The following is a 56,810-nucleotide window of genomic DNA, read 5'->3' as shown; positions in this document are numbered from 1 at the left end:
TTCGTACATGCCCGGCATTTCTGCGGTTTCACCGCCAACCAGCGAGCAGCCGGCCAGTTCGCAGCCGGCGCCGATGCCGGTGACCACGGTGGCGGCCACGTCGACATTCAGTTTGCCGGTGGCGTAGTAGTCGAGGAAGAACAGCGGCTCGGCGCCGCAGACCACCAGGTCGTTGACGCACATGGCGACCAGGTCCTGGCCGATAGAGTCGTGCTTGTTCAGGTTCAGCGCCAGGCGCAGCTTGGTGCCGACGCCGTCGGTGCCGGAGACCAGGACCGGTTGCTTGTAGCCGGCCGGGATTTCACAGAGGGCGCCAAAGCCGCCCAGGCCGCCCATGACTTCCGGGCGCGCGGTGCGCTTGGCCACGCCTTTGATGCGTTCGACCAAGGCTTCGCCGGCGTCGATGTCTACACCGGCGTCCTTGTAGCTAAGGGAGGGTTGCTTGCTCATGTGATCCAGGCCTTTAGGAGGGAGGGATTCGGGGGAATCGACCCTGACCTGCCAGGCTGCGGGGAAATGGATCCGCCTGCCCGACCGTCAGAGGTCTGCGAAGGCGCGCGATTTTATCAGGGTTGCCCGGCAGCGGCCATCCTCAGGCCGACGGGCAGGGCCTGAATCCAAGGAAAAAATGCGAATCGCCGCGCGCGGGTGGTTGCCCGGTCATGGCCTGTATAAGGTATAGGAGGTGAAACAGTGCCCCTTGAGTGAATTTTGCGCTGTGGCGGGGGTCTTGGCTTCACGGCGTATCCTTCGCTTCTTTCTTATCTGGACAGGAATCCTTCATGCCTTTGCGTTCATATCTGTTCGGCTGTTGCCTGGCCCTGTTCACCGTGGCGGCCCAGGCCGAGAGCGTCTCCGGCTTGTACCAGGTCCGCGAACCGGTGGCCGGGCAGGGTACCGAGGCCCGCACCCAGGCCACCCAGGCGGCGCTGGATACCCTGGTCCTGCGCCTCACCGGCGATCCCAAGGCGCCGCAGAACCCCGGGCTTGCCGAGCTGCGCAAGGACCCGCAGCAGATCATCAGCCAGTTCGGCTTCGAGGCCGGTCCGCCGGAGACCCTGCTGGTGGACTTCGACCCCGGCAGCACCGAGCGCGCCCTGCGCAAGGCCGGCCTGGCCCTGTGGGGCAGCAACCGTCCGGCGATCCTCGGCTGGTGGTTGAACGACAGCACCGAAGGCTCGAACCTGGTCGGCGACGGCCAGAGCGGCGCCGAGGTGCTGCGCCGTGCCGCCCAGCACCGCGGCCTGCCGCTGCGCCTGCCGCTGGGCGACCTGGAAGAACAACTGGTGGCCAATGCGAAGAACCTCGAAGGCACCGACCCGTCGCCGTTGCAGGCCGCCTCCGGCCGCTATGGCGCCGATGCCCTGCTGGCGGTGCACGCCAGCGAAGCCGATGGCAAGTGGAACGGCACCTGGCGCCTGTGGCTGGGCGACCAGCGCGAGCAGGGCAAGGTCGAGGGCGCCGACCAGGCTGCCATTGCCGATGCAGTGATGCTCGCGGTCAGCCAGCGCCTGGCGCCGCGCTTCGTCGCCAAGCCGGGGGCGAGCAGCGAACAGCTGATCCAGGTCCAGGGCATGAACCTGGAGCGTTATGCCGAGCTGGGTCGGGTCCTGGAGCCGTTCGGCGGCCGGGTCAGCGAAGTGCAGGGCGACCAGATGACCTGGAAGGCCACTGGCAGCGCCGATCAGCTGCGCGCCCAACTGGGCCTGGCGAAGCTGCAGGAACTGCCGGCCGACGCCGCGCCGGTTGCCCCGCCAGCGCCGCCTGCCGAGCCCGGTGCCACCGCTCCGGCCCCGGCTCCCGCGCCGTTCACCGGCCTGCGCTTTCGCTGGTAAGGAGCCGTCGCGATGATCGATGTACGCCGCTGGATGTGGCCGGGCGCGCTGCTGTTGCTGGCGTTCCTTCTTTATTTACTGCACGGCATTCTCTCGCCGTTCCTGGTGGGGATCCTCCTGGCCTACCTGGGCGATCCGCTGGTGGATCGCCTGGAACGCATGGGGCTGTCGCGTACCGCCGGCGTCGCGGTGGTCTTCGCCCTGTTCAGCCTGATCCTGCTGGCGATGCTGCTGGTGCTGATCCCGATGCTGGCCAAGCAGTTGGTGCGCCTGTACGAAGTGGCGCCGCAGATGCTCGACTGGCTGCAACATGTGGCGCTGCCGTGGGTCCAGGTCAAGCTGGGACTGGCCGATGGCTTCTGGAAGTTCGACAAGGTCAAGGCCGCGATCAGTGCCCATATGGGCCAGACCACCGACATCGTCGGCATGGTGCTGTCCCAGGTCACCGCGTCCGGGCTGGCCCTGGTCGGCTGGCTGGCCAACCTGGTGCTGATCCCGGTGGTGGGCTTCTACCTGCTGCGCGACTGGGACCTGATGATCGCCAAGCTGCGCAGCCTGCTGCCGCGCCAGCGCGAGCCGCAGGTGGTGGAGCTGGCAGGGGAGTGTCACGAGGTGCTGGGGGCGTTCGTCCGTGGCCAGTTGCTGGTGATGCTGGCGCTGGGCGTGATCTACGCCGCCGGGCTGATGCTGGTGGGGCTGGAACTGGGCCTGCTGATCGGCCTGCTGGCGGGGCTGGCGGCCATCGTGCCGTACATGGGCTTCATCATCGGCATCGGCGCGGCAATGGTGGCGGGGCTGTTCCAGTTCGGTGGCGATCTGTATCCGTTGCTGGGTATCGCGGCGGTATTCATGGTCGGCCAGGCGCTCGAAGGCATGGTCCTGACCCCGCTGCTGGTCGGCGACCGCATCGGCCTGCACCCGGTGGCAGTGATCTTCGCCATCCTCGCCGGCGGCGAACTGTTCGGTTTCACCGGGGTGCTCCTGGCCTTGCCGGCGGCAGCAGTGATCATGGTGCTGCTGCGACATGTGCATGATTTCTATAAGAAGTCGGATATGTATGGCGAGGACATCGATCCGCAGCTCTGAGTAATGGCCAGAGGCTTGCATCGGCTTTCAGTGCAGGTGCAAGCCTTTGATTTCCCTCGCTCATTGTGCCGCCGTCGCCACGGGTATAGACTTTGCAAACTTTTACCAAGGGCCCTTTGCGGTTCTTCGCAACCGCCCAGCCAGCATGAAACCGATCCAGTTGCCCCTGGGTGTGCGTCTGCGCGATGACGCCACCTTCATCAACTACTATCCGGGTGCCAACGCCGCAGCATTGGGCTACGTCGAGCGACTCTGCGAAGCCGACGCCGGCTGGACCGAAAGCCTGATCTATCTGTGGGGCAAGCAGGGGGTCGGACGTACCCATCTGTTGCAGGCCGCCTGCCTGCGTTTCGAGCAACTGGGCGAGCCCGCCGTCTACCTGCCGCTGGCGCAACTCCTCGATCGTGGTGTCGAACTGCTGGATCATCTCGAGCAGTACGAACTGGTGTGCCTCGACGACCTGCATGTGATCGCCGGCAAGCCGGAGTGGGAAGAGGCGATGTTCCATCTGTTCAATCGCCTGCGTGACAGTGGCCGGCGCCTGCTCCTGGCGGCGTCCGCCTCGCCGCGGGAACTGCCGATCAAGCTGCCCGACCTGAAATCGCGGCTGACCATGGCGCTGATCTTCCAGATGCGCGCCCTGTCCGACGAAGACAAGCTGCGTGCCCTGCAATTGCGTGCCTCGCGCCGCGGCCTGCACCTGACCGACGAAGTCGGCCACTTCATCCTGACTCGCGGCACCCGCAGCATGAGCGCACTGTTCGACCTGCTGGAGCGCCTCGACCAGGCCTCACTGCAGGAAAAACGCAAGCTCACCATCCCCTTTTTGAAAGAAACTTTGGGCTGGTAACAGGCGTCCTTGAGCCACATCACGTAAAAGTCACATTTTTTTCGATTGAATTTGCAAATCGAATCGATAGAAGGCATAGTCGCGGCTTCTTCCAAATTCAAGACACGGTCGTGCCCATGCTGAATCGCTTCGCACCCCTCGTGCCCCTCGCACTCGTGACGCTGCTTTTTGGCTGCGCGGCTCATAGCCCGGCCCCTCAGCAGCAGGATCACTACTCCGTTTCCGCCAAGTCCGCCACCAAGTCCTCCACCGTCGCCGATGCCTCGGTGTTCGAAGAAGAGCTGGCGACCGAGCAGGATCTGGAAGCCTTCTCCAGCAGCAAGTCCTACCAGTTGCCAGCCCTGGCCGACAGCATCCTCGAGCGCGGCATGTCGCTGATCGGTACCCGCTACCGCTTCGGTGGCACCTCCGAGCAGTCGGGCTTCGATTGCAGCGGCTTCATCGGTTATCTGTTCCGCGAGGAAGCTGGCATGAACCTGCCGCGTTCGACCCGCGAGATGATCAACGTGGATGCCCCGCTGGTATCGCGCAACAACCTCAAGCCGGGTGACCTGCTGTTCTTCAGCACCAACGGCCGCGGTCGCGTCAGCCACGCCGGCATCTACCTCGGCGACAACCAGTTCATCCACTCCAGCAGCCGCCGCAGCGGTGGTGTGCGGATCGACAGCCTGGGTGATCGCTACTGGAGCAAGACCTTCATCGAAGCCAAGCGCGCACTCGCCATGGCTCCGGCGGCACCAGTGGAAACGCTTTCGCGCAACTAAACGAATCGCGCAGGTGTCAGACACACGGCGACTATGCTGAAAAGCTAGTCGCCGTGCGTGTTTACAGAAAACGTCTAATCTAGTTTCTCACCACTTTTCCGGCCCCGCGCCGGGCACCTTCAGACAGGATGTTCTGATGAAGACGATGATGGCGCGTAGTGCGGTATTGTCCTTGGCGGCACTGCTCGGTGCCTGCTCCAGCCACGCCCCGACCCCGCCCCAGGTGGTTCAGCCGGCGTATGTTCCTGCCCAGATCACCTACTCGCCAGCCGCTGACGACGTGCTTTTCCGCGCCCTTGGCCTGGTCGGCACGCCGTATCGCTGGGGCGGCAACACGCCGGATTCCGGATTCGATTGCAGCGGCCTGATCAGCTACGTGTATCGCGATGCTGCGGGCATTTCCCTGCCGCGCTCGACCCGCGAGATGATCGTCATGCGCGCGCCGGATGTGCAGCGCGATGCCCTGCAATCGGGTGATGTGGTGTTCTTTGCGACGAACGGCGCCAGCCAGGTCAACCATGCCGGTATCTACGTCGGCGAAGGGCGCTTCGTCCATGCGCCTTCCACTGGCGGCACGGTGCGCCTGGACTATCTGTCGAACAACTACTGGCAGAAGTCCTACCTGAATGCCAAGCGGGTGCTGCTGGCGCCTTCGCATCTGGCGCATAACCCATAAAGGTCCAGTGGGGCTGATGGCCTCATCGCCGGCAACGCCGGCTCCCACAGGGATTGCGTGCACCGCTAAACCTGTGGGAGCCGGCGTTGCCGGCGATGAGGCCAGTACAGACAACCACCATCAACGGGCCTTGCTCACCCGCCAAACCACATTCCCCACATCATCCGCCACCAGCACCCCGCCACGCTGGTCGGTCACCACGCCCACCGGCCGCCCCATGGCCTTGCCCTCGTCATTCAGAAAGCCGGTCAACAGGTCGATCGGTTTGCCCGCCGGCTTGCCTTCGCTACTGAACGGCACGAACAGCACCTTGTAGCCACTGTGCGGCTTGCGGTTCCACGAGCCGTGCTGGCCGATGAACGCACCTTGGTCGAACGGCGGCGGCAGCGCCCCGGCCTCGGCGAAGGCCAGCCCCAGCGAGGCGGTGTGCGGCCCGACCGCATAGTCGGGGGCAATGGCTTTAGCCACCATATCCGGGTCCTGCGGTTGCACCCGCACATCCACATGCTGGCCGTAATAGCTGTAGGGCCAGCCATAGAAGGCGCCGTCCCTGACCGAGGTGATGTAGTCCGGCACCAGGTCGCTGCCGATCTCGTCCCGTTCATTTACCGCCGTCCACAGCTGTCCACTGTGCGGCTCCCAGGCCAGGCCGTTGGGATTGCGCAGGCCGGAGGCGAAGATCCGGTGCTGGCCGGTCGCCGGGTCCACTTCCCAGATCGCCGCCCGGTCCTTCTCCTTGTCCATGCCGTTCTCGGCGACATTGCTGTTGGAACCGACGGTCACGTAGAGCTTGCTGCCGTCGCGGCTGGCGATGACGTTCTTGGTCCAGTGATGATTCAGCGGGCCGCCCGGCAACTCGGTGACGGACTCGCCCGACCCGTTCAGCGACGTGGCGCCGTCCTGGTACTTGAAGCGCAGCAAGCGATCGGTGTCGGCGACATACAGGTCGTTGCCCACCAGGGTCATGCCGAATGGCGAGTTGAGGTCCTTGAGAAATACCGTGCGGGTTTCCGCCACGCCGTCCTTGTCGGCGTCCCTCAGTAAAGTGATGCGGTTGGCGCTGGGCACCCCGGCGCCGGCCTTGGCCATGACCTTGTTCATCACCCAGCCGCGAATGCCCTTGCTGTCCTCGGGTTTCTCCGGTGCATTGCTTTCCGCCACCAGCACGTCGCCATTGGGCAGTACGTAAAGCCAGCGCGGATGGTCCAGGCCGTTGGCGAAGGCCATCACCTGGGTGCCTTGGGCAGCCTTGGGCTTGCCGCCATCGGGCCAGCCTACTGCGGGGGCGATGTTCACCGTCGGGATCAGGGTCTTGTTCGGCTCGGGCAACTGCGGCGTCGAGCCGCTGCCGTCTGTGACCTGGAGGCGGGCCGATTCGCCACAGGCGGTCAGGCCGGTAGTGATGGCCAGCAGGATGGCGATGCGCAGGGAAGGCATGGGTGACTCCTCGGGAGAACGGGTCCTAAGGAGTCAGAGGCAATGCGGCGAAGGGAGGTTCAATCCCTGATCAGGCCTGCTTCAGCAGCAGTGCCACTCCCGGATAATACTGGCCCACCTCGTCATGCAGCTTCCGATAGCCATACGGGAAGCACCAGGCAATGGCGCAGGCGGTATGTTTCTGCAGGTCGTCCACCAGGTCCTGCAACTCCTCCGGGCTGGCATGCTGGCCCAGCTTGCAGGGACTGGCGAACAGCGCAGCGATCTTCAACTGGCTGGGATAGGCGATCGCCTTGGCCGCCAGCGCGGTCTCCTGCAAGGCCACGCTCAGATCCAGGCGCCCGACCTTCGGCCAGCGTTGCTCGGCATGCAGGTAAGCTGATTCCTCCTTGCTGGCGATCAACAGATCGCAGCGCGCGCCGCGTTCGCCTTCATCGCGCTGCTTCTTGCTCTGGTAGCTCTGCAAGGTGACCAGCTCGGCCTGCCAGAGCGCCGCCGAGAGCATGCCAAGGTTGGCTTGCTGCCCCTGCCAGTGGGGGCCTTCGTTGTCCCCCAGGGTCTGGTTGAAGCGCTCGATGCATTCCCCCCAGCGCTCCAGCGCCGGGCGCAGGAACTCAAGACGGGGGTTGTTGATGATCAGACCTTGCATGCTGCTCTCCTTCGTAATTGTTGTACGAGCTACAGCGACAGCGGACGACTATGGCAATGTGATATCACTCGGTTGGAGTACGGCACAACATGAAAGTTGCGCCGTTGGTCGCAATGTGATCGGCGTCTCCAATTGACGCTCCGGGCCCAACCCTCTAACCTTCGCGACTTGTTTCAGGTGCCCTGTGAGCGCAAGTTCGACCGGGTGAAACAGGGAAGCCGGTGCGATGCCGGCGCTGCCCCCGCAACGGTAGATGAGTGCAGACCGCGCATGGCCACTGGGTTCCACACCCGGGAAGGCGCCCGGTCGGGATCGTCAGGCGATCCGCTCATGAGCCCGGAGACCGGCCTGCAAACAGTCAACGGCATCACGGCGGGTGGTGCGCGGTTTTCCGGGCTACGCGCCTGGTGTCTGCGCTTTCCTCCGTGCCCCCATCCCTTCAGCTGTCGCTCATGCCAGGCGCCAGCGGCCCGCGGAGACCCCCGATGAGCGAATCCCCCGAACGTGACGAACGCCACCTGGCGCGCATGCAGCGCAAGAAGGCGGTAATCGACGAGCGTATCGCCAATGCCCCCAACGAATGCGGCCTGCTGCTGGTGCTCAGCGGCAATGGCAAGGGCAAGAGCAGTTCGGCCTTCGGCATGCTCGCCCGGGCTCTCGGCCATGGCATGCAATGCGGCGTGGTGCAGTTCATCAAGGGCCGCAATGCCACCGGCGAGGAACTGTTCTTCCGCCGTTTCCCCGAGCAGGTGCGCTACCACGTGATGGGCGAGGGCTTCACCTGGGAGACCCAGGACCGCCAGCGCGATATCGCTGCGGCCGAAGCGGCGTGGGAAGTGTCCCGGCAACTGCTGCGCGACCCGTCCATCCAGTTCGTGGTCCTCGATGAGCTGAACATCGCCCTCAAGCACGGCTACCTCGACCTCGATACGGTGCTCGGCGACCTTCAAACCCGTCCGCCGATGCAGCATGTGATCGTCACCGGTCGCGGTGCCAAGGAAGAGATGATCGAGCTGGCCGACACCGTCACCGAGATGGGCATGGTCAAGCACGCGTTCCAGGCCGGCATCCGCGCGCAGAAGGGCGTCGAACTATGAGCGACACCCGGCATTGCCCGGCGGTGCTGATCGCCGCGCCGGCTTCCGGCCAGGGCAAGACCACCGTCACCGCAGCCCTGGCCCGCCTGCATCGCAACCAGGGGCGCAAGGTCCGGGTGTTCAAGTGCGGACCGGACTTTCTCGATCCGATGATTCTCGAACGGGCCAGCGGCGCGCCGGTGTACCAGCTCGACCTGTGGATGGTCGGCGCCGAGGAAAGCCGGCGCCTGCTCTGGGAAGCGGCGGGAGAGGCCGACCTGATTCTCATCGAGGGAGTCATGGGGCTGTTCGACGGCACGCCCTCCAGTGCCGATCTGGCCCGCCACTTCGGCGTGCCGGTGCTGGCGGTGATCGACGGCACGGCGATGGCCCAGACCTTCGGCGCCCTGGCGCTGGGGCTGGCGCGTTATCAACCTGACCTGCCGTTCGCCGGCGTGCTGGCCAACCGGGTTGGCTCGCTGCGCCATGCGCAATTGCTCGAAGGCAGCCTCACTGAAGGCCTGCGCTGGTACGGCGGGCTGTCGCGGGAAACCGGCATCGAGCTGCCGAGCCGCCATCTGGGCCTGGTCCAGGCCAGCGAACTGACCGATCTTGATCTGCGCCTCGATGCCGCAGCCAAGGCCCTGGGTGACAGTTGCCAGTCCGCCTTGCCGCCGCCGGTGGCCTTCGAGCAGCCGGCGCCGCGGGTGATCGAGCGCAAGCTGCAAGGCGTGCGCATCGCCGTAGCCCGTGACGAAGCCTGTGCCTTCACCTATGGCGCCAGCCTCGACCTGCTGCGCGAGATGGGCGCCGAGCTGAGCTTCTTCTCGCCGATCCATGATCGCGAACTGCCGGACGCCGACAGCCTGTACCTGCCCGGCGGCTACCCGGAACTGCACCACCATGCGCTGTCGGCCAACACCGCGATGCTGGCGGCGATCCGCGCCCATCACCAGGCCGGCAAGCCGCTGCTGGCCGAATGCGGCGGCATGCTCTACCTGCTCGATGCGCTGACCGATGTCGCCGGCGAGCGCGCCGAACTGGCCGGCCTGCTGCCGGGCGAGGCGGTGATGCAGAAGCGTCTGGCGGCCCTGGCCCTGCAGGCGGTCGAATTGCCGGAAGGCACCCTGCGCGGCCACACCTATCACCACTCGCTGACCAGCACCGAGCTGGAGCCGATCGCCCGCGGCCAGAGCCCCAACGGCGGGCGCGGCGCGGAAGCGGTGTACCGCATCGGCCGCCTGACCGCCTCCTACGTGCATTTCTATTTCCCTTCCAACCCCGCTGCGACGGCGGCGCTGCTGGCGCCATGAGCGAACACGCCTACAGTGCTGCCGAGCGCGCGGCGATCTACCGGGCCATCGGCGAGCGCCGCGACATGCGCCACTTCAGCGGCGGCGAGGTGGCCCCCGAGCTGCTGGCGCGGCTGCTGGAGGCGGCGCACCAGGCGCCCAGCGTCGGCCTGATGCAGCCCTGGCGCTTTATCCGCATCACCCGCCGCGACCTGCGTCAGCGCATCCGGGCGCTGGTGGAAGACGAACGCCTGCGCACCGCCGAAGCCCTCGGCCAGCGCTCCGACGAGTTCATGCAGCTCAAGGTCGAAGGCATCAACGACTGCGCCGAATTACTGGTGGCCGCGCTGATGGACAAACGCGAGGCGCATATCTTCGGCCGTCGCACCCTGCCGGAAATGGACCTCGCCTCGCTGTCCTGCGCGATCCAGAATCTCTGGCTGGCGGCTCGCAGCGAGGGGCTGGGCATGGGCTGGGTGTCGCTGTTCGATCCGCAGGCCCTGGCCGAGCTGTTGCATATGCCGGCAGGTGCCAAGCCGCTGGCGATCCTCTGCCTGGGCCCGGTGCAGGCGTTCTATCCGGCGCCGATGCTGGCGCTGGAGGGCTGGACCACGCCGCGGCCGCTGGCCGACATGCTGTTTGAAAACCACTGGGGAGAAAGCGAATGAGTGTGGCCTTGCTGACCGTGGCCGGAGTGGCGCTGGACGCGCTGCTGGGCGAGCCGCGGCGCTGGCATCCGCTGGTGGCCTTCGGCAATTTCGCCGGACGCCTGGAGCAGCGTTTCAATGCCGGCGGGCGCGGCTGGCGCAGCCATGGCGTCAGCGCCTGGTTCCTCGCCGTGATCCCGTTGACCCTGCTGGTCACGGCGTTGTCCTGGCTGCCTTATATCGGCTGGCTGGTGGAGATCATCGCGCTGTACTGCGCCCTCGGCCTGCGCAGCCTGGGCGAGCATGTGCAGCCGGTGGCCGATGCCTTGCGCGGCGGCGACCTGGATGAAGCGCGCAAGCGCGTCGGCTATCTGGTCAGCCGGGAAACCGCCGAGCTGGATGAAACCGCCGTGGCCCGCGCCGCTACCGAGTCGGTGCTGGAGAACGGCAGCGATGCAGTGTTCGCCGCGCTGTTCTGGTTTGCCATCGCCGGTGCTCCCGGTGTGGTGCTCTACCGCCTGAGCAACACCCTGGATGCCATGTGGGGCTACCGCAACGAACGCTTCGAGCGCTTCGGCTGGGCGGCGGCGCGAATCGACGATGTCCTCAACTACATACCCGCGCGCCTGGTGGCGCTGACCTACGCACTGCTGGGCAAGACCCGCCTGGCCCTGAAGTGCTGGCGCCAGCAAGGGCCGAAGTGGGACAGCCCGAATGCCGGACCGGTGATGGCCTCCGGCGCCGGTGCCCTCGGTGTCGAACTGGGCGGCGCGGCGGTCTATCACGGCGAGCTGCACGAGCGCCCGCAACTGGGCGAAGGCCCACCGGCGGATGCCGGCTCCATCGAGCGTGGTTGGCAACTGGTGTGCAAGGGCGTGTGGCTGTGGTTGCTGCTGCTGTGCCTGGGAGCGGAATTCTATGCTTGAACACGGTGGCCGCTTGCTGCGGGCGATCGAACAGTACGGCATCGCCCGCGAAGACTGGCTGGACCTGTCCAGCGGCATCGCCCCCTGGGCCTTCCCCATTCCCGAGATTCCCCTGCGTGCCTGGGCGCGTTTGCCGGAAACCGACGATGGCCTGGAGCAGGCCGCCGCAGGCTATTACGGGGTAACCCGGTTGCTGCCGGTGGCGGGTTCGCAGGCAGCGATCCAGGCACTGCCGCGCCTGCGCCCGCGGGGCAAGGTCGGCGTGTTGTCCCCTTGCTATGCCGAGCACGCCGAGGCCTGGCGCCGGGCCGGGCATGAGCTGCTGGAGCTGGACGAAGCACAGGTCGAGGCGCGGTTGGACGCGCTCGATGTGCTGGTACTGGTTAACCCGAACAACCCCACCGGCCGCGTGCTCAGCCCCGAGACACTGCTGGCCTGGCACGAACGCCTGGCCCGTCGTGGCGGCTGGCTGCTGGTGGACGAAGCCTTCATGGACAACACGCCGGCGCAGAGCATCGCGGCGTTCAGCGAGCGAGCGGGCCTGATCGTGCTGCGTTCGTTCGGCAAGTTCTTCGGCCTGGCCGGGGTACGCCTCGGCTTCGTGCTGGCCGAAGCGGCGCTGTTGCGGGCACTGGCGGAAGAGCTCGGCCCCTGGTCCATCAGTGGGCCGACCCGCGCCCTCGGCCAGGCTTGCCTGGCCGACCGCCAGACGCAAAATCTGCAAACCGAGCGCTGTGCCGAGGCCAGCGCTCGCCTGGCCGCCTTGCTGGAGTCCGCCGGACTCAAGCCCACGGGTGGCTGCGATCTGTTCCAGTACCTGCGCCATGATCAGGCCGTCGCCTTGCACGAATTCATGGCCCGGCGCGGCATACTCCTGCGCCTGTTCGATCAACCCCCGAGCCTGCGCTTCGGCCTGCCTGCCGACGAGGCCGACTGGCAACGCCTGGCCGCCGCGCTGGGCGCCTACCGCAAGGAACAGCCATGACCACCCTGATGGTGCAGGGCACCACCTCCGACGCCGGCAAAAGTACCCTGGTGACCGCGCTGTGCCGCTGGTTGAAGCGCCAGGGTGTCGGCGTCGTACCGTTCAAGCCGCAGAACATGGCGCTGAACAGCGCGGTCACCGCCGACGGCGGCGAGATCGGCCGGGCCCAGGCGGTGCAGGCCCAGGCCTGCGGCCTCGAACCCCACACCGACATGAACCCGGTGCTGCTCAAGCCCAACAGCGATACCGGCGCCCAGGTCATCGTCCATGGCCGTGCGGTCACCAGCATGAATGCGGTGGACTATCACGACTACAAGGCCATTGCCATGCAGGCGGTACTGGCCTCGCACCAGCGACTTGGCGCCGCTTACCCGGTGGTGATGGTCGAGGGTGCGGGCTCGCCGGCGGAGATCAACCTGCGTGCCGGCGATATCGCCAACATGGGGTTTGCCGAGGCGGTCGACTGCCCGGTGATCCTGGTCGCCGATATCAATCGCGGTGGGGTGTTCGCTCACCTGGTGGGCACGCTGGAGCTGCTTTCGCCAAGCGAGCAGGCGCGGGTCAAGGGCTTCGTCATCAACCGTTTCCGCGGTGATATCGCCCTGCTGCAGCCGGGCCTCGACTGGCTGGAGCAACGCACCGGCAAGCCGGTGCTCGGTGTGCTGCCTTATGTGATGGACCTGCACCTGGAAGCCGAGGACGGCCTCGACCGCCGCCAGGGCGCCAAGGCTGCTCAACAGCTCAAGGTGATAGTCCCGGTGCTGCCGCGTATCAGCAACCACACCGACTTCGATCCGCTGCGCCTGCACCCGCAGGTGGACCTGCAATTCATCGGCCCCGGCGAGCCGATCCCGGCGGCCGACCTGATCATCCTGCCCGGCTCGAAAAGCGTACGCGGCGACCTGACGCAACTGCGCGAGCGCGGCTGGGATACGGCCATCGCCCGCCACCTGCGCTACGGCGGCAAGGTCGTCGGCATCTGTGGCGGCTTGCAGATGCTCGGCCAGCAGGTGCATGACCCGCTGGGCCTGGAAGGGCCGGCCGGCAGCAGCGCCGGGCTGGGCCTGCTGGACTACTCGACGGTGCTGGAAGCGGACAAGCAGCTGCGCAACGTCAGTGGTGTGCTGAACCTCGAACAGGCCGCCATCAGCGGTTACGAGATCCATGCTGGAGTCACCACAGGCGCTGCTCTGGAGCGTCCGGCGGTAAAACTGGCCGATGGCCGCGACGATGGCGCCATCAGCGCCGACGGGCAGATCCTCGCCACTTATCTTCACGGCCTGTTCGAATCTCCCGACTCCTGCGCCGCACTGCTGCGCTGGGCGGGACTGGAGCAGGTCGAACGCATCGACTACCACGCCCTGCGCGAGCGCGATATCGAACGCCTGGCCGACCTGGTCGACAAGCACCTGGACTGCGCCCAACTCCGTCAACTCTGCGGGCTCGACTGACATGCTCAACCTGATTCTCGGCGGCGCCCGTTCGGGCAAGAGCCGCCTGGCCGAACAACGGGCCAGCGCCAGTGGCCTGGCAGTCACCTATATCGCCACCAGCGAACCCCTCGACGGCGAAATGAACGCCCGGGTGCAACTGCACCGCGAGCGGCGTCCGGCCGAGTGGGCGCTGATCGAGGAACCGCTGGCCCTGGCCGCGGTGCTGCGCGCCAATGCCGCCGCCGACCGCTGCCTGCTGGTCGACTGCCTGACCCTGTGGCTGACCAACCTGCTGATGCTGGAAGACCCCGCGCGCCTGGCCGCCGAGCGTGATGCGCTGCTCGAATGCCTGGCCGAGCTGCCGGGGGAAATCATCCTGGTCAGCAACGAAACCGGCCTGGGTGTGGTGCCCCTGGGCGAACTGACCCGGCGTTATGTCGACGAAGCCGGCTGGTTGCACCAGGCCGTCGCTGAACGTTGCCAGCGGGTGATCCTCACCGTCGCCGGCTTGCCGCTCCATCTCAAAGGAAACCCATCATGACCCAAGCCTGGTGGCGCGATCCGTGCCGTGTGCCGGATGAACCGATCCGCGCAGAAGCCCTGGCACGGCAACAGCAACTGACCAAGCCGGCCGGCTCGCTGGGGCGACTGGAGCAGGTGGCGGTGGAACTGGCGGCGCTGCAGGGCCAGCTCAAGCCGACACTGGAACAGGTGTGGATCAGCATCTTCGCCGGCGACCATGGCGTGGTCGCCGAAGGCATCTCCGCCTATCCACAGGAAGTTACCGGGCAGATGCTGCTCAACTTCGTCAGCGGCGGCGCGGCGATCAGCGTGCTGGCCCGGCAACTGGGCGCGCAACTGGAAGTGGTGGATCTGGGCACGGTGAACCTCGAACTGGACCTGCCGGGTGTGCGCCACTTGCGTATCGCCCCCGGCACCGCCAACTTCGCCCGGGGCGCGGCCATGACTGCCGAGCAAGCCGAGCGTGCCCTGCAAGGCGGCCGCGACAGCGCCTTGCGCGCCGTGCAGGCCGGTTCACGGCTGTTCATCGGCGGCGAAATGGGCATCGGCAATACCACCGCCGCCAGCGCCCTGGCCTGCGCCTTGCTGGGCTGCCCGGCCATCGAGCTGAGCGGCCCCGGCACCGGCCTGGATGCCGCCGGGGTGCGACACAAGGCCGAGGTGATCGAGGCGGCGTTGCAACGTCATGCCGGGATCGCGGGCGATCCGTGGCAGGCGCTGCTGGCGGTCGGCGGGCTGGAAATCGCTGCCCTGGCGGGCGCCTATCTGGCCTGTGCCCAGGAGGGCGTGGCGGTGCTGGTGGACGGGTTTATCTGTACGGTCGCGGCGCTGCTGGCGGTGCGTCTGAATCCGTCCTGCCGGGCATGGCTGTTCTTCGGTCATCGCGGCGCCGAGCCGGGCCACCGTCGGGTGCTCGCGGAGCTGCAAGGCGAACCGTTGCTGGAGCTGGGCCTGCGTCTTGGCGAAGGCAGTGGTGCGGCGCTGGCGGTGCCGCTGCTGCGCCTGGCCTGTGACCTGCACGGGCAGATGGCGACCTTCGCCGAAGCGGCGGTGGCGGATCGCCCGGCATGATCCTGGATCTGCTGCGCCATGGTGAAACCGAGCTGGGCGGCGGCTTTCGCGGCAGTCTCGACGATGCGCTGACCGATGTCGGGTGGGCGCAGATGCAGGCGGCGGTGGCTCAGGGCGGGCCCTGGGATCGACTGGTCAGTTCGCCGTTGCAGCGCTGTGCGCGCTTTGCCGAGCGGCTGGCCGCCGAGCTGGACTTGCCGCTGGCGCTGGAGCCGGGGATGCGTGAACTGCATTTCGGCGAGTGGGAAGGGCGCAGCGCGCTGGATCTGATGCAGGATCACGAGCAGGCGCTGGGGCAGTTCTGGGCCGATCCCTATGGCTTTACCCCGCCGGGTGGCGAGCCGGTAGCCGACTTTTCCGAGCGGGTGCTGGCGGCGCTGGCGCGGCTGCACTTGGCTTATGCCGGTGAACGGGTGCTGCTGCTGACCCATGGCGGCGTTATGCGCCTGCTGCTGGCGCGGGCCCGTGGCTTGCCCCGGGAGCAGTTGTTGCAGGTGCAGGTCGGGCATGGGGCGTTGCATCGGCTGCGGGTCGGTGTGGATGGTCGCTTGAACGAAGTTTGCTGAATCACGCGGACCTTGTGGGAGCTGGCTTGCCAGCGATGAGGTCGGCAGGAACAAAGATGTTGTTAAGTTGGGCCCTATCGCTGCATGGGGATCTACACATCTTTGGCGAGGTGCAACACGGACCTTGTGGGAGCGGCTGTTAGCCGGGACGCCGGACCGCGCGATCGGCGGCGAAGCCGTCGTAAAACCTGAGACCCAGATCTGCCTGACACACCGAGGGCACCGGTTTTGTGGCCGCTTCGCGCCCAATCGCGGCTAACAGCCGCTCCCACAGGGTTTTGTGTTGTGCTTGATCGAGATGTGTAGATACCTATGCCTATCGCTGGCAAGCCAGCTCCCACACGGTTCCGGTTTATGTCTTCAGGAAGAGATCGGCCAATGCTGCCATTCTGGATCGCCCTGCAATTTCTCAGCAGCCTGCCGGTGACCTTGCCGGGCATGCCTTCCCCCGAGCAGAACGGCCGCTCGCTGCTGTTCTATCCCGTGGTGGGCCTGTTGTTCGGCGTGCTGCTCTGGGGCCTGGACACCTTGCTCCAGGGCACCCAGCCGCTGTTGCATGCCGCCCTGCTGCTGGCGGCCTGGGTTTGCCTGAGCGGCGGCCTGCACCTGGACGGCCTGGCCGATAGCGCCGACGCGTGGCTCGGTGGCTTCGGCGATCGCGAGCGCACCCTGACCATCATGAAGGACCCGCGCAGCGGCCCCATCGCCGTGGTCACCCTGGTGCTGGTCCTGCTGCTGAAATTCTGCGCGCTGCTGGCGCTGGTCGAGGTCGGGCAGGGCGCATTGCTGATCCTCGCGCCGGTGATGGGCCGGGCGGCGATGCTGGCGCTGTTCCTCGATACCCCCTACGTACGCCGTGGCGGACTGGGCCAGGCGCTCAAGGATCATCTGCCCCGGCACAGTGCCTTGTGGGTACTTGGAGCCAGCGCCATCGGCAGCCTGCTGCTGGGTGGCTGGCTGCCGTTGCTGGTCGCGGTCCTGGTGTTTTTCGCCCTGCGTCGCTCGATGCTGCGCCGCCTCGGCGGCACCACCGGCGACACCGCTGGCGCCTTGCTGGAACTGCTCGAACTGGCCGTGCTGCTGAGCCTCGCCCTGCGCCTTTCCTGAAATATTCCGTAACTTTCTCTTGCGTCCTCCCGGGATGCGGGTATATACACGCATTCATGTTGACCAGTATCTGCATCTGCACCCACCTGCGTCGCGCTGCCCGAGGGGTGAGCCGGCATTACGACGAGGCCCTCGAAGGCTTCGGCATCAATGTCGCCCAGTTTTCCCTGCTGCGGCACCTGCAACGCCTGGACAAACCGAGCATCTCGTCCCTGGCCGAAGCCATGGGCCTGGACCGCAGCACCCTGGGGCGCAACCTCAAGGTGCTGGAGGCCGAAGGCCTGGTAGCCCTGGCCGAGGGTGATGACTTGCGCAACCGCGTGGTGCTGCTTACCGCCGAGGGCGCGCAGCGGGTACGTGACGCCGAGCCGGCCTGGGAAAAAGCCCAGGAAGGCCTGGTGGCAACATTGGGAACGGATCAGCGCGATGAACTGATCCGCCTGCTGAAACAATTGGCCTGAGCTTTTTCACGACCTGAAGCGGGTATATACCCGCAACCTTGCGCAACAGGAGAGAAGAACAATGACTTCCGTATGGCGTACCAGTGGCTGGGTACTTCTGGGCGCGGCCCTGATCCTCGCGCTGTCGCTGGGCGTGCGACACGGCTTCGGCCTGTTCCTCGCGCCGATGAGCGCCGAATTCGGCTGGGGCCGCGGGGTGTTCGCCTTCGCCATCGCCTTGCAGAACCTGGTCTGGGGCCTGGCCCAGCCGTTCGCCGGCGCCTTGGCGGACCGGCTGGGGGCGGCGAAGGTGGTGATCATCGGTGGCATTCTCTATGCCGTCGGCCTGGTGCTGATGGGGATGTCGGATTCCCCGGTATCGCTGTCCCTGAGTGCTGGCCTGTTGATCGGTATCGGTCTTTCCGGCACCTCGTTCTCGGTCATCCTCGGGGTGGTCGGTCGTGCGGTGGCTCCCGAGCAGCGTAGCCTGGCCATGGGTATCGCCAGCGCTGCCGGCTCCTTCGGCCAGTTCGCCATGCTTCCCGGCACCCTGGGCCTGATCAATGCACTGGGCTGGGCGGCGGCGCTGTTGGTGCTGGGCCTGATGGTGGCCTTTATCGTGCCGCTGGTGGGCATGCTCAAGGACCGCCCGCTGCCCGCGCAAGGCCATGAGCAAACCCTCGGCGAGGCCCTGCGCGAAGCCTGTTCGCACAGTGGTTTCTGGCTGCTGGCCCTGGGCTTCTTCGTTTGCGGTTTCCAGGTGGTGTTCATCGGCGTGCACCTGCCGGCCTACCTGGTCGACCAGCACCTGCCGGCGACCACCGGGACCACCGTGCTGGCCCTGGTCGGGCTATTCAATATCGTCGGCACCTACACCGCTGGCTGGCTCGGCGGGCGCATGTCCAAGCCGCGCCTGCTGACCGCGCTGTACCTGCTGCGGGCGGTGGTGATCGTGCTGTTCCTGTGGGCGCCGGTGACCCAGTTCAGCGCTTATCTGTTCGGTATCGCCATGGGCCTGCTGTGGCTGTCCACCGTACCGCTGACCAATGGCACCGTGGCCACCCTGTTCGGCGTGCGCAACCTGTCGATGCTCGGCGGGATCGTGTTCCTGCTCCATCAGTTGGGAGCCTTCCTCGGCGGCTGGCTGGGCGGGGTGGTGTATGACCAGACCGGCAGCTACGACCTGGTCTGGCAGATCTCCATCCTCCTCAGCCTGTTGGCCGGTGCCTTGAACTGGCCGGTGCGCGAGCGCCCGGTAGCCCGTTTGCAGGCCGCTTCGGCATGAGTCCGGTGCGGGGCTGGCTGCTTGGCCTCGGCCTGACGGTCGCGCTGCTGGCCCTGGCCTGGTGGGGCTGGCAGCGCGGCGGCCTGGCGCTGATGCAGTTGGGCATGGGCGTGTGTTAGGCGTACTCTGATCTTTCGTACCGCGAAAGGAGAAACGTCATGCAAGCACGCCTGTTGATCGCTGCCCTGACCCTTGGCTTCAGCGGCTTCGCCCTGGCCGATGGCTGCCCGGCCCTGCTTCAGGGCGACCTGCCCAAGTTGCGGGCCAAGGAAAGCATCGATCTGTGCCAGCAGTTCGGTGGCAAGCCGCTGGTGGTGGTCAATACCGCCAGCTACTGCGGTTTCGCCCCGCAGTTCGAGGGATTGGAGTCGGTCTACAAGGAGTACCACGGCAAGGGCCTGGAGATGCTTGGCGTGCCGTCCAACGACTTCAAGCAGGAAGACGCCGACAGCGAGAAGACCGCCAAGGTCTGCTACGCCAACTACGGCGTGACCTTCACCATGACCGAGGCGCAAAAAGTGCGCGGCGATGGCGCCATTCCGCTGTTCCGCGAACTGGCCAGCCAGAGCGCCGCGCCGAAGTGGAATTTCTACAAGTACGTGGTCGATCGCCAAGGCAAGGTGGTGGCCAGTTTCTCCAGCCTGACCAAGCCTGACGATCCGGACTTCCGGGCCGCCATCGAAAAGGCCATCGCCTCGCGACCCTGAGTGTTCATTTGCCCGGGTGTACGGTCAGTGCCACCAGCTTGATCACGATCGGGCGCACCACCAGCACGCAGGCGAAGGCTACCGGCATGGCCAGTTGATAGGCCTTGAGCACGTTGCTCAGGTACTGCTCGCCGATTCCGCTGTTGGCAGCAGTGATCACGAAGCACATCAGCATGGCCATGATCGAGGACATATAGAAAGCGAAGACATAAGGCGTGGCGCGGGCGCCGAGCTTGCGGGGGCGGGTTGTGGCCTGTGATTGCATGCGACCCTCCTTCAGGGCTTGGGTGAGTCGGCGCAGGTTAGCAAGGCGCCTGGCGAGCAAGTAGACGGCCAAGGGTTAGGTCTTTATAAAGGAAAACTTACGAATCCTTTGGAGATCGCCCCGTGAACCTGCTCGGCCTGATCAAGAGCTTCATCAAGGTGGTCGAGGCCGGGAGCATTGCCGGCGGGGCGCGCAGCCTGGGGTTGAGCGCCGCAGCGGTAAGCCAGAACATCGCCCGGCTCGAGGCGCATCTGCAGGTGCGGCTGTTGTCGCGTACTACCCGCAGCATGGTGCTGACTCCCAGTGGCAGCCTGTACTACGACAAGGTCCGGCATATCGAGCGTGACCTGGAAGAGGCACAACTGGCCATCACCACGGCAGACAGCGAGCCGCGGGGCCGCTTGTGCATCGCCAGCACCTCGGCGTTCGGACGACATGTGCTGGCGCGCCTGATCCCGGAGTTCAGTGCGCTCTATCCCCATCTTTCAATCGAATTGCTTACGAGTGATGCCAAGGTCGATCACGCCCGGCAAGGGGTGGATGTCAGTCTGCGTATCACCCCGCAACTGGAGGATGGCCTGTTGGCCCGGCATATCGCCCAGGTGCCGTTCATCTGCTGCGCTTCGCCGGGCTACCTGGCCCGCGAGGGCTGGCCGCAAAGCCCCGAGGAACTCAAGCAGCGCCGCTGCCTGGTGTTCCGCTACCCGGTGGACGGGCGCTTTCTGCGCTGGGGCTTTGTTCGTGACGGGCTGCGTTTCGATGCCGAGTTCGGCGATGTGTTGATCAGCGACGATATCGATGTACTGGCGCAGATGGCCGTACGCGATGGCGGTATCAGCCGTCTCGCCGAGTTCGTCGCCCGGCCCTACCTGCAACGTGGCGAACTGGTGCCGTTGTTCGAGGAAGCGGGTGGTGGTCGCGCCTATGCCCAGACCGAGCCGATGGACGTCTACCTGTGCGTCACCGACCGCTTTGCCATGACGCCGAAGGTGCGTGCGTTCATGGACTTTCTCGTGGCCAGCTTGGGTAAGGACTGGAGGGTGAAAGGGCTCGTTTGAGGCTTTCGCTGATCATGGGGGGCAGGATAACGATCGATTTTAGTTGCGCAGCATAATTTAGCGTAACAGCTAATATGGATTTAGAGCTCCGAGGAAGTGATGGGAGCTATTGCCTTCGATCATTGCATAGCAGAGGACGCGACGATGGAACGTATTAGTTTGTGGGGTTACTGCGCGTTATTGATGGGAGTGCTGACAGGATGTGCAAACTCTCCTGGTCATGGGTCAGTTAGTCCGGGTTCCGGTGGTGTCGCTGCGGGCACTTCCTCAGGTTTTCGTGTGTTTAAGGGTGACTGTCTCAACACCCAGGCGTCGAACCTGAACCCTCTGCTGGTTCCGCTGCTGACCAATGTGGTTTCTGGTGGTTTGAAGGTTATCGGCACCGGTTTGAAGAAATATGGTGAAGATTCAGACGCTAGGTTTGCCTCGACATTGAACTTTGACAAGGGCGAAGACTTGAACGGATGTTTGCATGTGGTTTATGGCTCCGTTTTTACTGACTCAGCAGACTTCCTTGACTCAGCGGTCAAGCTGGAGGATATCTTGCCGCTACCCTGGTTGGCGGTGGCGCGCGCCAATGGGAGCCAAGGAGAACCAGCGCAGAAAGCCATTGCAAGGTTGCCAAATGTGATTGCCTCGGCAAAGCATAGTCTTGTTACAAGTGGTGCGATGCTGGCAGAAAAACCGAGTTTCTTTGCCGAGTTGAAAGCGGTCCGCTCTCCTGACGGCTCCAAGGTCGCCTTTCGCTTACGCGCTTTCTACTATGGAGAGCGTCTGGCTAAGGGATGGTTGCCCCGATCGAGTTCCAAGGCGGTCGTCCTCACAGTTGCCGGGTTTGATGCATCCAAGGCATTGCTCGACAATCTGAAGAGCGGATTTTCCGTGGTGCAATCGGATGTGCCTGTTGGGCAAGCGTGGGTGAATGCTGATTTGCTTTATCCAAATGGCGCCGGTGAGGGGCGAAATGCCTGGGACAGTCCTTGGTTTACCTTGCCAGCGGACAAGACCACACCCTTTACCGTAGTGGCTGGACTCCTGGAAACTACCGCAGGCAGCAAACTGCTCGGTGTGTTGGGGGCGGCGCTCGAAGGCTCGGCTGACACCACGGCAAAAAACCTGGTTGACTCGCTGGACTCCAGCAAGCGAGCGGTTGCGGAAGACGCGGCGAGAGTCGCTGATAATACGGCGAGAGCTAATGCCGCTAGCGCGGTTGTGAAAGCCATTGCCGACGTCGGCTTAGCCAAGGATGCCCATGATGCGTGCATCAGCACAATGGCATTGAAACCAGCAGCTTCCGCGAAAGTACAGAGGGATGCCATCCTCGCCTTCGCATCCGCGAGGGTCACTGCCGCCGCATCGATTTCTGCCGCCGAGCCACTGTTTTCACAAATGGGCATCCCTGTGACGTTCATTGATCAACCTGGCGATTGTGTGGTGTCGCAATGAATCTGTGTCAGAGGGTGGTCATCGGTGTTCTGGCAGGGGCAGTTATGGCTAATAGCCAAGCCTCGGTGATGAGCGCGGCGATGGTCGATAAGTCTTCCGATATCCTGATCAAAAACGGTAACAAGGCGAGGGAGGGCGAGTTCTCCGAGACTGTTGTGGTGGAGTTCAAAAGTGGCTCGGAACAGACGTTCTGCTCTGGAGTACTGGTTAGCCCGGATGCGGTACTAACAGCGGCTCACTGCGGTTACCGAAAGTTGGTGCCGGTACGGGTTACGGCGGCATCCACGTTGAGCCAGGCCTTAAGCCTTGGGGTTGAGGGTTATGCGAGGCATCCGGCCGTTGGTGTACCGGAAGTTCAGTCGGTTGGAGTCAATTCCTTTGTGGTTATGGATCCCGGGGCAGTCGCACAAGGACGCAACCTTGCTGGTCGCGATTTGATGGTGATCAAACTGAAAAAAGCGTTGATCTCTCCGGCCGTTCCGATTGCCATCTCTTCGCTGAGTGGGCTGGGCGAGGCAAGGTATGTGCGGATTGCCGGGTTCGGCAATGACGGTAAAGCTGGCACGGGCCGCAAATTGTACGCCGATGTGGAGGTCGTGTCGGCACGGTGCGGCGTGACACCGATACCCGGTGCGGAAAATTGTGAGCCCGGTCGGGAACTGTTCGCGCGGCATCCGCAGGGCTCGTTCGATTCCTGTCCCGGAGATAGCGGTGGGCCTGTCTACGTACGTAGCCAGTTCGCCCAGTACAGATTGGTCGGGATCACCTCTCGAGCCTCCGGATTGTCTGCACAATGTGGAGGGGGGACCATAGTGACGTTGCTCGACGCAGAGCGATTAGCCTGGATTCGCTCCCAAGTTGGAGTTCACGTGAATACGCAGGCTTTGAAACCTGAGCTTCCGCCTTGTGAGCCTCCGACTTGCTAGGTCAACTAACTCCACTGAGCTTTTATGGATACCCATGAAAAAACCGCCAACGAAGGCGGTTTTTTCATGCAGCCAGAAGCGAAATCAGAAGCGGTAGGTCAGGGACGCGCCCAGGCCGTGTGCACTGTTTTCGTATTTGGCCTGGTAGCCGGTCTGGTTGATCTTGGCGTCCTCTTCCCACAGGTAGGAGTAGGCCAGATCGATGGTCACGTCGTCGTTCGGGCTGTAGCCGGCGCCGAAGCTGATGATCTTGCGATCGCCAGTCGGGATGCGTGGCGAGCGGTTGACGTTGTTGGTTGGCGACTGGTCGACGGTGAAGCCGGTGCGCAGTACCCATTCCTTGTTCAGCTTGTAGGACGCGCCGATGGCATGGGCCCAGGTGTCGTGCCACTTCTGTTCTTCGCTGATGGTGCCGAAGGACGGTGCAAGGGCTGCCGGTACGCCGGTGTTCTGCACGGTGATGGCTTCCAGGCGGCTCCAGCGGGTCCAGGTGCTGCCCGCGTAGATCGTCCACTGGTCATCCAGTTCGTGGGTGATGGACAGGTCCACCGACTCCGGGGTCTTGATCTTCAGCGAGGCATCGAAGCTGCTGCCATTGAAAGGGCCGAAGCCGCGGCCAGCGATCTTGGTCTTGCCTTCGAGCTTGTAGTCGACCATCGAGTGGTAGGTCAGGCCGATGCGGGTGCTGTCGGTGGCCTGGACGAGGACACCGATGTTGTAGCCGATCGCGGTGTCGTCACCGGAGATCTTGACCTTGCCGTCACCTGCGAGGCTTGGAACGGCAGATTCCAGGGTGCCATCGATGCGGTTGATGGTCGGGCCGAAGCCGATGGACACCTTGTCGTTGAAGGCGTAGCTGACAGTCGGCTGCAGGGTGACGACCTGCACTTCGCTCTTGCTGCCATGGTAGCGGCCGGCAAAGCCGCTTTCGTAGTCGGTGACCAGGCCGAACGGCACGTACATGCCCAGGCCGACGCTCCAGTTGTCGTCGAGCGGCTTGACGTAGTAACCCATGGGTACGCCAACCACGGGAACCATGTCGCCGTCGTTGGAGCCGGCAACACCGCCGGTTTGCTTGATGTCGGTCTTGGCGATCACGGCAGCGCCGCCGACGGTGACTTGTTCACGCTTCAGCCGCGACATGCCGGCAGGGTTGCCGTACACGGTGCTGGCGTCATCGGCTGCAGAGGAACGGCCGGCAAAACCGGTGCCCATGCCGCTGATGCTTTGTTCGTTGAGCGCGAAACCGCTGGCAAGCAGGTGGGAAGAGGCCAGGGTTACGGCAATGGCGAGGGTGCTTTTGATGAGTGTGACTTTTTTCATTATTAGAACTCCAGAGGATCACCGGGCGGCAAATTACCAACATTTTTCGGACCGCGCTATAGGCCAGAACGCAGGAGATAGAGCGGTTTTGTAGGACAATCCGACCAGAGTTGGCAATTTATTCCGTTGGTTGTTGTAGTCGTTTTCCTAACATGCCTGATGTTCCACGGGGGCGATGCAGGCCTGCCAGGCCTGTGTGAAGTCGCGCAGCCGGCCTTGCGGCTGGAAAATCTGACGCCAGATTTTTGCCAGGCCGAGCAGGTCGTCGGCTTCCGGTAAACGAGGCGCCTGCTCTTCGATCAGCATCCATGCTATGGCGGTGGCGTAACGCAGATTCACCGTCAGTTCCAGGTGCGGGCCGTTGAGAAAAGCATGCTGACTAGCCAGACCGCGAACCAGACTCGCCAGTTCCGGGTCGCGGGCAAGAAAGTGATCCCAGATCGATTGGTGACGCACCTCGCCTATCCGGTACAGACCATGACCGCGGCGATCGTGAAGGGCGGCGCCGAGGGCCGACTGGCTGGCCGCCACGCCGAGCAGCAAGGCTTCGGCGCAGGGGCTGTGGCGGTCCAGGTAGATCAGCGTCGGCCGGATCACGTATTGGCTCAACTCGCTCGCGGCGATTCCCATGATGCCCTCGAACAGGAAGGTGGCCGGCGGGACGCTGGTGCTTGGCAGCAGGGTGGGTCGGGGTCAGGCCCGCCGGAAGCGGACAGGTCCGCTTGAGTTGAAGTGTAGTGTCATATTTCGGCTGTAAAGGGCTGTTTTTAAATCATTTCCGGCATTTCGTTATAGATCATATGCCGATCGGTACTTAACAGGCGGGGGCTTTTCAACGGATGCGAGAGGGTGGTGCAGATGGCAAAAGCCCCTCGAACGAGGGGCTTTGCGAGGTCTGGCCCATCAGGCGATCAGCGCCTGGCGGGTCCGGTCGATTACCGCCTGCAGCGGCTCGGCACGGTTGTATTGCTCGGGGTACAGGCGCTCGCTGTGCTGGGCGATGCCATGTTCATCGACCAGGGTGAAGCTGAAGCTGTTCTTGCGCGAGGCAAGGATGATGCAATTCAGCGGTGCGAAAGCCTGGGACAGGGTGCGGATGGCCGCTTGGGTATGGGCGTTGTGATTCATCATTGTTGGACGTTCCTGCATGAGATACGGCAAGTTTGAGCCGTATATATTTCAAACGTTCCAGTGACGCGGGCCTTTAAGGCCAAAATGCGGCAGAACCCCTGGAACAGGGCAGCCAGTGATGAGCGCAATAAAAAGGTGGCGCTGGGGCTGACTGGTAGATACTTCGGAAGACGGGCAACACACCAGGGCAATAGGTTCTGCGCCTCTGGGTGAGGATCCTGTTCAGTCTGCTGGTAGGGCTCGGCAGGGCGGTATGGATGTGCCTGGGGAGCTTTTCGGTTGGCGGGTCCTGGTTTCAACAGGATGGCCCTGTGAGTGGGAGGGCGATGCTGCAAGGACCGCTTTGGCCAGAATTGACTTTCAGCTTGGTAACTAACGGCGGCGAAGATACCGGCTTCCGTTGTCGCTGGCAAGTGATTTCATCGTTCTGCCGGCGAGCCGAGCATTATGTCGAGTTTGATCGTCTGTGGGAAGCCCCGTCTCTACCCGGCAACGGCCGCGATGGTGCGGTGGATCGCCTCGCTTTGGGGCGCTTGTACACACTTGGGGCGACTTGTGTCACATCTTTGTAATGCCCCTGCATAGCTCCCCCATTGACCGTTCCGATCCGACAAGTCAATGAAAAAAAACACTTTTTTTAGCTGGTGAAAAAATCGACAGTTTGAGCGCAGGCCCCATTCTACCGGGGTTTGCGGGGTGTCCGGAGCGGTTGTCCACTGAGTTATCCACAGCTTCTGTGGATTGTCCCGAGCGCTTGCTCTAGGACGGGCGTGCCAGCAAGTCGAAGGCTGTCGGACAATTCCTCACCCTGTGACTACTGGCTAAAAAATCACCTCGGAAAGGTCAAGAAAAAACATCAGAAATTTCTTAAAAAACTTCAGAAATGGCGCGAGCGGTCGTCGGAAAAATCAGATAGAGTGCGCGCCCCAAGAAGTGTCCTGCCTGTTTTTATGAAGTTTCGCGGTCGATCCACCGAGTCAAATCCTCCTGAAAACCCTCTCGTCGAACCCAGGCGCCTGTCCTTGAAGGTGGCCTTGTGGCTGCTCGACAGCCCGCGGCTGGGCGACAAACCCCAGGTCAAGCACTTCGCCGGACGCCTGCTCAAGCAACCGGCACGGGAGGGCGTGGTGGTGGCGCAAAGTCGCCTCGGGCAGATGCTCTGCCGCGATTGCGGTAATGCCCGCGATCGCCGCATCGGCCACGAGCTGCTGCGTCAGGCCGCCCGCGCTGGCGATCATCGCGCGCAACTGGAGCTGCGCCAATTGCTGCGCGACTGAGCAGCCGGACTGGTAAGCTCAGCGGGATTTTTTCCGAGGGATGAGCATGCTGTCGATGGTTGCAATGGATCTGACCAGCCTGGTGCTGGGTATGTTGCTGGCGGCGGTCCCCGCGACCGTGGTGCTGGTGCGCTGGCAGCGTCAGCACAGCGAGCGCCAGGCGCAATTGGCCTTGCAGGAAGAGCGTCTGAGCGGCGCCCTGCTGGCCCAGGAAGGCCTGCAGGCGCAACTGGACGCCAGCCGCGACGAAATCAGCGACCTCAGCCAGGCCAACAGCGCCAAGCAGGCCAGCCTGGCGGCCCAGGCCCGGGAACTGGACCTGCTGCAGATCGATCGCGACAACGCCCGCGACGCGGCCCATGCCTGGAATCTCGAACGCAGCGCCCGTGAAGCCGAGCTGCGTCGTCTTGACGCCCGTTGCGCTGCCCTTGACGCCGAACTGCGCGAGCAGCAGGACAGCCATGCGCAACGCCTCGCCGACCTGCAAGGCTCGCGGGATGAATTGCGCGCCCAGTTCGCCGAGATGGCGACGAAGATCTTCGACGAGCGCGAACAGCGTTTCGCCCAGACCAGCCAGCAGCACCTCGGCCAGTTGCTCGACCCGCTCAAGGAACGCATCCAGGCCTTCGAGAAACGCGTGGAAGAGAGCTACCAGCAGGAAGCCCGCGAGCGCTTCTCCCTGGGCAAGGAACTGGAGCGCCTGCAACAGCTCAACCTGCGCCTGAGCGACGAAGCAACCAACCTCACCCAGGCGCTCAAGGGCCAGAAGACCCAGGGCAACTGGGGCGAACTGATCCTGGAGAAGGTCCTCGAACACGCCGGCCTGGAAAAAGGCCGCGAGTACCAGACCCAGGTCAGCCTGAAGAGCGCCGATGGCGAGCGCTTCCAGCCCGACGTGCTGATCATGCTGCCCGGCGACAAGCAGGTGGTGGTGGACTCCAAGGTCAGCCTCACCGCCTACCAGCAGTTCATCGGCGCCAGCGAGGACGATGTTGCCCAGGCCGCCCTCAAGCAGCACGTGCACTCCCTGCGCAGTCACGTCAAAGGCCTGTCGAGCAAGGACTACAACCGCCTCGACGGCCTCACCAGCCTGGATTTCGTCCTGCTCTTCGTGCCCATCGAAGCGGCGTTCTCGGCGGCGTTGCAGGCCGAGCCGGGCCTGTTCCAGGAAGCCTTCGACCGGCAGATCGTCATCGTCAGCCCGACCACCCTGCTGGCCACCCTGCGGGTCATCGACAGCCTGTGGAAGCAGGAGCGGCAGAGCCAGAACGCCCGGGAAATCGCCGAACGCGCCGGCTGGCTGTACGACAAGTTCGTTCTGTTCATCCAGGACCTGGACGAGCTGGGCAATCGTCTGCAACAGGTGGACAAGGCCTATGCGGCGGCGCGCAACAAGCTCTGCGAAGGGCGCGGCAACCTGATCAGTCGCAGCGAGCAACTCAAGCTGCTCGGCGCCCGGGCCAGCAAGAGCCTGCCGGGCGATCTCCTGGAGCGGGCCATGGCCGGGGAGGGCAACCCGGCCAACGACGGGCTTATTGCACCAGGCTCAGATGGCGATTGAGCAGGGCACGCAGGGCCGCCGGCTTGACCGGCTTGCTGAGGAAGTCGAGGCCGGCGGCGTGGACCTTGGCCATGGTCTCGCCGTGACCGTCGGCACTGATCACCACCCCCGGCACCGGCTCGCCGAGACGGGTGCGTAGCCAGGCCATCAGTTCGGTGCCGATCTCGCCGTCGTCGAGGTGATAGTCCACCAGCGCCAGGTGCGGTCGCAGGCCCTTGTCCAGCAGCGCCGCGCACTCCTCGCGGTTGCGTGCGGTGGACACCTGGCAACCCCAGCGACTGAGCAGGCTGTTCATGCCGATCAGGATGCTGTCTTCGTTGTCCACGCACAGCACCTGCAGGCCCGCCAGCGGTTGTCCGGCCTGTTCCGGCGTCTTCACTGGCTCCGGCGTGCGGGCGGTGGCCAGCGGCACGCTGACGCGGAACACGCTGCCCTTGCCGGTCCACGAGCGCACTTCCAGCGGATGGCCAAGCACCTTGCACAGGCCGTCGGCGATCGCCAGGCCCAGGCCCAGGCCTTTCTCGGCGCGGGTCTGGTGGCTGTCGAGGCGCTTGAACTCTTCGAAAATCACTTGCAGCTTGTCGTCGGCGATACCTGGGCCGCGGTCCCAGACCTCCAGCCACAGGTGCTCCCGGCTACGCCGCACGCCCAGCAGGATCGGACTCTTGCCGTAGCGGAAGGCGTTGGTCAGGAAATTTTGCAGGATGCGCCGCAGCAGCTTCATGTCGCTCTGAACCCGCAGGCGGCTGCCGCGTACGCGGAAGTCCAGGCCCTGCTCGCGAGCCAGCACCTTGAACTCCGCGCCCAGGGTGTCGAACAGCTCGTTAAGGGCAAAGGGCTTGGCGTCCGGGGTGATCTTGCCGTTTTCCAGGCGCGAGATATCCAGCAGGTCACTGATCAGTTCTTCCGCCGAGCGCAGCGAACTGTCCATGTGCCGGACCAGTTGCTGGGCTTCCTCGGACAGCCCCTCGGCCTGGTGCGAGAGAGCAGCGGAGAACAGCCGCGCGGCGTTCAGCGGTTGCATCAGGTCGTGGCTGACGGCGGCAAGGAAACGGGTCTTGGATTTGTTCGCCGCCTCGGCATGGCTCTTCGCCTCGGTCAGCGCCAGGTTCAGTTGCGACAGCTCGCGGGTGCGCTCGGCGACCCGTTGTTCAAGGCTTTCGTTGGAGTCCTTGAGCAGCTGTTCGGCTTCGCGGAACGGGGTGATGTCGGTGAAGCTCATGACGAAGCCGCCGCCCGGCATCGGATTGCCGATCAGCTCGATAACCCGGCCGTTGGGGAACAGGCGCTCGGAGGTATGCGCGCGGCCCTGGCGCATCCAGTGCAGGCGCCGGGCCACATGGACCTGGGCCTCGCCGGGGCCGCACAGGCCGCGCTCGGCGTTGTAGCGGATGATGTCGGCGATCGGCCGACCGACGCTGATCAGCCCGTCCGGGTAGTTGAACAGCTCCAGGTAGCGGCGGTTCCAGGCTACCAGTCGCAGCGACTGGTCGACCACGCTGATGCCCTGGCTGATGTTCTCGATCGCGCCTTGCAGCAGGGCGCGGTTGAACTGCAGCACTTCCGAGGCTTCGTCGGCGATGCGCACCACGTCTTCCAGCTGCATGTCGCGGCCTTCGATGGCCGCCTTGACCACCGCCCGGGTCGACGAGGTGCCGAGCACACCTGCGAGCAGGCGCTCGGTGTGCTCGATCCATTCGCCGTCGGCGTTCTGGTTGGGGTTGAAGCCCTTGCCCTGGCGGTAGGCGAAACGGATAAAGCTCTGCCGCGCCCGTTCCTCGCCGACGAAACGTGCGGCCAGGTGCAGCAGGTCGTCGATCTGCACCGCCAGCAGCGAGCGGTTGCTCGGTCGCGAGCTGCTTTGCTGGCCGATGAAGCGCCCGGCCTGCCAGTGCTCGGTAACCCGCGTGCGCGAGAGGATCGAGACCCAGGCGAACACCGTGAAGTTGCCGGCCAGGGACAACACCACGCCCTGGGTCAGCGGGGTGATTGGTAGCCCCAGCGGATTGCCGTGCAGCCAGGCCAGGCCGGGGAACACTTCCAGCGGCCAGCCCAGGCTGTGGGCGGCGATCGGCAGGACCAGGGTGTAGAACCACAGGAAGGTACCGGTGGCGAGGCCGGCGAACACACCGCGACGGTTGGCCTGCTTCCAGTACAGCGCGCCGAGCATGGCGGGCGTGAGTTGGGTGACTGCGGCAAAGGCGATCTGGCCGATGGTCGCCAGGCTGGCGGTGGAGCCGAGCAGGCGGTAACTGACGTAGGCGAGCAGGAGGATGACCACGATGGTCACTCGGCGCACCGTCAGCATCCAGCTGCGGAAGGCCTCGAACGGGCGCTCGGCGTTGTTGCGGCGCAGCAGCCAGGGCAGCAGCATGTCGTTGGAGACCATGGTCGACAGCGCCACCGCCTCGACGATGACCATGCCGGTAGCCGCCGAGGCGCCACCGATAAACGCTAGCAGGGCCAGGCTCGGATGGGCCTCGGCCAGGGGCAGGCTGATGACGAAGGAGTCGGAAATCACCGTGCCGGGCAGGAGCATCTGTCCGGCCAGGGCAATCGGCACCACGAACAGCGCGGCCAGGGCCAGGTACATGGGGAATACCCAGCGCGCCAGGCGCATGTCCTGGGGCTCGATATTCTCCACCACGGTGACCTGGAACTGCCGGGGCAGGCAGATGATCGCCATCATCGCCACGCCGGTCTGGACGATCATCGACGGCCAGTTGATGGTCTCCTGCCAATAGCTGTCCAGCGCCGGGGCGACACGGGCCTGGCTGAACAGGTCGTCGAAACCGTCGTACAGGTTGAACACCACGAAAGCGCCGACGGCGAGGAAAGCCAGCAGCTTGACGATGGCCTCGAAGGCGATGGCCAGGACCATGCCGCGGTGGTGCTCGGTCACGTCCAGGCTGCGGGTGCCGAACACGATGGAGAACAGCGCCAGCACCAGCGAGATCACCAGGGCGGTGTCCTGCACCCGGCTGCCGGTGGCGTCGGCATTGGCGCCGATCAGCAGGTTGACGCCGAGGACGATGCCCTTGAGTTGCAGGGCGATATACGGCAGCACGCCGACCAGGCAGATCAGCGCCACCACCACTGCCAGGGTCTGCGACTTGCCATAGCGCGCGGCGATGAAGTCAGCGATGGAGGTGATGTTCTCCTGCTTGCTGATCAGCACCATCTTCTGTAGCACCCAGGGCGCGAAGATCAGCAGCAGCACTGGGCCCAGGTAGATCGGCAGGAAGGCCCAGAGCTGTTCGGCGGCCTGGCCGACCGCGCCGAAGAAGGTCCAGCTGGTGCAGTACACCGCCAGCGACAGGCTGTAGACCCAGGCACGCAGGCGCGGTGGCAGGGGCGTGCCGCGGCGGTCGCCGTAGAAGGCGATGGCGAACATGATGGCCATATAGACCAGGGCGACTCCCGCGATCAGCCCGCTGGACAACGACATGAAGACTCCGAACAGAAAAACCGTGCCGCCCTGGCGGGCAGCCACCTCGATCAATCAGTCTGGCATGCCGTCCGGGCTTCGTCAGCGCCGACCAAGGTCGCAGTGGCAGGGCGTCGCAGGCAAAGGGCATTGCAGACGCCTTACGGCGTATTTGGCCGGTCTTTTATCGGCAAAACCGATAACAGATAGAGAAAATAACCGTTATATGGATATAACTTTTGTTTGTATCGTTGTTTCCACCTCATGAGAGGACAGGAGACACACCGCCATGCCTTGCCAGACTGCTATCCATCCCTTGCGCCCCTTCAATCGCCTGACCCATCCGCGGGAAGTGATCCGCCAGTTCACCCCGAACTGGTTTGCCGTGGTCATGGGCACCGGCGTGCTGGCGCTGGCCTTGCCCCAGGCATTTGCCGGGCTGCATGGGCTGGCCGAAGGCTTGTGGTGGCTGGCCAGCGGACTCCTGGTGTTGTTCAGTCTGTTGTATGGCGCGCGCTGGCTGATGTTCTTCCACGAAGCGCGGCGGATCTTCGCTCACTCCACCGTGTCGATGTTTTTCGGCACCATTCCCATGGGGCTGGCGACGGTGCTTAACGGTGCACTGCTGTTCGCTTTGCCGCGCTTTGGCGACGGCCTCCTGCCCTGGATCGAAGCGCTGTGGTGGATCGACGTGGCCATGGCCCTGCTCTGCGGCGTGGCCATTCCGTTCCTGATGTTCACCCGCCAGGAACACAGCATCGACCAGATGACAGCGGTCTGGCTGCTGCCGGTGGTGGCGGCGGAAGTAGCGGCGGCCAGTGGTGGCCTGCTCGCGCCGCACCTGGCGGACAGCACGCGGCAGTTGCACATGCTGGTCACCAGCTATGTGCTGTGGGCGGTGTCGTTGCCGGTGGCGTTCAGCATCCTGACCATCCTCATCCTGCGCATGGCCCTGCACAAACTGCCGCCGGCGCACATGGCCGCGTCGAGCTGGCTGGCGCTGGGACCGATCGGCACCGGTGCCCTGGGCATGCTCCTGCTCGGCGGTGATGCGCCGGCGATCTTCGCCACCAACGGCCTGGCCGGTTTTGGCGAGACCGCCCGCGGGCTGGGTCTGATTGCCGGGATGGTGCTCTGGGGTTGCGGCTTCTGGTGGTTGCTGACGGCGCTGCTGATCACTCTCAAGCATGTGCACCAGGGCATGCCGTTCAACCTGGGCTGGTGGGGCTTCACCTTTCCGCTGGGGGTCTATGCATTGGCGACCCTGAAGCTGGGGAGCTGGCTGCATATCGGCTTCTTCCAGGTGATGGGCGAGGTGCTGGTGCTGGCGCTGGTGGGGATGTGGTTGCTGGTGGGCTGGCGCACGTTGTGCGGGGCCTGGCGCGGGGAGTTGTTCGTGTCTCCGTGCATCAAGTCGGCTTGAGGGCCTCATCGCCGGCAACGCCGGCTCCCACAGGTTCCGGGCCAGACGCATGATCCAGGCCCGACACAGAAACCTGTGGGAGCTGGCATTGCCAGCGATAGGGCCCTTTGGACTGGCCCCAGGAAAGGGTTATCCGGCAAAGTGTGGCTTTTCCCGCTTTCGGCGCCTCAAATAACCAACGCCCCGAACAGGTACACGGACGATGAGCCACACCTCCCAGTTCGCCTTGCTCAAGAAGCGCCGCTTCTTGCCCTTCTTCATTACCCAGTCCCTGGGTGCCTTCAACGACAACCTGTACAAGCAGTCGTTGATCCTGGCGATCCTCTACAAACTCAGCATCGGTGGCGACGGTTCGATGCTGGTCAACCTTTGCGCCTTGCTGTTCATCCTGCCGTTCTTCCTGTTTTCGGCACTGGCCGGGCAGTTCGGCGAGAAGTACGCCAAGGACGCGCTGATCCGCACCATCAAGCTGGCCGAGGTGGTGATCATGGCCATCGGCGCCGTCGGCTTCCTTTATAACCAGCTGTGGTTGCTGCTCCTGGCGTTGTTCGCCATGGGTACCCATTCGGCGCTGTTCGGGCCGGTGAAGTACTCGATCCTGCCCCAGGCCCTGCACGAGGACGAACTGGTCGGCGGCAACGGCCTGGTGGAGATGGGCACCTTCCTGGCGATCCTCGCCGGGACCATCGGCGCCGGGGTGATGATGTCCGCCAGTGGCTACGCGCCGGTGGTGGCCAGCGGTATCGTCCTCACCGCCGCCCTGGGCTATCTCGCCAGCCGCTTCATTCCTCGTGCCGCCGCCGCGTCGCCGGAACTGAAGCTGCAATGGAACATCTTTTCCCAGACCGCCGCGACCCTGCGCATGGGGCTCGGCCAGACCCCGGCGGTGTCCCGTTCGATCGTCGGCAACTCGTGGTTCTGGTTCGTCGGCGCCATCTACCTGACCCAGATTCCGGAATACGCCAAGCTCTGGCTGCACGGCGATGAAACCGCAGTCACCCTGGTCCTGACCCTGTTCTCGGTGGGTATCGCCCTGGGCTCGCTGCTCTGCGAACGTCTCAGCGGGCGCAAGGTGGAAATCGGCCTGGTGCCCTTCGGCTCTTTCGGCCTGACCCTGTTCGGCCTGCTCTGGTGGTGGCACTCCGGGGATATCCCGGCCGCCGCCGCGCCTTACGACTGGATGGCGCTGCTGGGCATGAGCCAGGCCTGGTGGATCCTGCTGTCGATCGTCGGCCTTGGCGTGTTCGGCGGCTTCTACATCGTGCCGCTGTACGCGCTGATCCAGGCGCGTACCCCGGAGGACCAGCGGGCCCGGGTGATCGCCGCCAACAACATCCTCAACGCCTTGTTCATGGTGGTCTCGGCCATCGTCACCATCGTCCTGCTCGGCGTGGCCGGGCTGGAGATTCCGCAGCTGTTCCTGGTGGTGTCGCTGCTCAACATCGCGGTCAACGCCTACATCTTCAAGATCGTCCCCGAGTTCAGCATGCGCTTCATGATCTGGCTACTGAGCCATTCCATGTACCGGGTCAAGCACCGCGACCTGGAGCGGATTCCCGACGAGGGCGCGGCGCTGCTGGTGTGCAACCACGTGTCCTTCGTCGATGCGCTGCTGATCGCCGGGGCGGTGCGCCGGCCGATGCGGTTCGTCATGTACTACCGGATCTACAACCTGCCGGTGCTCAACTTCATCTTCCGTACCGCCGGGGCCATTCCCATCGCCGGGCGCAACGAAGACCGCGCCACCTACGACCAGGCGTTCGAGCGCATCGCCCGCTATCTGGAGGAGGGTGAGCTGGTGTGCATCTTCCCGGAAGGCAAGCTGACCGGGGATGGCGAGATCGACGAGTTCAAGGGCGGGGTCAAGCTGATCCTGCAACGCACCCCGGTGCCGGTGATCCCGCTGGCGCTGCAAGGGTTGTGGGGCAGTTTCTTCAGCCGCGATCCGGCCAAGGGCTTTTTCCGCCGCTTCTGGTCGCGGGTGACCCTGGTGGCCGGCGCCGCGATTCCTGGCGAGGAAGCGGAGCCGGCGCTGTTGCGTGAGCGGGTAGGGGCGTTGCGCGGAGAAGTCCGCTAGCGGTTTGAGCGAAGAAGGTCAGCTGGCGCTGACCTTCAGGCCAATCAGCCCGGCGACGATCAGCGCAACGCTGACCAGGCGCACCAGGGCCATGGATTCGCCGAACAGGATGATCCCGGCGATCACCGTGCCCACGGCGCCGACGCCGGTCCAGATGGCATAGGCGGTACCCAGCGGCAGTTCCTTCATGGCCAGGCCAAGCAGGCCGAGGCTGATGGCCATGGCGGCGACGGTAAGGACGGTGGGGAGGGGGCGGGTAAAGCCGTCGGTGTACTTCAGGCCGACCGCCCAGCCGACTTCGAAAAGGCCGGCGAAAAACAGAATGATCCAGGACATGCTCGAATCTCCATCAGGGTGATGGGGCCGTCCCCGGGTGTTCACGCGCAGCGTCGCGAGGCCGTCCTCGCAGTGGCGCTATGGTGCACCGTTCTGGTGCCTTGAGCAAATCCGGGGGCCGCTTTGCGGCCCATCGCCGGCAACGCCGGCTCCCACAGGATTCATGTGCACCGCCGACCCTTGTGGGAGCCGGCGTTGCCGGCGATGGACCGCAAAGCGGTCCCGGAGATGTCAGATCCCCTGCGGAATCTCCTCGCCACCCAGTGCCTCGAACAGCGCCGGGAGGAACTCGGTGAAGGTCAGCATCATCAGGGTGAAGCTGGCATCCAGTTGGCCCAGCGCTTCCTCGCCGCCGTCTTCCTCGGCCTGGTCGGTCAGCAGTTCCTCGAACTTCAGGCGCTTGATCACCGTCTTGTCGTCCAGCACGAAGGACAGCTTGTCCTGCCAGGCCAGGGCCAGCTGGGTGACCTGCTTGCCGGTGCCCAGGTGCATCTGGATTTCTTCGCTGGTCAGGTCCTGGCGCTTGCAGCGGACGATGCCGCCGTCCTCGTGGGTGTCGCGCAGTTCGCATTCGTCGAGGACATGGAAGTCCGGGGCAGCCTGCTGGTTCTTCACCCAGTCGGTCATGGTCGCGCTTGGCGCGATCTTCACCGTCACCGGACGCACCGGCAGCGAGCCCATCACTTCACGCAGGGTCGACAGCAGGTCTTCGGCGCGCTTGGCGCTGGCCGAGTTGACCAGGATCAGGCCGAGCTTCGGCGCGATGGCGGCGAAGATCATTGCCCGGCGAATAAAGGCACGCGGCAGGAAGGCCTGGACGATCTCGTCCTTGATCTGGTCGCGTTCCTTCTTATAGACCTTGCGCATCTGCTCGGCCTCGATCTCCTCGACCTTCTCCTTGACCGCATCGCGCACGACGCTGCCAGGCAGGATGCGTTCTTCCTTGCGTGCGGCGATCAGCAGGAAGTCACCGCTGACATGCACCAGGGGAGCGTCCTCGCCTTTGCCGAACGGGGCGACGAAGCCGTAGGTGGTCAACTCCTGGCTGGCGCACGGGCGGGCGGGCTTGCTGGCCAGTGCGGCTTCCAGTGCTTCGGCATCGAACGGAATGTCCTGGGTCAGGCGGTAGCTCAGCAGGTTTTTGAACCACATGGGGCGGATCTCTCCTCTCTATATAAGGGGGGCATTATTCTCCGGCTGATGCTTCCAGGCCAAGTCCGCTAAGTCGTTGGAACGCCTGAAAATTTTTTTTCAAAAAGTGCTTTACAGAGTGTGGGGTGCTCCGTAGAATGCGCGCCACACCGAGACGATGGGTGATTAGCTCAGCCGGGAGAGCATCTGCCTTACAAGCAGAGGGTCGGCGGTTCGATCCCGTCATCACCCACCACTTCTCAGTGTTACGCGCAGCGGTAGTTCAGTCGGTTAGAATACCGGCCTGTCACGCCGGGGGTCGCGGGTTCGAGTCCCGTCCGCTGCGCCATATTTAGCTTCCAGGGCCCACTGAACACCCGGAAGCAACAGAGAAAGCGACCTTAGGGTCGCTTTTTTTGTTTCTGTCGTTCGTCCAGAATCCACCAGCGCGCTGGTATCCCTTGCCAGCTTCCCTTTCTGAGCAAGAGATCGACCATGCAGGACGCCAGTGTTTCTCCCGCCCCGTTGCTGGGCATCGACCTCGGTACCACCAACAGCCTGATCGCCGTCTGGCGCGATGGCCGCGCCCAATTGATTCCCAACGCCCTTGGCGAAGTGCTGACCCCGTCGGTGGTCAGCGTCGACGAAGACGGCAGCATTCTCGTTGGCCGCGCCGCTCGCTCGCGACTGACCACCCATCCGCAGCGCACTGCCGCAGCCTTCAAGCGTTTCATGGGCAGTGACAAGCGGTTCGAACTGGGCAGCCAGTCCTTCAGCCCGGAAGAGCTCTCGGCTCTGGTGCTGGGTGCGCTGAAACAGGACGCCGAAGCCCATCTCGGCGTTGCGGTCAGCGAGGCGGTGATCTCCGTGCCGGCCTATTTCAGCGACGAGCAACGCAAGCGCACCTGCTTCGCCGCCGAACTGGCCGGGCTCAAGGTGCAGCGCCTGATCAACGAACCGACTGCCGCGGCCATGGCCTACGGCCTGCACGAACAGAAATTCGAGCGCACGCTGATCTTCGACCTGGGTGGCGGCACCTTCGACGTCACGGTGCTGGAATACTCCCTGCCGCTGATCGAAGTGCATGCGTCCACCGGCGACAACTTCCTTGGCGGCGAGGACTTTACCGAAGCCTTGCTGCAAGCCTGCCTCAAGGACTGGCAACTCGATGTCCAGGCCATCGAACCGCAGGCCCTGGCCACCCTGTACGACTCACTCGAACAGCTCAAGTGCCGGCTGGCCCAGGGGCCGCAATCGCTAAGCTGGAAAGGCGCGGACAGTGTTCGCGAGTGGCAACTGGACGAGGCCCGTGCCCAGTCGATCTGGGCGCCGTTGCTGGCCCGCCTGCGCGCCCCGATCGAACAGGCCCTGCGCGATGCCCGCCTGAGCCCGCGAGATCTCGACAGCCTGGTATTGGTCGGCGGCGCTACGCGTATGCCGGCGGTGCAGCAGATGGTCGCCACCCTGTTTGGCCGCCTGCCGTACCGGCACCTGGACCCGGATACCATCGTCGCCCTCGGCGCTGCCAGCCAGGCGGCCTGCAAGGCGCGGGACGCCGCGATCGAAGAACTCATCCTCACCGATGTCTGCCCCTATACCCTGGGGATTTCCTCCATGCGCGGCGAAGACGTGCGCGGGGCCTTTTCGCCGATCATCGAGCGCAACACGGTGATCCCGACCTCGAAGGTGCAGCGGTTCTACAGTACCCACGTCGAGCAGAAGATCATCCGCATCGAGGTCTACCAGGGCGAGCGCCCCTGGGTTCGCGACAATATCTTCGTCGATGCCTTCGAGGTGCCGCTGCCCCAGGTCGGTCGCCTGCAAGACATCGACGTGCGTTTCAGCTACGACATCAACGGCCTGCTGGAAGTGGACGTGACCCTGCTGGAAAGTGGCGAACGTCATAGCCACAGCATCGACCGCAGCCCCACCGGCCTGGACGAGGAGGCGCGAGCCAACAGCCGCGCGCGCCTCGCCGGGCTGAAGATCCATCCCCGCGACACCTTGCCCAACCGCGCCCTCAGTGCTCGTCTGGAGCGGGCCTGGATGCACAGCCTGGGCGAGGAACGCGAGCTTATCGGGGCCTGGCTGGACGAGTTCAATGCAGTACTCGCCAGCCAGCGGGCCGATGAGATCACCAGCCGTCGCCAGTCCCTTTCGCGGCTTCTCGACGAGCTCGGCGTTTAGGTTTCAGCGGTCGCAACAGGTTTTGCAGACCGTCGACGAGGCGCTTTTTGCCTCGCACGGTCGGCGGCATGCCAAAGTTGTTGGGCAGCACGTCACCCGGTGAAACCAGCAGCAGGAACAGGTTGAAGGGTATCGCCGGGACGATCAGGCACATGATCAGCAAGGTGCCCGCGCCTTGCCCGCGGTCATGCAGGCGCCGCAGGCAGCTACTCAGCACACCGAGCAGCGCGACGAGCATGCCCAGGCCGGCAAATTCTTTCGGCAAGCGGATCAGCAGCAGGCCGAGCAGGCACCAGTAGACCAGCATCAGGGCGAACGCGCCGCGGCCAAGACGGCTCTTGAGCTTCCAGAACTCCCAGAATTCGGCCTCCACATCCTGGTTTTTCAGGCCGTAGAGGCGTTCCACCAGCGCCAGCAAGGCGGTCACCGCCAGGCGCAGGCCCTGGGCGATCTGCGGGTCGTCCTTGGCTACCTGCAGGCTGGTCAGGGTCTTGATATCCGGGAGCATGCCCTTGTCGCCCGCCATCCTTGCCAGCACCTCCTGGACCCGCCAGAACGTATCGTCATCCAGCCCCTGGTTTTTCAGGGCCCGGGCTTGCGGACGGATGAGGATGCCCTTGGGCAGGCTGCTGCGGAATTCCTCGAACCAGGGATCCGGATGGTCCACGCCCTGCATGCAGTCGCGCAGGTACTGCCGATCCTCCGGGTGCAGGTGGGGATCGCTGTAGAGCACGCCCCAGAACAGCATCATGCTGTACGGCTCGTCGGCGAACGCCTGGGGATCGTCGACGAAGTGCCTGAACAGCACCGGGGTCTCGGGATAGCGCGGACTGTCCAGGGCGCTTTGCACGGTGCAGAGCACCTCGGTCAGGCGCAGTTGCACCAGGTTGCCCGGATCCAGGCGTGCCAGAAGGGCTTCGAGAGGCGCCTGCCGTTCCAGCCAGCTCGCCAGCAGATCACGGGTGGCCGCGAACGGGTGACCCGGCGGATAGTCCAGATTGCCCAGCAGGCTTGGCGTGATCAGTTCCAGCCAGCGCTGCGGTTGCTCCATCAGGGCCAGGATGAACAAATGCCGGGCATACCATTGCCAGGGGTCTTGCTCCATGGGCAGTTGCAACCCGGCTACCGCCAGGCGCATCTGCTGGACCAGGGCGAAAGGCGCCGGCGACAGCTGTTGGATATGGAAATGCTCGACTATCCGTTGCAGCGCGCCTCCGTCATAGGCGCGCAGGCGCACCAGCCATTCGCCACAGGCCTGTGGCGCGTGGCCTTCTTCCAGTTGCGCGGGCAGGGGCGGCGACTCCTCGTCGCTCTCGATCCACTGCTTCAGCGCACGGGGAACCGGCGCCTGTTCCAGCCACGCCAGCTGTTGGCGGGCCTGGCGGCGAAACCCGGCGAGGATCAGTTCGTCGAGCGGTTGGTCGCTGGCCGGGCTGGCGACGATCTGCTGCAACAAGGCGATATCGCCGCGCTGCAGGGCCCAGGCCTGGCGATACAGGTGTTGCAGATCTGGTTGTGGATGCTCGTCCAGCAGCCAGGCCAATAGCGGCAGTTCCTGGTCGCTGTCGATGCGCCAGTCGACATAGGTGGCGGCGATGCCTCCGTCGATGCTGCGCTTGGCTGCGAACCAGCGGCTCAGGGTTTCCGGGGCCTGGGCGTTGCTGCCATAGACTTGTGCCTGGTCAGTGAGGTCGTCCGGCCATTGCAGCGTCTCCTCCTGGAAGTCCAGGGCCTGGATCAGCAAGGGCAGGAGCTCCGGCTGCATGCCGTAGCACAGGTCGAGGAGATGGCGTGGCGCTTGCGGATGATGGTGCTTGCGGTGCAACAGGCTCCAGTACCGCAGGGCCAGTTCACCTAGGTTCAGCAGGCTGCTCTGCACGGCCAGCAGGTACAGCAGGTCGAGGTCATCGGGATGTGCATGCCATTCGTCCATGCACCACTCGAACAGATCGGGCAGGCCGATCCCCGCCTGGCTGCACTGGAGCAGCAAGCGCCGGGGCAGGGCGTCGTCCTTGGGCAACGGCAGGCACAGGTGCTGGCTGGCGAAGGCCTCGTACTCGAACAGCGGTCGTTCGTTGTACAGGTACTCCAGGGTGTGCAGGTACCACAGGGTTTCCTGCTGGGCGACGCCGGGCCAGTTGTTGATCAGGTGGCAGGGGACCAGGTCGGGCTCTTCGAGGCGGGCCAGGAATGCTTCGATATCCTGGGCCTGTTCAAAATCCAGACGCAGCAGTTGCTGCAACCAGGCCAGGCGCCGGGCCAGCGGACGCACGCATTCGTTGGACAGGATGCCGTTGCCGCGCACGGCCTCCAGCAGCGGCCAGCTGATATCTTCCAGCGCCTCCAGCGGCAGCAGGTCGAGTTGCTGGATGAACGCCTCCCAGGCCTGGGGATTGAAGCGGCGGGTGCTGTCCTTCAGCAATTCGGCGAACTGGTCCAGCGTCGCCTGGGCCAGGCTGACATCGCGTTCGGCGGGGGCTTCCTGCTCCGTTTCTCGGGCATGGCGCAGCGCGGTTTCATAGGCTTCGCGCAGGGCCTGGAAACCCTCGGGATCGGTTTCCGGATGATGCTCCGGCAGACGTGCCCGATAGGCACCCCGAATAGCGTTCTGGTCTTTGGTCGGTTCGATACCAAGGCGGATCCAGCAAGTCATGACCAGGTCCCTTCTTCAATCGATGCCGGCTGTTCCGGCAGGTCCAGCGGCAGGTGCCAGGGCAGGTCGGCCAAGGGGGCATTGCCGGCGTTGCTCAGGTTGGCCACCAGGTTCTGGTTCCAGCGTTCGCTGCCCTGGCGTTCCAGTTGCTGGAGCAGGTGCTCATCGGGCAGGTCCGAACAGTTCCACAGGCTGCGCCCGATCACGAAACCGGCGAGGTAGGCCGGCCAACTGTTGTAGTAATGGCGCGCGCGCAGGGCCAGGCGACCGTGCAGCCAGAGGCTTTCGTCGAGGTTGAGCCAGCCGTTGCGTACCCCGCAGCGCAGCAGGAACCCCATGCGCCCCAGGTCCCAGGCGCGGGTGCCACCGTAGCCGCAGTCGAGCAAGGTGCGCGCGGCATAGTCGTGGAGGATCCGCTGGCGCCGGTCCAGGTGTTCGAGGCGTGCTTGCCACTGGCTCGGCAGGTCGCGCTGGTAGTGCCAGTAGGCAGCATTGAGTTCGCTGGCGTGACCGTTGTCGGCCATCGGCAGAATGTCGAGCAACTGCTGGCGGTCGGCGATGTTCCACGAGCTTTGCAGGTCGATCTGGCGCTCGTCGTCGAAGTAGCGTGGCGAGGTGTAGCTGGCGCCGTTCAGCGCAGCCATTGGTGCGGACAGGGCATGCAGCCAGCGCTGTTCGATTTCTTCCATGAAGCACTCCGGAGGCGGGGCGACGGGCCATGCCCGCCGGGACTGCGCGGATTGTAATGATCCGGCCAATGGCCAGCAATGACGGCCATGGCCTGCCGCGCATTGGTGCAACCGTCCCCAAGACGGTGCAGCGCGACCACGGCCAAGCCAGGCGTAACGCGGCAAATCCGCTGCTCGCGGCATCTGGCGCGGCCCTTGCTTTACCTGCGTATCAGGCAATCAACGTCGATTGCCCCGTTCACGACAAAGGCGCCGTGCTGCTCCCCCTGTTCATCAGGTCGGGGTGGCAGGGCGCCTTTTTGTTTTTTGCGCAGAAAGGCAGGGGAGTCAGGGGTCATGACCAGCACGACGGTGCGCAGTGTCTGTCCGTATTGCGGTGTCGGTTGCGGCATCGTCATGAGCGTGACCGATAACAAGGTGACCAAGGTCAGCGGTGACAAGCAGCACCCGAGCAATTTCGGCCGGCTGTGCACCAAGGGCCTGAGCTGTCATCAGCCGCTGCGCGACTCCGGGCGCATGGAGTGGGCCTGGCTGCGTGACCAGCGCCAGCGCGATCCGGTGCGCCTGGGCATGGACCAGGCCATCGAACAGACCGCCCGCCGTTTGCGCACGATCATCGACCGCGAGGGTGCGGATGCCTTCGCCCTCTATGTCTCCGGGCAGATGTCCCTGGAAGCCCAGTACCTGGCCAACAAGCTGGTGAAGGGCTACATCCGCAGCCGCCATATCGAATCCAACTCGCGCCTGTGCATGGCCAGCGCCGGCAGCGGTTACAAGCTGTCGCTGGGGGCGGACGGGCCACCGGGCAGCTACCAGGATTTCGACAAGGCCGAGGTGTTTTTCGTGATCGGCGCGAATATGGCCGATTGTCATCCGATCCTCTTTCTGCGCCTGCTCGACCGGCTCAAGGCCGGGGCCCGGCTGATTGTGGTCGATCCCCGGCGCAGCGCCACCGCAGACAAGGCCGACCTGTTCCTGCAAGTGCGCCCCGGCACCGACCTGGCCCTGCTCAACGGCCTGTTGCACTTGCTGGTGGAGAACGGGCAGACCGACAACGCCTTTATCGAGGCCTACACCGAAGGTTGGGAGGAAATGCCGGCCTTTCTCGCCGACTACACCCCGGCGCGGGTCGCCGAAATCACTGGCCTGAGCGAGGCCGATCTGCGCCAGGCTGCCGCCATGATCGGTGGTGCCAGGGACTGGATGAGCTGCTGGACCATGGGCCTGAACCAGAGCATCCATGGCACCTGGCACAGCAACGCCCTGTGCAACCTGCACCTGGCCACTGGCGCCATCTGCCGTCCTGGCAGCGGTCCCTTCTCACTGACCGGTCAACCCAATGCCATGGGCGGCAGGGAAATGGGCTACATGGGGCCGGGACTGCCCGGACAGCGCTCGGCCCTGGTGGAGGCTGATCGGCAGTTCATCGAAAACCTCTGGAAACTCCCCGCCGGCAGCCTGCGGGCCGAGGCGGGCGAGGGCACCATCGGCCTGTTCGAGCAGATGGCAGCGGGGCAGGTGAAGGCCTGCTGGATCATCTGCAGCAACCCGGTGGCCAGTGTCGCCAACCGCCAGCGGGTGATCGACGGCCTGCGCGCGGCGGAGCTGGTGATCAGCCAGGACGCTTTTCTCGACACCGAAACCAACCGCTATGCCGACATCCTTCTGCCCGCCGCACTGTGGGCCGAATCCGAAGGGGTGATGATCAATTCCGAGCGCAACCTGACCCTCACCGCCAAGGCGGTGGACGCTCCTGGCGACAGCCTGGCGGACTGGCAGATCATTGCCCGGGTCGCCTGTGCCATGGGCTACGCCGAGGGCTTCAGCTACGCCAGTGCCGAGGAAGTCTTCGCCGAAATCCGCCAGGCCTGGAACCCGGCCACCGGCTACGACCTGCGTGGCCTGGACTACGCAAAACTACGCAGCGGACCGCAGCAATGGCCGTTCGAACCGGGGCGCAGCGAATCCCGCAGCCCGCTGCGTTATCTCAACAACGGCCTGAGCCAGAACCTGCGAGAAACCCCTGACGGCCAGCGGCCCGCGATCAGCTTCGCCACGCCCTCCGGCAAGGCACGTTTCTTCGCCCGGCCCTGGCTGCCGCCTGCCGAACTACCGGATGAATCCTACCCGCTGGTGCTCAATACCGGCCGCGTCCAGCACCAGTGGCACACCCTGACCAAGACCGGCAAGGTCGCCAGCCTGAACAAGCTGGAGCCCGGCCCCTTCGTGGAAATCCACCCGGACGATGCCGCTGCCCTCGGCATCGCCGAGAAGGACCAGGTGCAGATCCGCTCGCGCCGAGGTCAGGCGTTGCTGCCGGCGCGGATCAATACCCGGGTGATGCCGGGCAACTGCTTTGCACCCTTTCACTGGAACGACCTGTACGGCGACGCGTTGGCGATCAACGCGGTGACCAGCGATGCCGTGGATCCGATCTCCCTGCAACCCGCCTTCAAGCACTGCGCCGTGGCCCTGACCCGGGTCGGCGGTGAACGAATCGATGCCCTTGAACTGAACCCTGCCATCCCCGAGGAGACCCGGACGATGCCCACCGACACCCTGCGCAAGGCCTTGGGCCTGGGCGCACCACCGGCCATGGCCCTGGCCGACAGCGAGCAGCAGTACCTGCATGGATTCCTTCAAGGACTTGGTGCTGCGCAGCCGCAAGGCGTGCCGGTGCTTCCGGCCAGTGCGCCGCTGGCTCCGGCCCTGCGCCTGTTCGTCGATGGCTTGCTGGCGGGGGTCTACTCCCGTAGCGAAGCTGCGGCCTTGCCGGTCATCAGCGAAGCCCCGCCGCACCTGGTGCTCTGGGCCTCGCAGACCGGCAACAGCCAGGCTCTCGCCGAACGCTGCGTCGACCATCTGCGCGCGGCCGGACTGAGCGTGCAACTGGATTGCATGGAGGCCGCACAACCGGCACGGATCGGAGCGGCAGCCAGCCTGCTGCTGATCACCAGCACCTTCGGCGACGGCGAGGCGCCGGACAGCGGCGCGGCGTTCTGGCAGTCGTTGCAAGGGGAGGCCGGTGATTGGGCCAAGCGCCCCTACGCCGTACTGGCGCTGGGCGACTCCAGCTACGACCAGTTCTGCGGCTTCGGGCGCAAGCTGGATCAGCGCCTGGCCGAGCTGGGTGGGCAGCGCCTGTTGGAGCGGGTCGATTGCGAGCCGGATTTCGATGAGCCTTTCGCCAACTGGTTGCAGGCCCTGACTGCCAGGCTGGCCGACGCGCCGGTGCCGGTGGCCGAAGCACCAAGGCCGGCGTTCGCCAAGCAGCAGCCGTTGCCCGCAGCGCTGCTGGAAAACCGCCTGCTCAATGGCCCGGGGGCGGACAAGGAAACCCGGCAGATCGTCTTCGACCTGGGCGACAGCGGGTTGAGCTATCAGGCCGGCGATGCCCTTGGCGTGTGGCCGTGCAACTGCCCGCAACTGGTGGACGAATTTCTCGAACTCAGCGGCCTCGACGGCAAGGCCATGGTCGATCTCAAGGGGCCGATGCCACTGGCCACTGCGCTGCTCGAACACCTGGACATCACCCGCATCACCCCGCAGATCCTGCAGAAGGTCAGCGGGTTGCCCACGGACAAAGCCGCGCTGAATGACTGGCTGTGGGGGCGGCAACTGGTGGACCTGCTCGCCGAGTTCCCCCTGGCGTTGTCCCAGGCCGAATGGCTGGCGCTGCTCAAACCGTTGCAGCCGCGCCTGTACTCCATCAGTTCCAGTCCGCTGAAGTATCCGCGGCAGGTGCACCTGACCATGTCCACGGTGCGTTACGGACAGCGCAAGGGCGTCTGTTCCAGCTTCCTCGCGGATCGGGCGCAGGACCTCAAGGTCGCGATCTTCCCGCAGCCTTCGGCCAGTTTCCGTCTGCCGCAGAATGACGACCTGCCGGTGATCATGGTCGGCCCTGGCACCGGCATCGCGCCGTTCCGTGGCTTCCTCCAGGAACGCGAAGCGCGCGGGGCCAAGGGGCGTAACTGGCTGTTCTTCGGCGAACAGCGCGAGGCCTGCGACTTCTACTACCGCGACGAGTTGCAGGGTTGGCGCGACAGCGGCCTGCTGACCCGGCTGGACACGGCCTTCTCCCGCGATCAGGCGGAGAAGATCTACGTGCAGCAACGGATGCGCGAGCAGGGCGCGGAACTGTGGCGCTGGTTGCAGGACGGAGCGTTCTTTTATGTCTGCGGTGATGCCTCGCGGATGGCCAAGGATGTGGACGCAGCCTTGAAGGAAGTGGTGGCCGAGCATGGCGGTATGAGCGCTGAAGAGGCGGCGGCGTTCGTGGCGCAGATGGGTCGGGACAAGCGGTATTTGCGGGATGTGTATTGATCAAAAGTCGACGCGGTCCCAAAACCATCCAGGCCGTATCCCATCCCGACTCGAACGCTCAGCCATTTCGCGATGAAGCTTGGGATTTTTCCTATATATCCACCGCTGACCGAGGTTCAGGATTTCCACGGAATCATTTCCATGGACATCCCCTTGGTCAGCGGCCCGCCATTCTTCCGGCCCGACGCCGAGGTGGATACCCCGATCCACATGCGGCCCGGCGCTGATGCTTGCGATGGGTGCGTAGTTGCAGGGAGCTCTGCATGCCCGTCCAATCCGATCTGCGCTTCAGCTTCAGCGCAGGCAACGACGACTTTGAAGTCGTCGAATTCCGCCTGCGCGAAGGCCTGTCCAAAACCATCCTTCTCGATATCGACCTGAGCTGCACCAACCCCGCCGTCGACTTCTCCAGCCTGACCCAGGTCAGCAAGGAGCCAAGCCGATGAGCAGGGAGAGCATCACCAACTTTGCCGGGCAATACCGTGACCCGGATGACTATATCTACCTGCTGGTGGACGGGCAGGCCGAATGTGCGCTGCATCATCCACTCAGCGTGCCCTCGCTGATCGAGTCGCTGGGTGCCAGCGCTGTTACGCGCGTACTGCGGCCAGACCTCAGCCACACCCCGGAGATTTGCCCCGCGCTGATTCAACTGGCCGCGCCGGGCGAGGAGGTGGCGCCGCATTATCTTGAGCTCAGCACCGATTACGCCGAGTGGGACCTTGGCTACAACCAGCGCTATATATGCGGCTGGCTGGCCAGTAAGCAGCCGCTGGAGGTGATCGCCAGCCATATCGCAACCCGCTGCGAGACCACCGCTTCCGAAGACGGCTGGCCCTCGCCCTGGTTCGAACCCCTGAGGCTGGAGTTGCTGGTCGGTGCGATGGGGCCCCAGGCAGGCGACTTGCTGGGGGCGATCCGGGTATGGCTATTCCCGGTCAGTTGGGAGGAGGGCTACAACCAGATACGCAGCACCAACTACTTCCCTGATTCTGAACTTCCCCAACTGGTCCGCGAGACCCAGCAGCTGGCGCCGGCGATTCGGCGGTTCCTGGGCGTCTGGCGTGATGCAGTGAAGAACCCTCCGGTATTTGCCCCGTGGGGCTGGACGGGTAAATCGGTGCTGCCGCCCCAGGCAGGTGTGCACGGTTTTCGCCTGATCCGTGATGCCCGCAGGCTCGGGCTCAAAGACAGTCGCGACCTTATCGCCCTCAGTCTGCACCAGGTGTTCTATCACCCCGATCTGCCACAGCACCCGGATATCCAGAAGGCCATCTCCCAAGCGCGGGCGGGCGGTGGAGACCTGCTGAGCCATTTCACGAAATACACCCCGAACGACTGGAAACGCATCTTTGCCGAGCTGCCCCGAGCGGAGGATTACTCATGACTTTCAACATCAACTTCAAGCCCGAGCTCAACCTCGAGGCGGCCATCGAGCAAGGCGACCCGGTGCCCCTCGAACGCTGCCGGACCTGCCAGCGCTGGGGCCTGCCCATCCTGCCGCTGCGCGCCGCCTATGCCCCTGAACCTTGGCAAACCCAGGCGCTGCCGGTGTCTCGCGACTCCGAAGTCACGGCCGTGCGCATGGTGCCCGACCAGCCGCGCATCCTGCGCCGGGGCTTCCTCTATGTGCTGCTCGACCGCAAGTACTGGCAGGCCTACCAGGTCACCCCTGAGGGCGCGTTACGTCAGTTCCCGGCGTTTCATATTCCGCGCGAAGAGCCGGTCCCCCTGAGCAAGCTCTGCATCAAGGAGGACCACGACATTCCCGCCGCCTTCCTCAATATCAATACCCACAGGTACTCCACCGCCTGGCTGGCCATTGCCAACGATCCTTGGCCCGAGGAAGTACTGTGCGCCTACCAGCGTGGTGGCGTGGTCGACGGCATGAACCTCGACGAGCGCTTCTACAAGCTCGACCTCAAGGTCGCCCGCGAGGACCCGGCCAGTGTCGGCATCGCCATGACCGAAACCGACCTGCAGTTGCAACAGGTGCTTGAATATTCTTATTCCATGGCGGGCGATTTCCGCAGTGTGCACGGCTTCTACCCGCGCAATGACCGGCTGCGTGCCATGGCCGGGCATGTGCGTACCGTGACCAAGGAGTACCAGTTGCCCAAGGGTGTACTGGCCCTGGTTCTGCCCGATCCCATCGGCATGGTCCAGGAACTGAATGCCCAGCGCCTGTTGCGCTATCAGGCCATGCAGGAATGGATTGCCGAACCGGAACGGTGTTTCAAGCACTTCACCTCGCAGACGTTGCTCGGTGTTCGTCAGTTCCAGGTCAGCACAGCGCATGCCCGTGCGGTCAAGGGGGCCGAGGCAGTGGTCAAGCACCGGGAGGACTACAACGCCATCTCCGAGTCCCACGGGTACCCTTACTACATGGCACCTCTGCCGGCCCTCGATCTGGAGCAGGAGAAGGAGCGCCGGGGCGCCGAGGCAATTGGCGATGCCCGTGACCGGCTCGACGAGCGCTACGACGAAGAAGCCCGCAAGAAGTTCCAGGACCATTACGACAAGACCCTGGCGGCCTGGCAGAAGACTGTCAACGACGTCGCCGAGCCCTATGCCGACCATCACGACGGCGCTGCGTTCCGGCTGGCGGCACTCCACGACTACGACTTCCGGGTCAATGAATCGCTCGATGGCTTTATCCGCATGTTGGCGATGTGTCAGGTCGGAGGTGTCACCGAACCCACCACCAAGCATTTCCGTGCAACGCGAAGCCTCTGGCTGGAGCAACTGGAAGATCAGGACAGCCTGTTCCGCAAGGCCATGCGGGCCCTCGATAAAACGGGACCTGAACAATTCGTCCAAGACCTGGCCGGCGACGAGCAGACCCGGGCCTTCCACGGTGCCAAGACCCTGATCGGCGGCATGGGGGGCGATACGAGCATTGCCAACGCTGTCAGCCAGTTACTCAGCGCTTCCTCCATTGCCAGCAATGCCCTCGGGGAGCAGTTGTCGGGAAAGAGCAGAGCACTGCTGTTGGAACTGCACCGGAAGGCCTGGTTGCGCTATTACGGCGTCCAGACCACCCGGATCACCCTATCCCTCAGGGTCGGCGAGTACCTCACGCTGCTCAACAAAGTGCTTTACGAGGGCGTCGAGCGGTTTGCCAGCAAAGTCGACCAGCAGTTCCGCAAGCCGGCCGAGCGCAAGGTACGGACCATGCTGATGAACAACTACTTTGCCCCGGCACTGGCCAGCAGCCACGCCAAGCTGATCGATGTCGTCGTCTGGACGACCGAAAGCGCCGAAAGCCTCAAGACCCGCCTGGACAAGCTGAGAGGCGGTCTTGCCGACGGGCTCGGCGATGCCCTGCGCAGCGTCAGCATCGACAGCTCTGCCCTCAAGGCCGGTATGAAGGACCTGGCCCACCACCTCAGCCTCAGTGCCGAAGACGCCCGCCTGCTGGCCGGCGACTCGATGCGCCGTATGCGCAATCCTGTGAGTTTCAACGGGACCGGTGTGGCCAATCTGGCGATGTCCGTGGGCAGCCTGTACTTCCAGCACGATGCGCTGCGCAGAAGCCACAAAAACATGCTTACGGCGGTTGGCGACGAGCATGACGAAGCGGTGATGGCGGTGGTGTCGGCTTCGGTTGGGGTGATGGGGGCGGGGGTCGAGATTGTTGGCGGGACTATTCAGACGTTGCGGCCGGATTTGGAGGTTTCGGTTCGTTCTGCCAGAGGGGGGACGCCGGTTGGATTGGGAGCACGGATTCTGCAATTCGGCGGGGCGATAGTGTCGGTGGCGACTGCGGTGGAGGGGTTGCAGTATGCGTTGGCAGCGGGGCGGACTGGAAAAGTTGGTGATGAAGCTGCAAGTGATGCTTACGCGGGGGCGGCTTTTGCATCTGGAGTTTCCGCAGTCTTCGGGGTAGCGGGATCTATTGGGGGCGCAAGCCTACTTCTCGGCCCGCTCGCCATCGCTGTTTTTTTTGGCTTTGTTGCTTTTGGCCTTGCGGTATTGGCGAAAAAGCTGGAGTCACAACCTTTGGAGCTGTGGGCGCGACATTCACTCTGGGGGCTGCCTGTCGGGCACCGGCGCTGGCTGGAATCGCACGAAATGGATACGGCCATCGGCGCGTTGAACGCGGCGCTGTTGGGCTTGGACGCGGACCTTGACGTGACCTATATCGTGCACAGACCTACTCATGAGTTCACGGCGCACGGCGGAACCATCAAATACAGAATTGTTCTCCCCGGGTACTCCGCCGACGCGTCACGTTATGAATGGGCGCTGAGGACTTACCAGCCAGGTGACTCCTCGGGGACCATCATCACCGGGGGACGTAGCGATGGAGCGGATGAAACGCCATCCACTCCGGTTTCAGGGACAGAACTGGACGATAAGCCTCGATGGTCGGTTCCGGTCATTGATCACGATATGGAGTCAAAAACACTCACGATCAGGAGGGAGCTTGCTTATTGGGGATCCCTTAATTTTCATGCCATAAAGCTTGAGGTTGCGTATTGGCCAGACAAAAGCGATGAATCCGGTGTAGCCCGGTTAACTGTGATTGAAGACAAGATTTCTAAGCGAGTGAAGGCGTCTGCCTTATGAAAAAGCCTGAACTCGTTCCGCCCTGCTCTGGCTGGCAGGAAGATCTGCCCCGTCCAGACGAAATGGTCACTGTGATTCCTGCTCTTGGATTCGACACACCCAATCATCAGGATGAGATCTACTTGGAGTTGCCGCGAGCGGCAGCGCTTATCAGAGGCTTGCTGGCCTGGTGTTCACTGATCTTGAGCTTCATGCTTGCTGATATGTTGTGGAGTTACTTGTCAAGTGAACGATCACTGTGGCGTGAAGAGTTGTTCATATTCGGCTTTCTTGTTCTCTCTGGTATTTGGTCGATTCTAATTTTCTGGAGGCTCGATGTAGCTCCTCCCAGAGATCAACCCCTACGCTTCAACCGAGCCCGCCAACGCCTCTACGCCTACAACTTCAAATTCCGCTGGTGGAACCCCTTCGAACGCTGGTGGGTGGAGCCGGTCGCTTACGACTGGTCCCAGGTCCGCGCCGAGCGCTGGTTAAAGCGTGGTGCAACGATGGATGGAGTAGTCATCAAGGGCGGCGTGGTGCTCTCCATCGTCAAGCCGGGCACCAACGAAGTCATCGACCGTTTCCCCCTGACCACCATGGGCGCCGACCAGCATGCCTGGGCCTATGTCTGTACCTACATGCAACAAGGTCCTGATGCACTACCACCGCCTGGCCGGCCGAAAGACCACAACAATGTGATGGAGCACAATATCGCCCTTCTCCTGGCGCCCAAGGTGAAATGGCCTGCGGATATGGATCTGGAATCGAGGACTGCGCCATGAGTTGGGGGCTTATGAGCAGGCCAAAACTTGTTCCGCCCTGCTCTGGCTGGCAGGAAGATCTGCCCCATCCTGATAATCCACCTGTCGTAGTTCCAGCGCTCGGATTCGCTACTCCCAATCATCAAGATCATGTCTTTTTGGAGTTACCACGTGCGTCGGCACTTTTAAGAGGATGGTTGCTCTGGTTCGTACCATTTCAGAGCACACTGACTGTCGATCTGTTATGGGGCTATCTAACAACTGAGCGTGTGCTGAAAACCGAAGACTGGACCGTATTCCTCATTGGTATTCTCGTTGGTATTTGGTCACTTATTTTCTGCATGAAAATTGAATTGGCGCCTCCCCGAGATCAGCCCTTACGCTTCAACCGCGCCCGCCAACGCATCTATGCCTACAACTTCATTTATCGCTGGTGGAATCCGTTTGAACGCTGGCGGGTGGAACCGGTGGTCTACGACTGGTCCCAAGTCCGCGCCGAACGCTGGTTAAAGCGCGGTGCGACGGGAAATGGAGTGGTCATCAAGGGCGGCGTGATGCTCTCCATCGTCAAGCCAGGCACCAACGAAGTCATCGACCGTTTCCCCCTGACCACCATGGGCGCCGACCAGCATGCCTGGGCCTATGTCTGCACTTATATGCAACAAGGCCCTGATGCACTACCACCGCCTGGCCGGCCGAAAGATCACAACGATGTGGGAGCAAACATCGCCCTTCTACTGGCGCCCAAGGTGGAATGGCCTGCGGATATGGATCTGGAGTCGAGGACTGCGCCAGGAGTTGGGGGCTTATGAGCAGGCCGAAACTTGTTCCACCCTGCTCGGGCTGGCAGGAAGATCTGCCTTGTCCTGATAATCCGCCTGTCGTAATTCCAGCGCTCGGATTCGATACCCCCAACCATCAAGATCATGTCTTTCTGGAGTTACCGCGTGCATCTGCGCTTTTAAGAGGGCTATTGATCTGGTTCGTGCCATTCCAAGGGTTCCTGACGGTAGACATAATATGGAGTTTCTTTTCGTCTGGTTTGGCATTCAAATTAGAAGAGTGGCTGATGTTTATCTCTAGCGCTTGCGTTGGAGTTTGGACGTTCCTGCTCGCTGTTAAATTTGAACTGGCACCTCCACGAGATCAACCCCTGCGCTTCAACAGAGTTCGCCAACGCATCTACGCCTACAACTTCAACTTCCGCTGGTGGAACCCCTTCGAACGCTGGCGAGTGGAACCAGTTGCCTATGACTGGTCCCAGGTTCGTGCCGAACGCTGGTTAAAGCGCGGCGCAACGGGAAATGGAGTGGTCATCAAGGGCGGCGTAGTGCTTTCCATCGTCAAGCCCGGCACCAACGAAGTCATCGACCGCTTCCCCCTGACCACCATGGGCGCCGACCAGCATGCCTGGGCCTATATCTGCACCTACATGCAACAAGGCCCTGATGCACTACCCCCTCCTGGCCGGCCAAAAGATCACAACAATGTGTCGGATTTCAACATCGCCCTTTACCTGGCGCCCAAGGTGGAATGGCCTGCGGATATGGATCTGGAATCGAGGACTGCGCCATGAGCACATTCATCCAGGATGCAACATGAATGTCCCGCTAATAGACATCATCGGTCTTGACGCAGGCCTGCGTTTTAAACCGCGTGGCCATGGCCCCACCCGTGCTCCAAAACAGTGACCACTGCACCACCATGGTTCGATCTCACCCCCGATAAACCCTGAAATCCCCCGATTTCAGGCCATATCCGCACTTGGCACAGTCCCTGCTTTTACCGTTTCACAACGTCCCCGGTGGTCAACGTCGATCACCTTTTCGGACCATAACGATCAAGACCAGGCAAAGGCGCCTGGAGCTTCGGCTCCAGGCGCCTTTTTTTGTGTTTTTTTTGGGGTTCGCCCCGCACCGTGAGGAACCGCGCATGAACGCCTTTGCGTCCATCCAACAACGAGAAAAGCTGGTTATCGTCGGCAACGGCATGGTCGGTCATCACTGCGTCGAGCAATTGATCGAGCGCGGTGCCCTGGCCCGTTTCGAGGTGCGGGTGTTCGGCGAGGAACGCCAGCGTGCCTACGATCGGGTACACCTGTCCGAGTACTTCGCCGGCAGCGATGCCGAGGCTCTGGCACTGGGGGAGGCCGGTCTGTATGGCGAGCACGGTGTGGCCTTGCATCTGGGCGAGGCGGTGCTGGAGATCGACCGCGAGCGCCGCGAGGTGGTGACCAGCGCGGGGCGTTATGCCTATGACCAATTGATCCTTGCTACCGGTTCCTATCCCTTCGTGCCGCCGATCCAGGGTTCCGAAGGTTCGGCGCGGCTGGTCTATCGCACCCTGGACGATCTCGACGGCATTCGCGCCGCTGCGACCAGTGCTCGGCGCGGTGTGGTGGTGGGGGGCGGGCTGCTCGGCCTGGAGGCGGCCAACGCCCTCAAGTCACTGGGCCTGGAAGCCCATGTGGTGGAGTTCGCCCCGCGCCTGATGCCGGTACAGCTGGACGGCGAGGGCGGTGCGGCGCTGCGCGCGCGGATCGAGGCGCTGGGGGTTGGCGTGCATCTGTCCCGGGCGACCCAGGCGATCGTTGCCGGGGAAGAGTATCGCTACCGGATGAATTTCGACGGCGGCGAGTTTCTTGAGACCGACCTGATCGTGTTCTCCGCCGGTATCCGCCCGCAGGATACCCTGGCCCGTGCCTGCGGCCTGGAAGTGGCGACTCGTGGTGGCGTGGTGATCGATGGCGAATGCCGCAGCAGTGACCCGCGCATCTACGCCATCGGCGAGTGCGCCTCGTGGAATGGCAGCGTGTTCGGCCTGGTGGCGCCCGGCTACAGCATGGCCCGCAACCTGGCTGCGGCCCTGGCCGGGCAGGCTGCGGAGCCGTTCGCCGGGGCGGACATGTCGACCAAGCTCAAGCTGCTCGGCGTCGATGTCGGCTCCATCGGCGATGCCCATGGCGCCACGCCGGGGGCACGCAGCTACCGCTTTATCGACGAGGGCGGCAGCAGCTACCGGCGCCTGGTCCTGGATGCCAGCGGCAAGCGGGTGATCGGCGCCGTGCTGGTGGGCGACAACAGCTACTACGACACCCTGCTGCAATACGTGCAGAACGGCATCGCCGTGCCGGACGAGCCGGCGGCGCTGATCCTGCCGCAATCCGGCGGTGCGCCGGCCCTGGGTGCCGATGCCTTGCCCGACAGCGCGACCATCTGCTCCTGCCACAACGTCAGCAAGGGCGCGATCTGTGCCGCCATCGACAGCGGCTGCGGCGACCTGGCAGCGGTCAAGGGCTGCACCAAGGCGGCCACCGGTTGCGGCGGTTGCGCGGCCTTGCTCAAGCAGGTCTTCGAGCACGAACTGACCGCCCGCGGCGTGGCCGTGGACAAGAGCCTCTGCGAACACTTCGCCTACACCCGCCAGGAGCTCTATGCGCTGGTGCGGGTCGAGGGCATTCGCGATTTCGACGAGCTGCTGGCGCGCCATGGCAAGGGCCATCTTGGCTGCGACATCTGCAAGCCCACGGTCGGTTCGATCCTCGCCTCGTGCTGGAACCAGCCGATCATGGACCCGGCGCTGGTGCCGCTGCAGGACACCAACGACACCTTCATGGCCAACATGCAGAAGAACGGCACCTACTCGGTGGTGCCGCGAATTCCGGGCGGCGAGATCACCCCGGACAAGCTGATCGTGATCGGCGAGGTGGCGAAGAAATACGACCTCTACACCAAGATTACCGGCGGCCAGCGCATCGACCTGTTCGGCGCGCAGTTGCACGAGTTGCCGCTGATCTGGGAAGAGCTGATCGCCGCCGGCTTCGAGACCGGGCATGCCTACGGCAAGTCGACCCGTACCGTGAAGTCCTGCGTCGGCAGCACCTGGTGCCGCTACGGCGTGCAGGACAGCGTGAAGATGGCCCTGCTGCTGGAAGACCGCTACAAGGGCCTGCGTTCGCCGCACAAGCTCAAGTTCGCCGTGTCGGGCTGTACCCGCGAGTGTGCCGAGGCGCAGAGCAAGGACATCGGCGTGATCGCCACCGAGAAGGGCTGGAATCTGTACATCTGCGGCAACGGCGGCATGCGCCCGCGTCACGCCGAACTGTTCGCTACCGACCTGGATGACGCCACCCTGGTGCGTCTGATCGACCGCGTGTTGATGTTCTACATCCGCACCGCCGACAAGCTGCAGCGCACCTCGGTCTGGCGCGAGAACCTGGAGGGCGGCCTGGACTACCTCAAGCAGGTGATCCTCGACGACAGCCTCGGGCTCGCGGCCGAGCTGGAGGCGCAGATGCAGCATGTGGTCGACCGCTACGAATGCGAATGGGCCAACGCCCTCAAGGACCCGGAAAAACTCAAGCGCTTCCGTACCTTCGTCAACGACCGCCGTGGCGATCCCGACGTGCACTTCGTGCGTGAGCGCGGCCAGCGTCGGCCGATTGCCGCTGCCGAACTTCATCTGATTCCCGTAACCGAGGAGGTGCTCTGATGAGCCTGTCGAATGCCGCTGTGAAATCGTCGCCGAGCTGGACGCCGGTCTGTGCCGAAACCGACCTGGTGCCGCGCTCCGGGGTGGTGGTCTGGCACGAGGGGGCGCAGGTGGCGTTGTTCTATGTGCCGGGGGCCGAGGTTGAAGTGCATGCGCTGGACAATCATGACCCGGTGTCCGGAGCCAATGTCATCGGGCGGGGGCTGATCGGCAGCCTGAAGGGCGAGCTGGTGGTGGCTTCGCCGTTGTACAAGCAGCATTTCTGTTTGCGTGATGGGCGTTGCCTGGAGGATCAGGAGCACGCCTTGAAGGTTTGGCCGGTACGGGTGAACGAGGGGCGGGTGGAGATCGGGGCCTGACAGGCAGTCCGGGTTGCGCCCGATCGCCGGCAACGCCGGCTCCCACAGGTTCTGC

The 56,810-nt window shown here is 64.0% G+C and carries 47 protein-coding genes, 2 tRNA genes, 1 pseudogene and 1 riboswitch (1 of these 51 running past the window's edge); of the genes and pseudogenes, 38 read left to right on the top strand and 12 right to left on the bottom strand.

The genetic code is table 11. The features are described 5' to 3' along the window. On the bottom strand, window positions 1–450 hold the 5' portion of the coding sequence (gene purM / locus ACODSK_RS19940) for a phosphoribosylformylglycinamidine cyclo-ligase (RefSeq protein WP_489018495.1). 609 nt of this gene lie to the left of the window's left edge; the window shows 450 of its 1,059 coding nt (coding positions 1–450); the start codon lies at window positions 448–450; the stop codon falls past the left edge of the window. A 332-nt stretch (window positions 451–782) separates the two neighbouring features. On the opposite strand from purM, the gene ACODSK_RS19935 reads away from it, so the two are divergent. The 5 genes from ACODSK_RS19935 to ACODSK_RS19915 all read left to right on the top strand — a co-directional run bounded on the left by ACODSK_RS19935 (window position 783) and on the right by ACODSK_RS19915 (window position 5,211). After that, on the top strand, window positions 783–1,835 hold the full coding sequence (locus ACODSK_RS19935) for a DUF2066 domain-containing protein (RefSeq protein ID WP_489018493.1): 1,053 nt from the start codon (window positions 783–785) through the stop codon (window positions 1,833–1,835). Between the two features lie 12 nt (window positions 1,836–1,847). Next, a complete protein-coding gene (locus ACODSK_RS19930) occupies window positions 1,848–2,921 on the top strand; it encodes an AI-2E family transporter (protein WP_489018491.1) in 1,074 nt (357 codons plus the stop codon). Between the two features lie 145 nt (window positions 2,922–3,066). Beyond that, complete coding sequence (gene hda, locus ACODSK_RS19925) at window positions 3,067–3,771, top strand: DnaA regulatory inactivator Hda (RefSeq protein ID WP_489018489.1); 705 nt, start codon at window positions 3,067–3,069, stop codon at window positions 3,769–3,771. A gap of 116 nt (window positions 3,772–3,887) precedes the next feature. Next, window positions 3,888–4,535, top strand: a complete 648-nt coding sequence (locus ACODSK_RS19920) for a C40 family peptidase (RefSeq protein ID WP_489018487.1) — start codon at window positions 3,888–3,890, stop codon at window positions 4,533–4,535. A 136-nt stretch (window positions 4,536–4,671) separates the two neighbouring features. Then, on the top strand, window positions 4,672–5,211 hold the full coding sequence (locus tag ACODSK_RS19915; RefSeq protein ID WP_489018485.1) for a C40 family peptidase: 540 nt from the start codon (window positions 4,672–4,674) through the stop codon (window positions 5,209–5,211). A gap of 120 nt (window positions 5,212–5,331) precedes the next feature. Here the strand turns inward: ACODSK_RS19915 and ACODSK_RS19910 are convergent, their stop codons facing one another. Further along, window positions 5,332–6,648, bottom strand: a complete 1,317-nt coding sequence (locus ACODSK_RS19910; protein ID WP_489018483.1) for a PQQ-dependent sugar dehydrogenase — start codon at window positions 6,646–6,648, stop codon at window positions 5,332–5,334. A gap of 70 nt (window positions 6,649–6,718) precedes the next feature. Further along, window positions 6,719–7,297, bottom strand: coding sequence for a hypothetical protein (locus tag ACODSK_RS19905; RefSeq protein WP_489018481.1), 579 nt, complete (start codon window positions 7,295–7,297; stop codon window positions 6,719–6,721). Between the two features lie 158 nt (window positions 7,298–7,455). Further along, window positions 7,456–7,663: riboswitch (cobalamin riboswitch) on the top strand. 119 nt (window positions 7,664–7,782) lie between these two features. Between ACODSK_RS19905 and cobO the strand changes: the two genes are divergently transcribed. The 14 genes from cobO to ACODSK_RS19835 all read left to right on the top strand — a co-directional run bounded on the left by cobO (window position 7,783) and on the right by ACODSK_RS19835 (window position 19,354). Then, entirely contained in the window at window positions 7,783–8,394 is a 612-nt protein-coding gene (gene cobO, locus ACODSK_RS19900) for a cob(I)yrinic acid a,c-diamide adenosyltransferase (RefSeq protein WP_489018479.1), read from the top strand. Then, a complete protein-coding gene (locus ACODSK_RS19895; protein ID WP_489018477.1) occupies window positions 8,391–9,686 on the top strand; it encodes a cobyrinic acid a,c-diamide synthase CobB in 1,296 nt (431 codons plus the stop codon). The genes cobO and ACODSK_RS19895 overlap by 4 nt, the downstream gene beginning before the upstream one ends. Beyond that, complete coding sequence (gene bluB, locus ACODSK_RS19890) at window positions 9,683–10,333, top strand: 5,6-dimethylbenzimidazole synthase (protein WP_489018475.1); 651 nt, start codon at window positions 9,683–9,685, stop codon at window positions 10,331–10,333. The genes ACODSK_RS19895 and bluB overlap by 4 nt, the downstream gene beginning before the upstream one ends. Beyond that, complete coding sequence (gene cbiB / locus ACODSK_RS19885) at window positions 10,330–11,238, top strand: adenosylcobinamide-phosphate synthase CbiB (protein ID WP_489018473.1); 909 nt, start codon at window positions 10,330–10,332, stop codon at window positions 11,236–11,238. The genes bluB and cbiB overlap by 4 nt, the downstream gene beginning before the upstream one ends. Next, window positions 11,231–12,223 (top strand): threonine-phosphate decarboxylase CobD, encoded by a 993-nt coding sequence (gene cobD, locus ACODSK_RS19880; protein WP_489018471.1) that lies wholly within the window; start codon window positions 11,231–11,233, stop codon window positions 12,221–12,223. Before cbiB ends, cobD begins: the two co-directional genes overlap by 8 nt. Continuing rightward, entirely contained in the window at window positions 12,220–13,674 is a 1,455-nt protein-coding gene (locus ACODSK_RS19875) for a cobyric acid synthase (RefSeq protein ID WP_489018469.1), read from the top strand. The genes cobD and ACODSK_RS19875 overlap by 4 nt, the downstream gene beginning before the upstream one ends. A gap of 1 nt (window position 13,675) precedes the next feature. Further along, the gene (gene cobU / locus ACODSK_RS19870) at window positions 13,676–14,197 is read left to right on the top strand and encodes a bifunctional adenosylcobinamide kinase/adenosylcobinamide-phosphate guanylyltransferase (protein WP_489018467.1); all 522 of its coding nucleotides are present in this window, start codon (window positions 13,676–13,678) and stop codon (window positions 14,195–14,197) included. Further along, the gene (gene cobT, locus ACODSK_RS19865; protein ID WP_489018465.1) at window positions 14,194–15,249 is read left to right on the top strand and encodes a nicotinate-nucleotide--dimethylbenzimidazole phosphoribosyltransferase; all 1,056 of its coding nucleotides are present in this window, start codon (window positions 14,194–14,196) and stop codon (window positions 15,247–15,249) included. The genes cobU and cobT overlap by 4 nt, the downstream gene beginning before the upstream one ends. After that, on the top strand, window positions 15,246–15,815 hold the full coding sequence (cobC, locus tag ACODSK_RS19860) for an alpha-ribazole phosphatase family protein (RefSeq protein ID WP_489018463.1): 570 nt from the start codon (window positions 15,246–15,248) through the stop codon (window positions 15,813–15,815). Before cobT ends, cobC begins: the two co-directional genes overlap by 4 nt. 378 nt (window positions 15,816–16,193) lie before the next feature. Further along, entirely contained in the window at window positions 16,194–16,922 is a 729-nt protein-coding gene (locus ACODSK_RS19855) for an adenosylcobinamide-GDP ribazoletransferase (RefSeq protein WP_489018461.1), read from the top strand. A gap of 56 nt (window positions 16,923–16,978) precedes the next feature. Next, window positions 16,979–17,383 (top strand): MarR family winged helix-turn-helix transcriptional regulator, encoded by a 405-nt coding sequence (locus ACODSK_RS19850; protein WP_489018459.1) that lies wholly within the window; start codon window positions 16,979–16,981, stop codon window positions 17,381–17,383. A gap of 61 nt (window positions 17,384–17,444) precedes the next feature. Next, window positions 17,445–18,647, top strand: a complete 1,203-nt coding sequence (locus tag ACODSK_RS19845; RefSeq protein ID WP_489018457.1) for an MFS transporter — start codon at window positions 17,445–17,447, stop codon at window positions 18,645–18,647. After that, a complete protein-coding gene (locus ACODSK_RS19840) occupies window positions 18,644–18,766 on the top strand; it encodes a hypothetical protein (RefSeq protein ID WP_489018455.1) in 123 nt (40 codons plus the stop codon). The genes ACODSK_RS19845 and ACODSK_RS19840 overlap by 4 nt, the downstream gene beginning before the upstream one ends. 39 nt (window positions 18,767–18,805) lie before the next feature. After that, window positions 18,806–19,354: a glutathione peroxidase gene (locus tag ACODSK_RS19835; RefSeq protein WP_489018453.1), complete on the top strand. Its 549-nt coding sequence runs from the start codon at window positions 18,806–18,808 to the stop codon at window positions 19,352–19,354. Between the two features lie 4 nt (window positions 19,355–19,358). Here ACODSK_RS19835 and ACODSK_RS19830 read toward each other — a convergent pair whose 3' ends face one another. Then, a complete protein-coding gene (locus tag ACODSK_RS19830; RefSeq protein WP_489018451.1) occupies window positions 19,359–19,619 on the bottom strand; it encodes a DUF2798 domain-containing protein in 261 nt (86 codons plus the stop codon). 122 nt (window positions 19,620–19,741) lie between these two features. On the opposite strand from ACODSK_RS19830, the gene ACODSK_RS19825 reads away from it, so the two are divergent. The 3 genes from ACODSK_RS19825 (at window position 19,742) to ACODSK_RS19815 (ending at window position 23,049) form a co-directional block, all read left to right on the top strand. Next, window positions 19,742–20,677, top strand: coding sequence for a LysR family transcriptional regulator (locus ACODSK_RS19825; RefSeq protein WP_489018449.1), 936 nt, complete (start codon window positions 19,742–19,744; stop codon window positions 20,675–20,677). 144 nt (window positions 20,678–20,821) lie between these two features. Continuing rightward, window positions 20,822–22,123 (top strand): hypothetical protein, encoded by a 1,302-nt coding sequence (locus ACODSK_RS19820; protein WP_489018447.1) that lies wholly within the window; start codon window positions 20,822–20,824, stop codon window positions 22,121–22,123. Further along, complete coding sequence (locus ACODSK_RS19815) at window positions 22,120–23,049, top strand: S1 family peptidase (protein WP_489018445.1); 930 nt, start codon at window positions 22,120–22,122, stop codon at window positions 23,047–23,049. The genes ACODSK_RS19820 and ACODSK_RS19815 overlap by 4 nt, the downstream gene beginning before the upstream one ends. Before the next feature lie 84 nt (window positions 23,050–23,133). On the opposite strand, the gene ACODSK_RS19810 is transcribed toward ACODSK_RS19815, so the two are convergent. The 3 genes from ACODSK_RS19810 to ACODSK_RS19800 all read right to left on the bottom strand — a co-directional run bounded on the left by ACODSK_RS19810 (window position 23,134) and on the right by ACODSK_RS19800 (window position 25,500). After that, the gene (locus ACODSK_RS19810) at window positions 23,134–24,372 is read right to left on the bottom strand and encodes an OmpP1/FadL family transporter (RefSeq protein ID WP_489018443.1); all 1,239 of its coding nucleotides are present in this window, start codon (window positions 24,370–24,372) and stop codon (window positions 23,134–23,136) included. Window positions 24,373–24,519: 147 nt separating this feature from the next. Next, window positions 24,520–25,002 carry a hypothetical protein gene (locus ACODSK_RS19805; RefSeq protein ID WP_489018441.1) on the bottom strand — a complete coding sequence of 161 codons (483 nt, stop codon included), beginning with the start codon at window positions 25,000–25,002 and terminating at the stop codon, window positions 24,520–24,522. Between the two features lie 273 nt (window positions 25,003–25,275). Next, window positions 25,276–25,500, bottom strand: a complete 225-nt coding sequence (locus ACODSK_RS19800) for a hypothetical protein (protein WP_489018499.1) — start codon at window positions 25,498–25,500, stop codon at window positions 25,276–25,278. Window positions 25,501–26,453: 953 nt separating this feature from the next. Between ACODSK_RS19800 and ACODSK_RS19795 the strand changes: the two are divergent. Continuing rightward, window positions 26,454–26,768 (top strand): annotated as a pseudogene (locus tag ACODSK_RS19795) (sel1 repeat family protein); the annotation flags it as partial. 67 nt (window positions 26,769–26,835) lie between these two features. Continuing rightward, the gene (locus ACODSK_RS19790) at window positions 26,836–28,341 is read left to right on the top strand and encodes a DNA recombination protein RmuC (protein ID WP_489018439.1); all 1,506 of its coding nucleotides are present in this window, start codon (window positions 26,836–26,838) and stop codon (window positions 28,339–28,341) included. On the opposite strand, the gene ACODSK_RS19785 is transcribed toward ACODSK_RS19790, so the two are convergent. Next, entirely contained in the window at window positions 28,313–31,789 is a 3,477-nt protein-coding gene (locus ACODSK_RS19785) for a PAS domain-containing hybrid sensor histidine kinase/response regulator (protein ID WP_489018437.1), read from the bottom strand. The two genes, ACODSK_RS19790 and ACODSK_RS19785, sit on opposite strands and share 29 nt — an antisense overlap. A 268-nt stretch (window positions 31,790–32,057) precedes the next feature. On the opposite strand from ACODSK_RS19785, the gene ACODSK_RS19780 reads away from it, so the two are divergent. Beyond that, on the top strand, window positions 32,058–33,191 hold the full coding sequence (locus ACODSK_RS19780; RefSeq protein ID WP_489018435.1) for a TDT family transporter: 1,134 nt from the start codon (window positions 32,058–32,060) through the stop codon (window positions 33,189–33,191). Between the two features lie 202 nt (window positions 33,192–33,393). Continuing rightward, on the top strand, window positions 33,394–35,268 hold the full coding sequence (locus ACODSK_RS19775; RefSeq protein ID WP_489018433.1) for an MFS transporter: 1,875 nt from the start codon (window positions 33,394–33,396) through the stop codon (window positions 35,266–35,268). Between the two features lie 18 nt (window positions 35,269–35,286). Here ACODSK_RS19775 and sugE read toward each other — a convergent pair whose 3' ends face one another. Both sugE and rdgC read right to left on the bottom strand, forming a co-directional pair. Then, the gene (gene sugE, locus ACODSK_RS19770) at window positions 35,287–35,604 is read right to left on the bottom strand and encodes a quaternary ammonium compound efflux SMR transporter SugE (RefSeq protein WP_476743836.1); all 318 of its coding nucleotides are present in this window, start codon (window positions 35,602–35,604) and stop codon (window positions 35,287–35,289) included. A gap of 231 nt (window positions 35,605–35,835) precedes the next feature. Then, the gene (gene rdgC, locus ACODSK_RS19765; RefSeq protein ID WP_489018431.1) at window positions 35,836–36,756 is read right to left on the bottom strand and encodes a recombination-associated protein RdgC; all 921 of its coding nucleotides are present in this window, start codon (window positions 36,754–36,756) and stop codon (window positions 35,836–35,838) included. A gap of 159 nt (window positions 36,757–36,915) precedes the next feature. Between rdgC and ACODSK_RS19760 the strand changes: the two genes are divergently transcribed. The 3 genes from ACODSK_RS19760 (at window position 36,916) to ACODSK_RS19750 (ending at window position 38,922) form a co-directional block, all read left to right on the top strand. Next, window positions 36,916–36,991: transfer RNA gene (locus ACODSK_RS19760), tRNA-Val, on the top strand. 16 nt (window positions 36,992–37,007) lie between these two features. Beyond that, window positions 37,008–37,084 (top strand) — tRNA-Asp (locus ACODSK_RS19755). A gap of 146 nt (window positions 37,085–37,230) precedes the next feature. Next, on the top strand, window positions 37,231–38,922 hold the full coding sequence (locus ACODSK_RS19750) for an Hsp70 family protein (RefSeq protein WP_489018429.1): 1,692 nt from the start codon (window positions 37,231–37,233) through the stop codon (window positions 38,920–38,922). Here ACODSK_RS19750 and ACODSK_RS19745 read toward each other — a convergent pair. Both ACODSK_RS19745 and ACODSK_RS19740 read right to left on the bottom strand, forming a co-directional pair. Beyond that, complete coding sequence (locus ACODSK_RS19745) at window positions 38,870–41,575, bottom strand: molecular chaperone DnaJ (protein WP_489018428.1); 2,706 nt, start codon at window positions 41,573–41,575, stop codon at window positions 38,870–38,872. The two genes, ACODSK_RS19750 and ACODSK_RS19745, sit on opposite strands and share 53 nt — an antisense overlap. Next, on the bottom strand, window positions 41,572–42,264 hold the full coding sequence (locus ACODSK_RS19740) for a DUF1266 domain-containing protein (protein WP_489018427.1): 693 nt from the start codon (window positions 42,262–42,264) through the stop codon (window positions 41,572–41,574). Before ACODSK_RS19740 ends, ACODSK_RS19745 begins: the two co-directional genes overlap by 4 nt. 336 nt (window positions 42,265–42,600) lie before the next feature. Between ACODSK_RS19740 and ACODSK_RS19735 the strand changes: the two genes are divergently transcribed. The 9 genes from ACODSK_RS19735 (at window position 42,601) to nirD (ending at window position 56,755) form a co-directional block, all read left to right on the top strand. Beyond that, window positions 42,601–46,590, top strand: coding sequence for a bifunctional nitrate reductase/sulfite reductase flavoprotein subunit alpha (locus ACODSK_RS19735; RefSeq protein ID WP_489018426.1), 3,990 nt, complete (start codon window positions 42,601–42,603; stop codon window positions 46,588–46,590). 263 nt (window positions 46,591–46,853) lie between these two features. After that, window positions 46,854–47,036 (top strand): hypothetical protein, encoded by a 183-nt coding sequence (locus tag ACODSK_RS19730; RefSeq protein WP_489018424.1) that lies wholly within the window; start codon window positions 46,854–46,856, stop codon window positions 47,034–47,036. Then, complete coding sequence (locus ACODSK_RS19725; RefSeq protein WP_489018423.1) at window positions 47,033–47,977, top strand: hypothetical protein; 945 nt, start codon at window positions 47,033–47,035, stop codon at window positions 47,975–47,977. The genes ACODSK_RS19730 and ACODSK_RS19725 overlap by 4 nt, the downstream gene beginning before the upstream one ends. Continuing rightward, window positions 47,974–51,162: a T6SS effector BTH_I2691 family protein gene (locus ACODSK_RS19720; RefSeq protein ID WP_489018422.1), complete on the top strand. Its 3,189-nt coding sequence runs from the start codon at window positions 47,974–47,976 to the stop codon at window positions 51,160–51,162. The genes ACODSK_RS19725 and ACODSK_RS19720 overlap by 4 nt, the downstream gene beginning before the upstream one ends. Then, window positions 51,159–51,926 carry a DUF6708 domain-containing protein gene (locus ACODSK_RS19715; protein ID WP_489018421.1) on the top strand — a complete coding sequence of 256 codons (768 nt, stop codon included), beginning with the start codon at window positions 51,159–51,161 and terminating at the stop codon, window positions 51,924–51,926. The genes ACODSK_RS19720 and ACODSK_RS19715 overlap by 4 nt, the downstream gene beginning before the upstream one ends. Further along, on the top strand, window positions 51,923–52,717 hold the full coding sequence (locus ACODSK_RS19710) for a DUF6708 domain-containing protein (RefSeq protein WP_489018420.1): 795 nt from the start codon (window positions 51,923–51,925) through the stop codon (window positions 52,715–52,717). Before ACODSK_RS19715 ends, ACODSK_RS19710 begins: the two co-directional genes overlap by 4 nt. Next, a complete protein-coding gene (locus tag ACODSK_RS19705; protein ID WP_489018419.1) occupies window positions 52,714–53,481 on the top strand; it encodes a DUF6708 domain-containing protein in 768 nt (255 codons plus the stop codon). Before ACODSK_RS19710 ends, ACODSK_RS19705 begins: the two co-directional genes overlap by 4 nt. Before the next feature lie 356 nt (window positions 53,482–53,837). Next, a complete protein-coding gene (gene nirB, locus ACODSK_RS19700) occupies window positions 53,838–56,396 on the top strand; it encodes a nitrite reductase large subunit NirB (protein WP_489018417.1) in 2,559 nt (852 codons plus the stop codon). Further along, window positions 56,396–56,755: a nitrite reductase small subunit NirD gene (gene nirD, locus ACODSK_RS19695; RefSeq protein ID WP_489018416.1), complete on the top strand. Its 360-nt coding sequence runs from the start codon at window positions 56,396–56,398 to the stop codon at window positions 56,753–56,755. Before nirB ends, nirD begins: the two co-directional genes overlap by 1 nt. The last annotated feature ends 55 nt before the right edge of the window (window positions 56,756–56,810 follow it).

The organism is Pseudomonas sp. FG98, from assembly GCF_057808595.1.
The sequence above is the reverse complement of the archived record's forward strand: the minus strand, read 5'-3'. Positions and strand labels throughout refer to the sequence as shown.

Bases quoted from the DNA above. Each gene is read 5' to 3' on its own strand.
- ACODSK_RS19935 (WP_489018493.1), top strand. From the start codon at position 783: ATGCCTTTGCGTTCATATCTGTTCGGCTGTTGCCTGGCCCTGTTCACC.
- ACODSK_RS19930 (WP_489018491.1), top strand. From the start codon at position 1,848: ATGATCGATGTACGCCGCTGGATGTGGCCGGGCGCGCTGCTGTTGCTG.
- hda (WP_489018489.1), top strand. From the start codon at position 3,067: ATGAAACCGATCCAGTTGCCCCTGGGTGTGCGTCTGCGCGATGACGCC.
- ACODSK_RS19920 (WP_489018487.1), top strand. From the start codon at position 3,888: ATGCTGAATCGCTTCGCACCCCTCGTGCCCCTCGCACTCGTGACGCTG.
- ACODSK_RS19915 (WP_489018485.1), top strand. From the start codon at position 4,672: ATGAAGACGATGATGGCGCGTAGTGCGGTATTGTCCTTGGCGGCACTG.
- ACODSK_RS19910 (WP_489018483.1), bottom strand. From the start codon at position 6,648: ATGCCTTCCCTGCGCATCGCCATCCTGCTGGCCATCACTACCGGCCTG.
- ACODSK_RS19905 (WP_489018481.1), bottom strand. From the start codon at position 7,297: ATGCAAGGTCTGATCATCAACAACCCCCGTCTTGAGTTCCTGCGCCCG.
- cobO (WP_489018479.1), top strand. From the start codon at position 7,783: ATGAGCGAATCCCCCGAACGTGACGAACGCCACCTGGCGCGCATGCAG.
- ACODSK_RS19895 (WP_489018477.1), top strand. From the start codon at position 8,391: ATGAGCGACACCCGGCATTGCCCGGCGGTGCTGATCGCCGCGCCGGCT.
- bluB (WP_489018475.1), top strand. From the start codon at position 9,683: ATGAGCGAACACGCCTACAGTGCTGCCGAGCGCGCGGCGATCTACCGG.
- cbiB (WP_489018473.1), top strand. From the start codon at position 10,330: ATGAGTGTGGCCTTGCTGACCGTGGCCGGAGTGGCGCTGGACGCGCTG.
- cobD (WP_489018471.1), top strand. From the start codon at position 11,231: ATGCTTGAACACGGTGGCCGCTTGCTGCGGGCGATCGAACAGTACGGC.
- ACODSK_RS19875 (WP_489018469.1), top strand. From the start codon at position 12,220: ATGACCACCCTGATGGTGCAGGGCACCACCTCCGACGCCGGCAAAAGT.
- cobU (WP_489018467.1), top strand. From the start codon at position 13,676: ATGCTCAACCTGATTCTCGGCGGCGCCCGTTCGGGCAAGAGCCGCCTG.
- cobT (WP_489018465.1), top strand. From the start codon at position 14,194: ATGACCCAAGCCTGGTGGCGCGATCCGTGCCGTGTGCCGGATGAACCG.
- cobC (WP_489018463.1), top strand. From the start codon at position 15,246: ATGATCCTGGATCTGCTGCGCCATGGTGAAACCGAGCTGGGCGGCGGC.
- ACODSK_RS19855 (WP_489018461.1), top strand. From the start codon at position 16,194: ATGCTGCCATTCTGGATCGCCCTGCAATTTCTCAGCAGCCTGCCGGTG.
- ACODSK_RS19850 (WP_489018459.1), top strand. From the start codon at position 16,979: ATGTTGACCAGTATCTGCATCTGCACCCACCTGCGTCGCGCTGCCCGA.
- ACODSK_RS19845 (WP_489018457.1), top strand. From the start codon at position 17,445: ATGACTTCCGTATGGCGTACCAGTGGCTGGGTACTTCTGGGCGCGGCC.
- ACODSK_RS19840 (WP_489018455.1), top strand. From the start codon at position 18,644: ATGAGTCCGGTGCGGGGCTGGCTGCTTGGCCTCGGCCTGACGGTCGCG.
- ACODSK_RS19835 (WP_489018453.1), top strand. From the start codon at position 18,806: ATGCAAGCACGCCTGTTGATCGCTGCCCTGACCCTTGGCTTCAGCGGC.
- ACODSK_RS19830 (WP_489018451.1), bottom strand. From the start codon at position 19,619: ATGCAATCACAGGCCACAACCCGCCCCCGCAAGCTCGGCGCCCGCGCC.
- ACODSK_RS19820 (WP_489018447.1), top strand. From the start codon at position 20,822: ATGGAACGTATTAGTTTGTGGGGTTACTGCGCGTTATTGATGGGAGTG.
- ACODSK_RS19815 (WP_489018445.1), top strand. From the start codon at position 22,120: ATGAATCTGTGTCAGAGGGTGGTCATCGGTGTTCTGGCAGGGGCAGTT.
- ACODSK_RS19810 (WP_489018443.1), bottom strand. From the start codon at position 24,372: ATGAAAAAAGTCACACTCATCAAAAGCACCCTCGCCATTGCCGTAACC.
- ACODSK_RS19805 (WP_489018441.1), bottom strand. From the start codon at position 25,002: ATGGGAATCGCCGCGAGCGAGTTGAGCCAATACGTGATCCGGCCGACG.
- ACODSK_RS19800 (WP_489018499.1), bottom strand. From the start codon at position 25,500: ATGAATCACAACGCCCATACCCAAGCGGCCATCCGCACCCTGTCCCAG.
- ACODSK_RS19790 (WP_489018439.1), top strand. From the start codon at position 26,836: ATGGTTGCAATGGATCTGACCAGCCTGGTGCTGGGTATGTTGCTGGCG.
- ACODSK_RS19785 (WP_489018437.1), bottom strand. From the start codon at position 31,789: ATGTCGTTGTCCAGCGGGCTGATCGCGGGAGTCGCCCTGGTCTATATG.
- ACODSK_RS19780 (WP_489018435.1), top strand. From the start codon at position 32,058: ATGCCTTGCCAGACTGCTATCCATCCCTTGCGCCCCTTCAATCGCCTG.
- ACODSK_RS19775 (WP_489018433.1), top strand. From the start codon at position 33,394: ATGAGCCACACCTCCCAGTTCGCCTTGCTCAAGAAGCGCCGCTTCTTG.
- sugE (WP_476743836.1), bottom strand. From the start codon at position 35,604: ATGTCCTGGATCATTCTGTTTTTCGCCGGCCTTTTCGAAGTCGGCTGG.
- rdgC (WP_489018431.1), bottom strand. From the start codon at position 36,756: ATGTGGTTCAAAAACCTGCTGAGCTACCGCCTGACCCAGGACATTCCG.
- ACODSK_RS19750 (WP_489018429.1), top strand. From the start codon at position 37,231: ATGCAGGACGCCAGTGTTTCTCCCGCCCCGTTGCTGGGCATCGACCTC.
- ACODSK_RS19745 (WP_489018428.1), bottom strand. From the start codon at position 41,575: ATGACTTGCTGGATCCGCCTTGGTATCGAACCGACCAAAGACCAGAAC.
- ACODSK_RS19740 (WP_489018427.1), bottom strand. From the start codon at position 42,264: ATGGAAGAAATCGAACAGCGCTGGCTGCATGCCCTGTCCGCACCAATG.
- ACODSK_RS19735 (WP_489018426.1), top strand. From the start codon at position 42,601: ATGACCAGCACGACGGTGCGCAGTGTCTGTCCGTATTGCGGTGTCGGT.
- ACODSK_RS19730 (WP_489018424.1), top strand. From the start codon at position 46,854: ATGCCCGTCCAATCCGATCTGCGCTTCAGCTTCAGCGCAGGCAACGAC.
- ACODSK_RS19725 (WP_489018423.1), top strand. From the start codon at position 47,033: ATGAGCAGGGAGAGCATCACCAACTTTGCCGGGCAATACCGTGACCCG.
- ACODSK_RS19720 (WP_489018422.1), top strand. From the start codon at position 47,974: ATGACTTTCAACATCAACTTCAAGCCCGAGCTCAACCTCGAGGCGGCC.
- ACODSK_RS19715 (WP_489018421.1), top strand. From the start codon at position 51,159: ATGAAAAAGCCTGAACTCGTTCCGCCCTGCTCTGGCTGGCAGGAAGAT.
- ACODSK_RS19710 (WP_489018420.1), top strand. From the start codon at position 51,923: ATGAGTTGGGGGCTTATGAGCAGGCCAAAACTTGTTCCGCCCTGCTCT.
- ACODSK_RS19705 (WP_489018419.1), top strand. From the start codon at position 52,714: ATGAGCAGGCCGAAACTTGTTCCACCCTGCTCGGGCTGGCAGGAAGAT.
- nirB (WP_489018417.1), top strand. From the start codon at position 53,838: ATGAACGCCTTTGCGTCCATCCAACAACGAGAAAAGCTGGTTATCGTC.
- nirD (WP_489018416.1), top strand. From the start codon at position 56,396: ATGAGCCTGTCGAATGCCGCTGTGAAATCGTCGCCGAGCTGGACGCCG.